The organism is Nocardia otitidiscaviarum NBRC 14405, from assembly GCF_000308635.1.
GTDB classification, from domain to species: domain Bacteria; phylum Actinomycetota; class Actinomycetes; order Mycobacteriales; family Mycobacteriaceae; genus Nocardia; species Nocardia otitidiscaviarum.
Genome location: NZ_BAGD01000054.1, coordinates 57,672 through 114,531 on the forward strand (window position 1 = coordinate 57,672; position 56,860 = coordinate 114,531).

The 56,860-nt window shown below is 70.3% G+C and carries 54 protein-coding genes (1 of these 54 running past the window's edge); 22 read left to right on the forward strand and 32 right to left on the reverse strand.

Translation table 11 applies throughout. The features are described 5' to 3' along the window. The 3 genes in view from ON31_RS10315 to ON31_RS10325 are tightly spaced (each overlapping or abutting the next) and all read right to left on the reverse strand, a layout consistent with a single transcriptional unit that may run on beyond the window. Positions 1-2,371 carry the 5' end (the start) of a DNA repair ATPase gene (locus tag ON31_RS10315; protein ID WP_063821462.1) on the reverse strand. It extends 2,681 nt beyond the left edge of the window, so the window shows 2,371 of its 5,052 coding nt (coding positions 1-2,371); it begins with the start codon at positions 2,369-2,371; the stop codon falls past the left edge of the window. Beyond that, positions 2,368-4,221, reverse strand: a complete 1,854-nt coding sequence (locus ON31_RS10320) for a flotillin family protein (protein WP_039812077.1) — start codon at positions 4,219-4,221, stop codon at positions 2,368-2,370. Before ON31_RS10320 ends, ON31_RS10315 begins: the two co-directional genes overlap by 4 nt. After that, complete coding sequence (locus ON31_RS10325; protein ID WP_039812080.1) at positions 4,221-4,841, reverse strand: hypothetical protein; 621 nt, start codon at positions 4,839-4,841, stop codon at positions 4,221-4,223. Before ON31_RS10325 ends, ON31_RS10320 begins: the two co-directional genes overlap by 1 nt. Positions 4,842-5,244: 403 nt before the next feature. On the opposite strand from ON31_RS10325, the gene nhaA reads away from it, so the two are divergent. Beyond that, positions 5,245-6,531, forward strand: a complete 1,287-nt coding sequence (gene nhaA, locus ON31_RS10330; protein WP_039812083.1) for a Na+/H+ antiporter NhaA — start codon at positions 5,245-5,247, stop codon at positions 6,529-6,531. Positions 6,532-6,648: 117 nt separating this feature from the next. On the opposite strand, the gene ON31_RS10335 is transcribed toward nhaA, so the two are convergent. The 6 genes from ON31_RS10335 to ON31_RS10360 form a co-directional block, all read right to left on the reverse strand. After that, positions 6,649-8,193: an alanine/glycine:cation symporter family protein gene (locus tag ON31_RS10335; protein ID WP_039812087.1), complete on the reverse strand. Its 1,545-nt coding sequence runs from the start codon at positions 8,191-8,193 to the stop codon at positions 6,649-6,651. Between the two features lie 113 nt (positions 8,194-8,306). Then, positions 8,307-9,281 (reverse strand): hypothetical protein, encoded by a 975-nt coding sequence (locus ON31_RS10340; RefSeq protein WP_147287196.1) that lies wholly within the window; start codon positions 9,279-9,281, stop codon positions 8,307-8,309. A 28-nt stretch (positions 9,282-9,309) separates the two neighbouring features. Next, positions 9,310-10,101 (reverse strand): slipin family protein, encoded by a 792-nt coding sequence (locus tag ON31_RS10345; protein ID WP_255056014.1) that lies wholly within the window; start codon positions 10,099-10,101, stop codon positions 9,310-9,312. Positions 10,102-10,106: 5 nt separating this feature from the next. Continuing rightward, positions 10,107-11,438, reverse strand: coding sequence for an NfeD family protein (locus ON31_RS10350; RefSeq protein ID WP_218007308.1), 1,332 nt, complete (start codon positions 11,436-11,438; stop codon positions 10,107-10,109). A gap of 62 nt (positions 11,439-11,500) precedes the next feature. Further along, on the reverse strand, positions 11,501-13,153 hold the full coding sequence (locus tag ON31_RS10355) for an ABC transporter permease (RefSeq protein ID WP_039812095.1): 1,653 nt from the start codon (positions 13,151-13,153) through the stop codon (positions 11,501-11,503). Then, positions 13,150-14,073: an ABC transporter ATP-binding protein gene (locus ON31_RS10360; protein WP_039812328.1), complete on the reverse strand. Its 924-nt coding sequence runs from the start codon at positions 14,071-14,073 to the stop codon at positions 13,150-13,152. The genes ON31_RS10355 and ON31_RS10360 overlap by 4 nt, the downstream gene beginning before the upstream one ends. Before the next feature lie 92 nt (positions 14,074-14,165). On the opposite strand from ON31_RS10360, the gene ON31_RS10365 reads away from it, so the two are divergent. Both ON31_RS10365 and ON31_RS10370 read left to right on the forward strand, forming a co-directional pair. Further along, positions 14,166-14,687, forward strand: a complete 522-nt coding sequence (locus ON31_RS10365; RefSeq protein ID WP_039812097.1) for a GbsR/MarR family transcriptional regulator — start codon at positions 14,166-14,168, stop codon at positions 14,685-14,687. Positions 14,688-14,703: 16 nt separating this feature from the next. After that, complete coding sequence (locus ON31_RS10370) at positions 14,704-15,192, forward strand: GbsR/MarR family transcriptional regulator (RefSeq protein ID WP_039812330.1); 489 nt, start codon at positions 14,704-14,706, stop codon at positions 15,190-15,192. 10 nt (positions 15,193-15,202) lie between these two features. On the opposite strand, the gene ON31_RS10375 is transcribed toward ON31_RS10370, so the two are convergent. Next, entirely contained in the window at positions 15,203-16,939 is a 1,737-nt protein-coding gene (locus ON31_RS10375; RefSeq protein ID WP_039812100.1) for an ABC transporter ATP-binding protein, read from the reverse strand. Next, the gene (locus tag ON31_RS10380; protein ID WP_039812332.1) at positions 16,936-18,723 is read right to left on the reverse strand and encodes an ABC transporter ATP-binding protein; all 1,788 of its coding nucleotides are present in this window, start codon (positions 18,721-18,723) and stop codon (positions 16,936-16,938) included. Before ON31_RS10380 ends, ON31_RS10375 begins: the two co-directional genes overlap by 4 nt. A 102-nt stretch (positions 18,724-18,825) precedes the next feature. Between ON31_RS10380 and ON31_RS10385 the strand changes: the two genes are divergently transcribed. Both ON31_RS10385 and ON31_RS10390 read left to right on the forward strand, forming a co-directional pair. After that, positions 18,826-19,509, forward strand: a complete 684-nt coding sequence (locus tag ON31_RS10385; RefSeq protein WP_039812102.1) for a TetR/AcrR family transcriptional regulator — start codon at positions 18,826-18,828, stop codon at positions 19,507-19,509. A gap of 201 nt (positions 19,510-19,710) precedes the next feature. Beyond that, positions 19,711-20,184, forward strand: coding sequence for a L,D-transpeptidase (locus tag ON31_RS10390; protein WP_029929530.1), 474 nt, complete (start codon positions 19,711-19,713; stop codon positions 20,182-20,184). 24 nt (positions 20,185-20,208) lie between these two features. Here ON31_RS10390 and ON31_RS37265 read toward each other — a convergent pair whose 3' ends face one another. Next, entirely contained in the window at positions 20,209-20,370 is a 162-nt protein-coding gene (locus ON31_RS37265; RefSeq protein ID WP_162836489.1) for a hypothetical protein, read from the reverse strand. A gap of 25 nt (positions 20,371-20,395) precedes the next feature. Here ON31_RS37265 and ON31_RS10400 point away from each other — a divergent pair, with 25 nt between their 5' ends. After that, the gene (locus ON31_RS10400; RefSeq protein ID WP_039812106.1) at positions 20,396-20,896 is read left to right on the forward strand and encodes a CGNR zinc finger domain-containing protein; all 501 of its coding nucleotides are present in this window, start codon (positions 20,396-20,398) and stop codon (positions 20,894-20,896) included. A gap of 1 nt (position 20,897) precedes the next feature. Here the strand turns inward: ON31_RS10400 and ON31_RS10405 are convergent, their stop codons facing one another. Beyond that, complete coding sequence (locus ON31_RS10405; protein ID WP_255222047.1) at positions 20,898-22,301, reverse strand: MFS transporter; 1,404 nt, start codon at positions 22,299-22,301, stop codon at positions 20,898-20,900. Positions 22,302-22,377: 76 nt separating this feature from the next. Between ON31_RS10405 and soxR the strand changes: the two genes are divergently transcribed. Beyond that, on the forward strand, positions 22,378-22,860 hold the full coding sequence (soxR, locus tag ON31_RS10410; protein ID WP_039812110.1) for a redox-sensitive transcriptional activator SoxR: 483 nt from the start codon (positions 22,378-22,380) through the stop codon (positions 22,858-22,860). On the opposite strand, the gene ON31_RS10415 is transcribed toward soxR, so the two are convergent. The 6 genes from ON31_RS10415 to ON31_RS10435 form a co-directional block, all read right to left on the reverse strand. Next, the gene (locus ON31_RS10415) at positions 22,861-23,601 is read right to left on the reverse strand and encodes a helix-turn-helix domain-containing protein (RefSeq protein ID WP_039812113.1); all 741 of its coding nucleotides are present in this window, start codon (positions 23,599-23,601) and stop codon (positions 22,861-22,863) included. 374 nt (positions 23,602-23,975) lie between these two features. Further along, positions 23,976-25,514 (reverse strand): substrate-binding domain-containing protein, encoded by a 1,539-nt coding sequence (locus ON31_RS10420; RefSeq protein WP_039812335.1) that lies wholly within the window; start codon positions 25,512-25,514, stop codon positions 23,976-23,978. Positions 25,515-25,738: 224 nt separating this feature from the next. Next, positions 25,739-25,978, reverse strand: coding sequence for a hypothetical protein (locus tag ON31_RS36585; RefSeq protein WP_143980227.1), 240 nt, complete (start codon positions 25,976-25,978; stop codon positions 25,739-25,741). Between the two features lie 102 nt (positions 25,979-26,080). Next, a complete protein-coding gene (locus ON31_RS10425) occupies positions 26,081-27,460 on the reverse strand; it encodes an FAD-dependent oxidoreductase (RefSeq protein ID WP_039812116.1) in 1,380 nt (459 codons plus the stop codon). Positions 27,461-27,515: 55 nt separating this feature from the next. Continuing rightward, the gene (locus ON31_RS10430) at positions 27,516-28,259 is read right to left on the reverse strand and encodes a class I SAM-dependent DNA methyltransferase (protein ID WP_255222048.1); all 744 of its coding nucleotides are present in this window, start codon (positions 28,257-28,259) and stop codon (positions 27,516-27,518) included. Positions 28,260-28,280: 21 nt separating this feature from the next. Further along, positions 28,281-28,859: a TetR/AcrR family transcriptional regulator gene (locus ON31_RS10435; protein WP_039812119.1), complete on the reverse strand. Its 579-nt coding sequence runs from the start codon at positions 28,857-28,859 to the stop codon at positions 28,281-28,283. Between the two features lie 49 nt (positions 28,860-28,908). Between ON31_RS10435 and ON31_RS10440 the strand changes: the two genes are divergently transcribed. Next, positions 28,909-29,757 carry a phytanoyl-CoA dioxygenase family protein gene (locus tag ON31_RS10440; RefSeq protein WP_039812122.1) on the forward strand — a complete coding sequence of 283 codons (849 nt, stop codon included), beginning with the start codon at positions 28,909-28,911 and terminating at the stop codon, positions 29,755-29,757. Here the strand turns inward: ON31_RS10440 and ON31_RS10445 are convergent, their stop codons facing one another. Genes ON31_RS10445 through ON31_RS10460 form a run of 4 tightly spaced genes read right to left on the reverse strand, consistent with a single transcriptional unit; the run spans position 29,758 to position 34,046 of the window. After that, entirely contained in the window at positions 29,758-30,555 is a 798-nt protein-coding gene (locus ON31_RS10445; protein ID WP_370450490.1) for a 3-oxoacyl-ACP reductase, read from the reverse strand. Continuing rightward, entirely contained in the window at positions 30,555-31,913 is a 1,359-nt protein-coding gene (locus ON31_RS10450; protein WP_039812128.1) for an aldehyde dehydrogenase family protein, read from the reverse strand. The genes ON31_RS10445 and ON31_RS10450 overlap by 1 nt, the downstream gene beginning before the upstream one ends. Continuing rightward, positions 31,910-32,611, reverse strand: coding sequence for a gamma-glutamyl-gamma-aminobutyrate hydrolase family protein (locus tag ON31_RS10455; protein WP_218007311.1), 702 nt, complete (start codon positions 32,609-32,611; stop codon positions 31,910-31,912). Before ON31_RS10455 ends, ON31_RS10450 begins: the two co-directional genes overlap by 4 nt. 58 nt (positions 32,612-32,669) lie before the next feature. Then, on the reverse strand, positions 32,670-34,046 hold the full coding sequence (locus ON31_RS10460) for a glutamine synthetase family protein (protein ID WP_081592349.1): 1,377 nt from the start codon (positions 34,044-34,046) through the stop codon (positions 32,670-32,672). A gap of 152 nt (positions 34,047-34,198) precedes the next feature. Here ON31_RS10460 and ON31_RS10465 point away from each other — a divergent pair, with 152 nt between their 5' ends. From ON31_RS10465 to ON31_RS10480, 4 genes are all read left to right on the forward strand, one after another. Continuing rightward, on the forward strand, positions 34,199-34,573 hold the full coding sequence (locus ON31_RS10465; RefSeq protein WP_039812136.1) for a hypothetical protein: 375 nt from the start codon (positions 34,199-34,201) through the stop codon (positions 34,571-34,573). Positions 34,574-34,699: 126 nt separating this feature from the next. After that, the gene (locus tag ON31_RS10470) at positions 34,700-35,218 is read left to right on the forward strand and encodes an NUDIX domain-containing protein (RefSeq protein WP_051037065.1); all 519 of its coding nucleotides are present in this window, start codon (positions 34,700-34,702) and stop codon (positions 35,216-35,218) included. Beyond that, positions 35,193-35,852 (forward strand): UdgX family uracil-DNA binding protein, encoded by a 660-nt coding sequence (locus ON31_RS10475; protein ID WP_255222053.1) that lies wholly within the window; start codon positions 35,193-35,195, stop codon positions 35,850-35,852. Before ON31_RS10470 ends, ON31_RS10475 begins: the two co-directional genes overlap by 26 nt. A gap of 173 nt (positions 35,853-36,025) precedes the next feature. Continuing rightward, positions 36,026-36,670, forward strand: coding sequence for a response regulator (locus ON31_RS10480; RefSeq protein ID WP_039812142.1), 645 nt, complete (start codon positions 36,026-36,028; stop codon positions 36,668-36,670). 6 nt (positions 36,671-36,676) lie between these two features. On the opposite strand, the gene ON31_RS10485 is transcribed toward ON31_RS10480, so the two are convergent. The 3 genes from ON31_RS10485 to ON31_RS10495 form a co-directional block, all read right to left on the reverse strand. Further along, positions 36,677-37,642 carry an Acg family FMN-binding oxidoreductase gene (locus tag ON31_RS10485; protein ID WP_039812340.1) on the reverse strand — a complete coding sequence of 322 codons (966 nt, stop codon included), beginning with the start codon at positions 37,640-37,642 and terminating at the stop codon, positions 36,677-36,679. Positions 37,643-37,772: 130 nt separating this feature from the next. Continuing rightward, positions 37,773-38,663 carry a ketopantoate reductase family protein gene (locus ON31_RS10490; protein ID WP_039812145.1) on the reverse strand — a complete coding sequence of 297 codons (891 nt, stop codon included), beginning with the start codon at positions 38,661-38,663 and terminating at the stop codon, positions 37,773-37,775. Positions 38,664-38,720: 57 nt separating this feature from the next. Next, on the reverse strand, positions 38,721-39,476 hold the full coding sequence (locus ON31_RS10495; RefSeq protein WP_039812148.1) for a glutamine amidotransferase: 756 nt from the start codon (positions 39,474-39,476) through the stop codon (positions 38,721-38,723). 86 nt (positions 39,477-39,562) lie between these two features. Here ON31_RS10495 and ON31_RS10500 point away from each other — a divergent pair, with 86 nt between their 5' ends. From ON31_RS10500 to ON31_RS36590, 3 genes are all read left to right on the forward strand, one after another. Further along, entirely contained in the window at positions 39,563-40,363 is an 801-nt protein-coding gene (locus ON31_RS10500; RefSeq protein WP_039812151.1) for a DUF1460 domain-containing protein, read from the forward strand. A gap of 67 nt (positions 40,364-40,430) precedes the next feature. Further along, positions 40,431-41,843, forward strand: coding sequence for a S1 family peptidase (locus ON31_RS10505; RefSeq protein ID WP_039812154.1), 1,413 nt, complete (start codon positions 40,431-40,433; stop codon positions 41,841-41,843). Positions 41,844-41,913: 70 nt separating this feature from the next. Further along, complete coding sequence (locus ON31_RS36590) at positions 41,914-42,078, forward strand: hypothetical protein (protein WP_157533635.1); 165 nt, start codon at positions 41,914-41,916, stop codon at positions 42,076-42,078. A gap of 140 nt (positions 42,079-42,218) precedes the next feature. Here the strand turns inward: ON31_RS36590 and ON31_RS10510 are convergent, their stop codons facing one another. Further along, on the reverse strand, positions 42,219-43,532 hold the full coding sequence (locus ON31_RS10510; RefSeq protein WP_157533637.1) for a DUF2254 domain-containing protein: 1,314 nt from the start codon (positions 43,530-43,532) through the stop codon (positions 42,219-42,221). Between the two features lie 150 nt (positions 43,533-43,682). Here ON31_RS10510 and ON31_RS10515 point away from each other — a divergent pair, with 150 nt between their 5' ends. The 3 genes from ON31_RS10515 (at position 43,683) to ON31_RS10525 (ending at position 47,652) form a co-directional block, all read left to right on the forward strand. Next, positions 43,683-44,435 (forward strand): phosphatase PAP2 family protein, encoded by a 753-nt coding sequence (locus ON31_RS10515; RefSeq protein WP_157533639.1) that lies wholly within the window; start codon positions 43,683-43,685, stop codon positions 44,433-44,435. Positions 44,436-44,542: 107 nt separating this feature from the next. Beyond that, positions 44,543-46,666, forward strand: a complete 2,124-nt coding sequence (locus tag ON31_RS10520) for a TRAP transporter permease (RefSeq protein ID WP_051037068.1) — start codon at positions 44,543-44,545, stop codon at positions 46,664-46,666. Continuing rightward, the gene (locus tag ON31_RS10525) at positions 46,663-47,652 is read left to right on the forward strand and encodes a TAXI family TRAP transporter solute-binding subunit (RefSeq protein ID WP_039812157.1); all 990 of its coding nucleotides are present in this window, start codon (positions 46,663-46,665) and stop codon (positions 47,650-47,652) included. Before ON31_RS10520 ends, ON31_RS10525 begins: the two co-directional genes overlap by 4 nt. 7 nt (positions 47,653-47,659) lie before the next feature. On the opposite strand, the gene ON31_RS10530 is transcribed toward ON31_RS10525, so the two are convergent. Continuing rightward, positions 47,660-48,604: an EamA family transporter gene (locus tag ON31_RS10530; RefSeq protein ID WP_039812159.1), complete on the reverse strand. Its 945-nt coding sequence runs from the start codon at positions 48,602-48,604 to the stop codon at positions 47,660-47,662. A gap of 181 nt (positions 48,605-48,785) precedes the next feature. Continuing rightward, entirely contained in the window at positions 48,786-49,400 is a 615-nt protein-coding gene (locus ON31_RS10535; protein WP_039812162.1) for a TIGR03086 family metal-binding protein, read from the reverse strand. Positions 49,401-49,451: 51 nt separating this feature from the next. On the opposite strand from ON31_RS10535, the gene ON31_RS10540 reads away from it, so the two are divergent. Both ON31_RS10540 and ON31_RS10545 read left to right on the forward strand, forming a co-directional pair. Beyond that, positions 49,452-49,889 carry a MarR family winged helix-turn-helix transcriptional regulator gene (locus tag ON31_RS10540; RefSeq protein ID WP_039812165.1) on the forward strand — a complete coding sequence of 146 codons (438 nt, stop codon included), beginning with the start codon at positions 49,452-49,454 and terminating at the stop codon, positions 49,887-49,889. Between the two features lie 380 nt (positions 49,890-50,269). After that, a complete protein-coding gene (locus ON31_RS10545; RefSeq protein WP_039812167.1) occupies positions 50,270-50,545 on the forward strand; it encodes a DUF3558 domain-containing protein in 276 nt (91 codons plus the stop codon). Positions 50,546-50,564: 19 nt separating this feature from the next. Here ON31_RS10545 and ON31_RS10550 read toward each other — a convergent pair whose 3' ends face one another. Together ON31_RS10550 and ON31_RS10555 are read right to left on the reverse strand one after the other, a co-directional pair. Continuing rightward, the gene (locus tag ON31_RS10550) at positions 50,565-51,731 is read right to left on the reverse strand and encodes a polyprenyl synthetase family protein (RefSeq protein ID WP_081592352.1); all 1,167 of its coding nucleotides are present in this window, start codon (positions 51,729-51,731) and stop codon (positions 50,565-50,567) included. Between the two features lie 152 nt (positions 51,732-51,883). Then, positions 51,884-52,864: a terpene synthase family protein gene (locus ON31_RS10555; RefSeq protein WP_051037069.1), complete on the reverse strand. Its 981-nt coding sequence runs from the start codon at positions 52,862-52,864 to the stop codon at positions 51,884-51,886. A gap of 347 nt (positions 52,865-53,211) precedes the next feature. Between ON31_RS10555 and ON31_RS10560 the strand changes: the two genes are divergently transcribed. Then, positions 53,212-54,756, forward strand: a complete 1,545-nt coding sequence (locus tag ON31_RS10560) for an amidohydrolase (protein ID WP_039812170.1) — start codon at positions 53,212-53,214, stop codon at positions 54,754-54,756. Here ON31_RS10560 and ON31_RS10565 read toward each other — a convergent pair. After that, a complete protein-coding gene (locus ON31_RS10565) occupies positions 54,753-55,886 on the reverse strand; it encodes a glycosyltransferase (protein WP_039812173.1) in 1,134 nt (377 codons plus the stop codon). The two genes, ON31_RS10560 and ON31_RS10565, sit on opposite strands and share 4 nt — an antisense overlap. A 140-nt stretch (positions 55,887-56,026) precedes the next feature. Between ON31_RS10565 and ON31_RS10570 the strand changes: the two genes are divergently transcribed. Then, positions 56,027-56,830, forward strand: coding sequence for a transglutaminase-like domain-containing protein (locus ON31_RS10570; protein WP_039812176.1), 804 nt, complete (start codon positions 56,027-56,029; stop codon positions 56,828-56,830). The last annotated feature ends 30 nt before the right edge of the window (positions 56,831-56,860 follow it).

The following is a 56,860-nucleotide window of genomic DNA, read 5'->3' on the forward strand; positions in this document are numbered from 1 at the left end:
GCAGCGCCTGCTTGCGCGCCGCGAACGCCTCGTACACGTCCTCGCGCTTGGCGCCCAGCTGCTCGGCGAAATCGTCGAATTCGCCGAAGCGGGACTCCAGATTCTCAATGGCCAGCAGCAGTTTCGCCAGCTGGTCGTCGCATGCCTCGGGGGAGTCGCAGACCGCGAGCCCCCCGCTCACCGACTGCCCGAGCAGCGCGTATTCGGCGGCGAAGGCGGCCCGGCCCTCCACGGCGGCCAGTTCCGCGCGCCGGGTGTCCAGGGTGGCCCGCACCCGGTTGACCCCGGCCATTACCTCGCCGATGCGCGTGAGAATGGTGGTGCGCACGGTGGCGTCGGTGATGTCGAGCGAGCCGACCACATCGGTGACGATGCGCAGGGCGTCGGTCTGCTCGCTCAACCGCTCCCGCAGCGGTTCGGCCGCAGCGGCGGAGGCGATGGCCTCGGCCTGTGCCAGCAGATCGTCGAGCTCGGTGCGGTAGCCCGCGAAAGCGTCCGCGCCGGACAAGAATTCGACGGCCCGGTGCCCGGTGTCGGTGAGCGTGGCGGCGAGCTCACCGTCCAGTGCATCGATGCGCTCGGTGTCGGCGTAGCGCAGCTCGCGCACCGTCACCAGATGCCCCTGCGCGCGCCGCAGCTCCGCCAGCATCCGCACCCAGTCGTCGGCGGTGCGGTGCGCGGCGGCGCGGGCCCGGCGCATGAGCGCGGCGGCCTCGTCGGCCGCGCCGTCCACGGCGGCGGTCGCCTGCGCGGTGAGCGCGGTGACCTTGTCGAATTCGTCCAGCACCTGTTCGGCGGTGGCGCGCACCTCGGCCAGCGCCGCGGCCGGCTCGTCCAGCTCCGGATCGCCCAGCCAGTGGTACAGGTCGACGGTGCGGGTGCACGCCGCGATCACGGCCTCGAAAACCGCCGCGGCGGGCCGCATCTCGTCCACCATGCGGCGCACCGCGAGACATTCCGAGATACCGCGCACCAGTTCGGCATTGCCGACCCGGTGCAGAGGGCCGGTACCCACCGGCTGCGCGGCCGCGTACACGTCGGAGACGAACGGGGTGCGCCACACCTGGAGCGGATGCACCCGCGTCGGCTCCTCCGACATGGCCCGCAGCACCACCATGGTGCCGTCCTCGAACATCGAATAGCCGTGGCAGACAGTGGGGTTGGCGACCTCGGTGCGCACCAGGTTGTAGGGCAGCAGCAGGGTGCGGCCCGCCGCGCGGGCGTGGAAGACGTACAGCACGTCCTCGCCGTTGCCCGCCCGGACGGTGCGCTCGTACTCCAGCTCCGCGGTATCGGTGTCGAACCGCTTGTGCACGCCGGTGGCGAGATAGTAGCCGCCGGGGAAGATGATGCCCTGATCCTCGGGCAGCCGACGGCACGACTGCCCGATCCCGTCCAGCCGCACCACGTCCTTGGTGCGGGTATTGAAAACCAGGTGCCGCCAGTCGGTTTCGTTGTACGGCCGAATGCGCAGCAGGATCAGCGGCCCCAGCCGCGCGTAGTGCACGTCGGCATCGGCCAGGCTCTGCAGCGGCTCGTCGACGGGCTCGCTGTAGATGCCCGCCCCGGTCTCGGTATTGTCCTCGACCTTGATGGTGAGGGTGCCGCCGAGCGTCTCCACGAACACCTCGCCGAGAATCGACAGGTGCGGATGCCGCCCGTGCACCTGGTCGTCGCGGGTGGTCTCGATCCATTCGAAATCGTGCGACGGCGGGAAGACATGGTCGCGCTCCCCACGATTGTCCAGGTAGCGCAGCGATCCGTCGGTATCCAGCTGCCAGCGCAGCACCCGGATGTCGTCGGTGCGCTGGCCGGTCTGGAACACCGCCAGCAGGCGGCCCTCCACGCGGCGCAGTTGCAGCAGCCGGGTCTGGCTGTAGTAGCGGTACAGCTCGGCGAAATCGCGGAGGAACCGCGGGTCGTCGAAAAGCCCGGTGGCGTCGGCGGATTCGAATCCGAACGGCGCGGCCCCCGGCGCTGCGTTGTTCGGCCCTGCGCCGTCCGGCGTGGCGCCTTCTGCCCGGAAGCGGTGCACCGCGAAGACGTCGGCGACCGTCGTCTCCGGCCGCATGCCGACGAACACGTTGTAGCCGAACACCATGCGCCCGTCCGGCAGCGCCACCACATCGCGCGGCACGCAGTTGTTGCCGGTGCGGATGCGCTCGGTGCCCAGCAGCGTCAGCTCGGAGCCGCCGAAGGCCGCGATCCGGCGCTCATTGAGCAGCTCCGCACGCCGCGCCACCTCGGCGGCGTGCTCGCGCAGCCGCGCGTGCAGGATCTCGTAGGTGCCCGTCTCGATGTCGACCGAACCCCGGTCGCCGGATTCCCCTCCGATCCGGCGACCGGTGTCCAGTGGTGCCGCCCCGCTCACTTGGCCTGCGGGACGTCGTCGGAGCCGTGCCCGTTGACCCCGGCCAGCCGGCCGATGAGCGCGGTCGCGGCGGACTTGCCGACCTCGGAGTTGCCGATCAGCTGATCGAGGCCCTTACCGAGGCCGATGGAGCCCACCAGGCGGTCCAGGAAGATCGAGTCGCCACCGACGATGTCGATATTGGCCTGCTCCAGGCCGGTGGCGAGCACCGTGGCCTGTGCCTGCGCGACCTCGCGATGCGCGGTGACCTTGGCCAGCTCGATGTCCTTCTCCATCTCCAGCCGCAGCCGGTATTCCTCGTGCTCGCGGGTGACATCGTCGAGCGCCGCCATGGCCGCGGCCTTCTCCTGCAGACCCTCGGCCTCGCCCTTGAGCTTTTCGCGCAGCGCCTCGGCCTCCACCAGTGCCTTCTCCCGCAGTGCGACCGCCTCGGCACGGCCCACCTTCTCGATGGCGTCGGCCTCGCGCTCCTTGACCTGCGCCTGGCCCAGCCCGTAGGCGGCCGCCTCGGCCTGCTGCGCCTCGGCGAGGCGGATCTTGGCGCGCGCCTGCAGTTCCGACGCCTGCTGCTCGGCCTCGGCCAGCGTCAGCGACTCCTTGGCCTTGAACTTGGCCGCGGCCTCCGCGGCCTCGGCCGCCTTGATATCCTTGACCAGGTGCTCCTGCGCCTCGGCCTCGGCGCGGATGACGATGGCCTGGCGGTCGCGTTCGGCGGCCTCCACCGCGCGCAGTCGGTTGATCTGCTCCTGCTGCTCGGCCACGGTCTTGTCCACCGCGATGCGCTCGCGCACCACCTCGGCGACGGTGCGCTTCTCCGTCTCCACCTCGCGGTCGGCGGCGATCCGGGCGAGGGATACCTCGCGGTCGCGGGCGGTGACCTCGAGCAGCCGGTCCTTCTCGATGCGCTCGGCCTCCACGGCGATCACGCGTTCGCGGTTCTTCTCCGCGACGGCGATCTCGCGGCCCATGTTCTCCTGCTGGATGCCCAGGGCCTCCTCGGTGCGCAGATGCGCGGTCTGCGAGCGCAGTCGCTCCTCGGCCTGGACGCGGGCGATCTCGGCCTCCTCGCGGGCGCGCATGGTCTCCACCTCGCGCTGCTGGCGGATCTCGGCATCGGCCTGCTGACGCTCCAGTTCCAGCACCGCCTCGCGCGCCTGCACGTTCTGGCGGGTGATCTCCTTCTCCTCGTTGCGCCGGAATTCGTTGGTGCGCACGTGCTCCACCGCGGTGAGTTCGGTGATCTTGCGAATGCCCTGCGCGTCCAGGATGTTCTGGGCGTCGAGCTGGGCGAGCGGGGTCTGCTCCAGGTAGTCGATGGCGGCGTCCTCGAGGCTGTAGCCGTTGAGGTCGGTGCCGATCACCGCGATGATGCGGTCGCGGAACTCGTCGCGCTTGGTGTAGAGGTCGACGAAGTCGAGGTGCTTGCCCACCGTCTTGAGCGCCTCGGAGAACTTGGCGGCGAACAGCTCCTGCAGCGTGGACTGATCGCTGGCGCGGGCGGTGCCGATGGCCTGCGCGACCTTGACCACATCCTCGACGGTCTTGTTGACCCGCACGAAGAAGGTGATGCGGATATCGGCGCGGATATTGTCGCGGCAGATCAACCCGTCGCGGCCGACCCGGTCGATCTCGATGGTCTTCACCGAGATGTCCATGTACTCGGCCTTGTGCAGCACCGGCAGCACCACCGCGCCGGTGAAGGTGACATCCACCCGGCGCATCTTCGAGATGATCAGGGCGCGGCCCTGTTCCACCTTCTTGAACAGGCTGCTCACGATGAACAGCGCGGCTATGCCGATCACGAGTGCGAGAGCCAGCAGAACTCCCAGACCAATGGCGATGGTAGACATCAGATCCCCTCCAATGGGGCCACCCAGAAGGTCTCGGTGGCCGAGTCGTAGTCGTAGACGATTGCGGAAACACCGTGTGCGAGTGGTGTTTCGGCGGCATGTTGGGCACTTTGGCGAACCTGGATGATCGCCGACGAGCCGTCGGGCGAAATCAGTTCCGCCTGACCGAAATCCGGTCCGACGCGGCCGGTGCGGATGACGCACACCCGGCCGACGAGGTCATTCCTGCTGGGCTCCGCCGCGGGCGCGAACAGGCGGCGCAGCGGTACGACGATGGCCCGGGTGCCCAGCACGGACACCGGAACGGCCACCACGAGTACGGCGACTCCGGCGCAGAAGGCGAGGAAGCCGGTGAGATTCAACTCCCGGGTCAGGGTCGCCCCGGCCAGGCACAGGAACCAGGCCAGCGCGATGAGGATGGATACGATGATCGATACCGGCACACCGCTCAGACCCCACCGGTCACCGATGGCGGAACCGCCGGTGTCGGAGTCGGTGTCGAACAGATCCGGATCGGCCCCACCGGCCAGCACGGTGAGCCAGTACGCGACGACGACGATCAGCGCGAAGCTGAAGACAACGGTGGGAAAAGTCAGTGTCGCCGTGAAGAATTCACGCATGCCCGGCGGATGCCGGGCGGAATGGGGCGCGCGTCGACGAAAGATGTTGCATGAGAAGCTCCTTGATCGTTCCACCGTGATCCACGTACGTGCATCACGTGCCGACCAGGCTTCCCGGCTCCCCTTGTGGGTGTAAGAATGCCGTAAAGATCTCCCCGGGGCAAGTCGAATAGCCCCGGGGCGGTCGACCGGTGTTCAGCAACCATATGGCAAACGCGTTCCATGTGCATGTTGAGGGTGGTATCGGGCCGGTGGCAGGCGGGATTTCCCACCACGAAGAAGACATTCCGGACGGTGGCCGTTAGGGTGTTAATAACGCGTCAACGAACGCGGGGTGTGCCGGGAAGTCTGGTCGGCGGTCAGGGGCAACGTGCCCTCACGTCGACGCCCCCGGAGGTTGTTCATGGCTGCCGCCCCGCGCGAGCGCAGGGTGTTTCTCGGGTTACCGTCCTGGTCCGAGCGATCAGCGCTGGCGACGGCATTGCGCACGGAGACCGTCGGCGGCTTGCTGTTGCTGGCGGCCGCCGTGCTCGCGCTGGCCTGGGCGAATTCCCCGTGGGCCGAGTGGTATACGCGGATCAGTGACTTCCACTTCGGAATCGGCGCGCTCGGGCTGGATCTCTCGGTCGCCCACTGGACCGCGGACGGGCTGCTGACGATCTTCTTCCTGGTCGCCGGAATCGAATTGAAACGTGAGCTCGTCATCGGCGAGCTCCGGACTCCGGCAACCGCATCGCTACCGGTGGTCGCGGCCTTGTGCGGCATGGTTCTGCCCGCCGCGGTGTATCTGATCGTCACCGGGAGCAGTGGCGGTGACACTGCGGGCTGGGCGGTACCCATGGCCACCGACATCGCCTTCGCGCTCGCCGTTCTCGCCGTCCTGAACACCCACCTGCCCGCCGCACTGCGCGCTTTCCTGCTGACGCTGGCCGTCGTGGACGATCTCGGCGCCATCGCCGTCATCGCGGTCGGCTTCGCCGACGACCTGAAACTGCTCGCCCTCGGCGGAGCCGTCGTCGGCCTCACGGTATTCGCTGTGCTGCAACATTTCCGGGTACGGGGCTGGTGGTGGTACGTGCCGCTCGGCATCACCATCTGGGCGCTGACCTATGTGGGCGGGGTGCACGCCACGGTAGCCGGGGTGTGCATGGGGCTGCTGTTGCACGCTACCCCGGACAAGGACGAGTCGGAGACGCCCGCCGCCCACGCCGCCCACCTGCTGCGCCCCATCTCGGCCGGTATCGCGGCCCCCCTGTTCGCGCTCTTCGCCGCCGGGGTGACGCTGTCGACCTCCGCACTGGGCGAGGTGTTCACCCGACCCGAGTCGCTCGGCGTGGTGCTCGGCTTGGTCCTCGGCAAGATCGTCGGCATCTTCGGCGGCACCTGGTTGGCGGTGAAATTCACTCGCGCGCAACTGAACCCGGAACTGCAATGGGCCGATGTCTTCGCCCTCTCGGCCCTGGCCGGAATCGGGTTCACCGTCAGCCTGCTCATCGGCGAACTGTCCTTCCCCGCCGATTCCGACCATATCAAGGCGGCGGTCCTGGTCGGCTCCCTCATCGCGGCGGGCGTGGCCGCCGTCCTGGTCAAACGCCGCAACGGCATCTACCGCCGCCTGTACGAGGCCGAGAACATCGACGAGGACGCCGACGGCATTCCCGACATCTACCAGCGCAACCAGCGGGAGTGAAATGGTTCCCGCTGTCGCGGGCGCGTCGGCCGTCGACGGGTACGGCCCGCTCGAGGCTGCCGGAGGTCGCCCTCGTGGCAGCTCGAGCGGGCCGTGGTCGACCGCGCGCGGAGCCGGCTAGGCCGAGGTCTTGGTCAGCTTGTCCCGGGACTTCGGATCGTAGGTCTCCCAGAAGGTGGCACCGGGGATGCCCAGGGCCAGCGGATCGAAGGTCGGGTCCAGTCCGGCCTTCTTCTGGCGTTCGAAATCACGCAGCGCCTTGTAGGCCGGTTGCTGCAGGATCAGGATGCCGATGATGTTGAGCCAGGCCATCAGGCCGACGCCGATATCGCCGAGGGTCCACGCGTCGGTGGCGGTGGCGACCGCGCCGATGGTGACCGAGACCAGGATCAGCGCCTGCAGCAGCAGGGTCACGTTCGAGCCGATGGTGCCGCGGATCAGCGGAACCGGGATCGGTGCGTACTTGCCCAGCAGGAAGCGGAGGTTGGTCTCCGCCATGTAGTAGTAGGCGATGATCGTGGTCAGGCAGAAGAAGGCCAGCGAGATGGCGACGAAGCTGGCACCGACACCGCTCCACAGGGTGTCCACCGCGGTCTGGGCGAAGGCCGGGCCGACCACCGTGTCCGACGGCAGCGCGCCGCCGTCGGCCAGTACCGTGCCGTCGGCGCTCTCACCCTCGAACACCCGGTACGCACCGGTCGACATCAGCAGGAAGCCGGTCGCGGTGCAGATGAACAGGGTGTCGATGTAGACCGCGAACGCCTGGACGAGGCCCTGCTTGGCCGGGTGCGAGACCTCCGCCGCCGCGGCGGCGTGCGGTCCGGTGCCCTGTCCGGCCTCATTGGAGTAGACGCCGCGCTTGACGCCCCACATGACCGCCGCGCCGAGAATCGCTCCGAAGGCCGCGTCCGCGCCGAACGCGCTGGCGAAGATGGTGCTGATGACGTTCGGGATCTCCGCGGCGTTGAACGCCACGATGATCAGTGCGACCAGGATGTAGGCGATGGCCATGAACGGCACCACGACCGCGGCGAAGGCGGCGATGCGCTTGACGCCGCCGATGATCACGAAGGCCAGCAGGATGACCGCGCCCACGGCCACCACCCAGGTCGGCACGTCCCACGCCTGGTTCATGGCCGAGGCCATGGAGTTGGACTGCACGCTCGGCAGCAGCAGACCGCACGCGAGCACGGTCACCGCGGCGAAGGCGAAGCCGTAGATCTTGAAGGCCGGCGCGGCGCGGGTGTGCGCCATCGCCTTGCTGATGTAGTAGGCCGGGCCGCCGCGGTACTCACCGGTCAGTTGGTCGCGGGTCTTGTAGATCTGGCCCAGGGTGCACTCCACGAAGGACGTGGACGCGCCGAGGAAGGCCACCGTCCACATCCAGAACAGTGCACCGGGGCCGCCGAAGGCGATGGCGGTGGCGACGCCCGCGATATTGCCGGTGCCCACGCGACCCGACAGCGACATCGCCAGCGCCTGGAACGAGGAGACGCCCGACGGCGACTTCTCGCCCTTGAGCATCAGCCGGACCATCTCCGGCACCTGGCGAACCTGGACGAACCTGGATCGGATGGAGAAGTACACACCTGCCGCCAGACACAGGTAGACCAGCCCATTGCTCCAGACATATCCGTTGATGGTATTCAGAAAGTCAGCCAAAGCGCGTTCTCCCAGGCGAGGTGTCGATATGAAGCGCAATCCTCGCACAACGGGCATCAACCGGCTGTTAATTGGCCATCACGTCGATGTTAGAGTTGAGCGCAACCATTCGGCTACTCGGCGATCCGGATACCCCAGCCCGGCAGCGGCGGAGCCGCCTCGGGCAGCTGGTCGGCCGGTACTCGGCTGGGCGTCTCGGCCAGATAGGCCGGATTGATGTGCGGATTGTCGAGCGCCCAGGCCGTGCACGCCGCGGCGAGGGCGGCGGCCTCGGCGTCGCGGGGCGCGGTGGCCGTGACGTCGGTGATCGTCCAGCCCTCGAAGACGTCGTAGTTCGGCGCCCGCCGATGCCCGAATTCGGTGGTGCGGGCGTCCACCCCGGTTGCCCCGGCGGTATCGGCCGCGGGGGCCTCGGGATCGGCGGGGGCGGCGGTCGAGCGTACGGTCAGCCACACCGGGAGTCCGCGGGGCGGCTTCCCGGGCTGATCCTGCCGCCAGGTGTAGGTGGCTCCGGCATCGTAGGACTCGGCCACGTCCACGTCGTCCAGGCAGTACATGGCGGTGAAACCGCTGGCATCGGGCTGGATGCGCAGGATCCGTCCGAGAAAGGTGCCCGCCCAGCGCAGCTTCCAGTCCCCCTCGGCCGCACCCGGCGGGTACGCGCCGCCATCCGGAATGCGCAGCCATTTGCCGTTCGGAATGACCTCCGCGTAGCCGGGATACGCGAGTCGCGCCCCCACCGACAGCGCCACCTGTGTGCTCTCCGCGAAGGCGCGCACCACCGCCGCCTCCGGCGCGCCGAGGTCGATATCGCCCGCGGCGCTCCAGCGGAAGGTGTAGTCACCGGCCCAGGCCAGCGGGAATTCGTAATCCGCGGGCGTCACGGCGGTGGGGTGGGCGAGCGCGGCGCCCTGGTGCATCGGGGTCTCGTCGCGGGTCGAGCACGCCGTCAGTCCCAGTAGTGCCGCCAGTGCCGCCGCACAGCGCAGCGGGCGGGACGCCGCCGGGATCCGCGCGCGGGCGCGCGCCGGACCATCGGCGGTCGGCAACTCCGATGTTGCCCGGGGGAGAAAACGACGTATCGACATGCTGGGACGACGATAACGCAGCGGGCGGTCACCGCTGCGGGGGCTCCTCCGTCCGCGCGGCGGCGGCCTCGGCGAGCGGGCGCACCGCATCGGCCAGCTTCACGAACTCCATGGGCAGCGGGAAGATCAGCGTCGAACTGCGGTCCGCCGAGATATCGGCCATGGTGGACAGCACCCGCAGTTGCAGCGCGGCCGGGCGGCGCTCCATGACCTCGGCGGCCTTGCCCAGGGTCTCCGCGGCCTCCTGTTCACCCTTGGCGTGGATCACCTTCGCGCGGCGCTCACGTTCGGATTCGGCCTGCCGGGCCATGGCGCGGCGCATGCTCTCGGGCAACTCCACATCCTTGACCTCCACGTGGTCCACTTTGACGCCCCACGGGTTGGTGACCTCGTCGATGATCTTCTGCAGTTGCGAGTTCACCTGCTCGCGATTGATCAGCAGATCGTCCAGATCGGTCTGGCCGAGAATGCTGCGCAGGGTGGTCTGGGCGAATTGCGAGGTGGCCAGGACGTGGTCCTCCACGGCCACCACCGATCGCACCGGATCCACGACCCGGAAGTAGGTGACGGCATTGACGGTGACGGTCACATTGTCCTTGGTGATGACGTCCTGCGGCGGAATGTCCATGGTGACCGTGCGCAGCGACACCTTCACCATGCGGTCCACGATCGGGATGATGAAGAACAGGCCCGGTCCCTTGGCGCCGATCACCCGGCCGAGCCGGAAGATCACGCCGCGTTCGTATTCGTTCACGATGCGGATGGCGGCGGCCAGCATCATCAGCACGACCACCACGGCGGCTATCAGTCCGAGTATCACTTGACTCACTTCTTCTCCGGTGTGAGGGGTTCGACGACGAGGGTCAGCTCGTGCAGGTCGACCACCCGCACCCGCTGCCCGGCACGCAGCGGCGGTCCGTCGCTGCGCACGTTCCACCACGAGCCCTCCAGTCGGGCGCGTCCCCGCTCGCCCTCGGCCTCCTCGATGGTGGTCTCCTGTCCGATCAGGGTCTGGCTGCCGGAGACGGTGGGGGCGCGCCGGGCGCGCAGGGCCAGCCGTCCGGCCAGTGCCGCGCCCAGCCCGACGACCACGGCCGTCGGCCACAGCACGCGCGGGTCGACGTCGAACGGCTCGTCGAACAGCATCAACCCGGACACCGCGAGGGCGATGGCCCCACCGGCGGCGAAGACCCCGATGCCGGGGGTGAACAGTTCGGCCACGAACAGCGCCACGGCCAGGCCCAGCAGCAGCAGACCCGCGATATTCACCGGCAGCACGGCGAGCGAGACGAAGGCGAGCGCCAACATCACCGCACCCAGCACACCGCCCAGACCCGCTCCGGGACTTGCCAATTCGTACAGGATGGCGAGGCTGCCGAGGGAGAGCAGCAGGAAGGCCAGCGTCGGGTTGGCCAGGGTCTGCCGCAGCTGGGCGAAGGTGCCCATGCGGTAGTCGTCCACGGCGGCGTCGGCGGTGCGCAGGGTGGTTTCGGTGCCGTCGGCGAGTCGCACGGTGCGGCCGTCGATCTCGGTCAGCAGGGTGGCGCGGTCGGCGGCCACCAGGTCCACCGCGCCGATCTCCACCGCCTCGCGGTCGGTGACCGCGCGGCCCTCCCGGACGGTGTCCTCGGCGAATTCGGTATCGCGGCCCCGCTGTTCGGCGATCGACACCGCGTAGGCGGCGGCGTCCTCGACGACCTTGCCGCCGGCCTCCTCGCCACTGGCCGCGTCCACCGGAGTGGCCGCGCCGATGGTGGTGCCCGGCGCCATGGCGGCGATATGGGCGGCGGAGGTGATGATGGATCCGGCCGAGGCCGCCCGCGCCCCCGACGGCGCGACGTACACCACGACCGGGACCTGCGCGTCGAGGAATTCCCGCACGATCGCCCGCATGGCGGTATCCAGTCCGCCGGGGGTGTCCAGTTCGAGCAGGAAGGCGCGGCGCTGCTCCCGTTCGGCGCGCTGCACGCCCTCGCGCAGATGGTCGGCGACGACCGTCGTGATGGGGCCGTCCACCGAGGTCGCCAGCACACCGCTGTCCGCCTGCTGACCGTGCGCGGTGCCGCCGCCCAGCAGTGCGGAGACGAGAGCGACCGCGCCCGCCAGCAGTAGCAGCAGTGCGGGCGCGATCGCGCTCCGGTGCAGACCGGTATTCACTGTTCTTCGAGTGTCACGCGCGGGCGAACGCAAACCTCCGGATCCGCGATCCGCGCCGTTGGCTAGTTCATGTCCAGGTCACGCCGCCGGAAGGCCGTGCCGCCCGCCCCGATCAGCGCGAGGGCGAGGGCGGTGAGGACGACCAGCGGGGACCAGGTCATCGGTTCCAGCGGTAGCGCGGCGGTGTGTTCGAACGGCGACAGGTTCATCACCCATTGCGGCAGGTCCATGATGGATCCGAAGAAGGCGAGGATCATCGCGAAGCCGAACAGCGCCCAGGCCGCGCCGACCGCTCCCGGCACGACGCCGAACAGCAGCGCCGCCACCGCCAGCACCACCAGGACGGCGGGTAGGTAGACCAGATGCGCCGCGATGACCTTGCCCAGGTAGGAGCCGTCGCCGATGGAGATGGCCGCCGATACGCCCAGTGCCGCGCCGACCACCAGCAGCAGGGCGGCCGCCCCGGCCGCCAGCACCCCGATCCAGCCGCCGAACAGCGCCCAGCGGCTGGTGCCGGTGGCCAGCACGGGTTCGGCGTGGCCCTTGGTCTCCTCGCCGCGCAGCGACTGCACACCGAGAATGACGAAGATCGCCACCAGCAGGGCGTCGAAGACGGCCATGGTGCTGACGTAGCCGTCCAGCATGCGGCTCGGGTCACCGCCCATGACGTCGACGACATTGTCGGGCAGATCCTCGAACGCGTCGACCAGGGTGCTGGTGAGCGCGCCGTAGAGCAGCCCGCTCGCCGCCAGCGCCAGCGACCAGCCGATCAGGCTTGCCCGCTGGAGCCGGAAGGCAAGGGCGACAGGGGAATCGAGCCAGCCGGGGGCCTCACGGTTTCCGCGGCGCGGCGCGACCAGACCGGCGTTCAGATCGCGGCGGCTCGACAGTGCGTAGCCGATCGCCGCCGCCGCGACGGCACAGCCGACCGACAGCGCCAGCGGCCACCAGCGCGGATCCACGTAGGCGCGGGTCTGCTGCGACCAGGCCAGGGGGGAGAACCAGGACAGCGCGCTGCCGCCCTCCCGGATCGTATCCCCGGCCGCGCGCACCACATACGCCACGCCGAGTGCGGCACCGGCCACACCCGATGCGGCGCGGGAGTATTCGGTGATCTGCACGGTCACCGCGGTGATCCCGGCGAAGACGAGACCGGCGGCGCCGACGCTCGCGCCGAACAGCGGCGCACCGCTGGTATCGAGACCGGAGATGGCGAAGCTGCCCGCGATCAGCAGGGACAGCGCCACATTCGCGGCTACCGCCAGCAGCAGCGCTGCGGTGAGCGGGGCGTGGCGGCCGACGGCGTTGGCGCGGATCAGCTCGGCCCGGCCGGTCTGCTCCTCCACCCTGGTGTGCCGGGAGATGAGCAGGATGTTCATCAGCGCGGCCAGCAGCAGGAAGTACAGCCCGTAGATGGCGACGATCACGGATTCGACGGTGGGATCGGTCAATCCGTAGCCCGGACCGGCGATGAGCGCGCCCATGGTGCCCTCGGCGAATTGGCTGACCGCGCGCAGATCCTCCTGGGTCTTGTACACCTGCGGCAGCGCGGCCGCGTAGTACAAACCCATGAAGGTGATGCCGATGATCCAGGCGGGCAACTTGATTCGGTCGCGGCGCAGCATGAAGCGCAGCAGGGTGCCGGTTCCGGTGAAGGCGGTGCCGTGCCCGGCGGCGGGCCGGGTGGGCGCGGCGGTACCGGTGAGGGTGCTCATCGCGCGCTCACTCCCTGGCCGTTGCCGCTGGCGGCGAGCTCGTCGCCGTAGTGCCGCAGCATGAGTTCCTCGAGGGTGGGCGGATGGCTGGTCAGTGAGCGGATACCGGCGGCGCTGACCCGGGCGATGGCCGCGTCGAGCGCCGCGCCGTCGACATCGAAGCGCAGCCTGCCGTCCTCGGTGGTGACGTGGTGGACACCGGCCAGTTCCGCCAGTCCCGTGACCGGGCGCTCGGTCACGGCCTCGACCGAGGTGCGGGTGAGATGCCGCATCTCGGTGAGGGTTCCGGACTGCACGACCTGGCCCTGTCGGATGATGCTCACCCGATCGGCGAGCTTCTCCACCTGGGCCAGAATGTGACTCGACAGCAGGACGGTCGCACCGGCGCTCTTCACCTCGTGCACCACGTCCTGGAAGACGACCTCCATCAGCGGGTCGAGGCCCGCGGTGGGTTCGTCGAGCAGGAACAGTTCCACGTCGGCGGCCAGCGCGGCGATGAGCGCGACCTTCTGCCGGTTGCCCTTGGAGTAGGTGCGCCCCTTCTTGGTCGGGTCGAGATCGAAGCGTTCGATGAGTTCGTCGCGCAGCCGCTTGTCCAGTCCGCCGCGTAGGCGGCCGAACAGGTCGATGGCCTCGCCGCCGGTGAGGTTGGGCCACAGCTCCACGTCGCCGGGAACGTAGGCGAGTCGCCGGTGCAGGTCCACCGCGTCGTTCCAGGGGTCGCCGCCGAGCAGATTCACCTCGCCCCGGTCGGCTTGGAGTAGTCCGAGCAGGACCCGGATGGTGGTCGTCTTTCCCGCGCCGTTCGGGCCCAGGAAGCCGTGCACCTCGCCCCGGGCGACCTGCAGATCGAGGCCGTCGAGTGCCTGGGTGGGGCCGAAGGACTTGTGCAGTCCGGTGATGGCGATGGCGTTGTCCATGAAGGCAGCGTACATATCTTTCACAAATTTGTGAATGTTCTAAAAGCTATGATGTAGCTACTCATCGATAACGGCAATGGGAGGTTGAACGGGTGTCGACAGCGCCGGAGGATCAGCAGGAGAAAGCCGTCCTGCGGTTCGTGGAACAGTTCGCGCTGTTGCTCACCGAATCCGGCATGCCGCGCACCTCGGCGCGGGTGTTCGCCTTCGTCCTCGCCGATGACGCCGAGCGCTACACCGCCCAGGAACTGGCCCGGGGCCTACGGGTGAGCCCGGCCGCCGTCTCGGGAGCGGTCCGCCACCTGGTGCGGATCGGACTGCTCGGCCGTGAGCGCGAACCCGGCGCCCGGCACGACACCTACCGCGTCTACGACGACGACGTCTGGTACGCCATCACCATGCAGCGGCAGGAGGCCCTGGATCGCTCGGTGCGCTTCCTCAACGAAGGGGTCGAACTGCTCGACCACGCTCGTCCCGGCGGCCGCCGCGTGCGCGAAACACTCGAGTACTACCGGTTCATGCGCGCCGAACTGCCGCACACGATGCGACGATGGCAGCAGCGCCGCCAGGAGCTGTTCGGGGACGAGTCCGCGTCCGCCGATCCTGTCGGCTGATCCGAGAGGAGTGCTGGTGTCGGCGAATCCGGCCCCATCCGACCGTGGCGACGCCACGGCCCGCTTCGTCGAGAAGTTGGCGCTGGGGCTCACCGATATGGGCTGGCCCCGGATGCCCGCGCGGGTGTTCGCGGCGCTCATGGTGACCGAGGAGGGCCGGATGTCGGCCCGGGAACTCACCGAGGCGCTGTCGATCAGCCCTGCGGCGGTATCCGGCGCGGTGGCCTATCTCGACCAGGTCGGGCTGATCACCAAGGAACGCGTGCCCGGTGAACGCCGCGACTCGTACCGACTGCGCGACGATCTGTGGTACGCGAGCTTCCTCAAACGCGACCGCATGATGAAGATGTGGTCCGAAACCGCCGGTGAGGGCGTCGAACTCCTCGGCGCGGACACCCCGGTGGGACGCCGCCTCGCCGAGATGCGCGACTTCTTCGACTTCTTCGTCGCCGAACTCCCCGTACTCTTCGACCGCTGGCACGCCCGCCGCGCCGGGGAGTCCTGACGCCGACCGCTCACTCGCTCGCGGTGGGAACCAGTGCGAGCTGCCAGAATTCGGCGTAGCGGCCACCCAGCCGCAGCAATTCGTCGTGGGTGCCCTGCTCGACGATCCGACCGTTGTCCAGGAAGGCGATGTGGTCGGCCCGTCGCACGGTGCGCAGCCGGTGGGCGACCTGCACGACGGTGCGACCCGCGGTGAGGCGGTCGAGGGCGGCGTGCACGGCCGCCTCGTTGAGCGGGTCCAGCGCGGCGGTGATCTCGTCCAGCAGGATGACGGGGGAATCCTTCAGCAACGCTCGCGCAATCGAGACGCGTTGGCGCTCACCGCCGGACAGCAGTGTGCCGCCCTCGCCGACCGGAGTGTCCCAGCCCCGGGGCAGTCGGGCGACCACCTCGTCCAGGCGGGCGGCGGTGGCCGCCGCCCGGACCTGCTCGGGCGCGGCGTCGGGGCGGCCGAGGCGGACGTTCTCCTCGATGGTGCCGTCGAAGAGGTACACCTCCTGGAAGACGATGGCGATGCGCTCCATCAGTGTCTCCGTGGCGATGTCGCGCATGTCGACGCCGCCGAGGCGCACCGCGCCCGCGTCCACGTCGTGGAATCGGGCGAGCAGTTGGAGCAGGGTGCTCTTGCCCGCACCCGACGGTCCGACGATGGCGAGGCGGCTGCCCTCCGGCACCGACAGCGTCAGGCCGTCGATCACCGTGCGGCCCTGCTGGCCCGTGCTCGGCGTCGATGATCCCAGCGTGACGGCGTCGAGTTCGAGATCCGCGCGCACCGGCTCGATCGGCCGGCGCGGCTGCGGCAGCGGCGGAGTGCGCAGCACCGCGTCGAGGCGGGCCAGTTCCGCTCGGGTGGCACGCATCTTGCCGCCGATCTCCGCCAGCGACAGCAGCGGGTCGGCGCAGCGGGCGGCGAGGACCAGCACCACCAGCAGTTCGGCCGCGCCGATGGCTCCGCCCAGTGCCAGATACGCGCCCAGCGCCAGCAGGGCGGTGAACACCGCCTGCACCGTGACCGTCAGGCCGATGATGCCGGGCAGCGCCGACAGTGTGGAGCGGCGTGCGGTTCGCTCGAGTGCGGACAGCGCGTCGTCGAGCAGGTCGAAGCGAGCGGCGGTGCGGCCGCCGCTGCGCAGCACCGGCTGCGCCTGCAGGTATTCGATGACGCGCCCGGCGGCCTCGCTGCCGCGTTCGAGCCGTTGGGCGTCGGCGGCGGCGCTCGCGCGCCCCGCCCACCACTGAATCGCCACCACGACCGGCACCGCGAGCAGGGCGGCCAGGCCCAGCCGCCAGTCGACGACGAGGACCACGGCCAGGATCGTCAGCGGGGTCACGGATGCGGAGATGAACGGGGACAGCAGATGCGCCGCCGCGCCCATGGCACCCAGGATGCCCTCGCCGGCCAGCGTCGACACCTGCCCGACACGACCGGAGTCGAACCAGCCCAACGGCAGCCGGGCCAGATGATCGCCGAATCGGTGATAGACGCCGCGCAGCAACGCGATGCCGACGCGGAAGCCGGACAGGTCACTGCGATAGCGCAGCACGGCGTAGCCCGCGACCGCGCCCGCGAAGGCGATCAGCCAGGGACGGGCGTCGCCGGGATGATCCCCGAACAGGGCTCGCAGTACGGGCACCAGCAGCGCGTAGGACAGCCCTTCGGCCAGGGCGGCCGCGGTCATGAGGGCCACGGTGTGCCGCATGGGCGCGGCGTAGTCGGGACCCAGCAGTCGTAGCAGCATGCGAATCATGAGTGGTCGGCTCCCGGTGTGATATCGCCGTCGATGTGGGCGGATCGGTGTGCGTGCCAGAGGGCGGCGAAACGGCCACCGCGCGCCAATAGTTCTGCGGGTCGGCCGGATTCGACGATCTGCCCGTCCGCGAGCACGACGACGGTGTCGGCGTCGGCGATGGTCTCGAGCCGGTGTGCGATCACGAGTACCGTGCGGTCACCCGCCAGCGCGGCCAGGGCGTCTCGCACGGCGCGTTCGGTGCGTGGGTCGGCGAAGGCGGTCGCCTCGTCGAGCACCAGCACCGGGGCATCGGCGAGCAGTGCCCGGGCGATCGAGATCCGTTGCGCCTCACCGCCCGACAGTCGCACGTCCACGCCGACCACCGCGTCGTAGCCGCGCGGCAGTTCGAGAATCCGGTCGTGGATGTTCGCCAGTCGGGCGACGCGCGCTACCGCGTGGCGGTCGGCGTGCGGTACCGCCAGCGCGATGTTCTCCGCGATCGACGCGCGCAGCAGCCGCACATCCTGGAAGACGAACGAGATCGATGCGTGCAGATCACGGCTGTCGATATCGCGCAGATCGACTCCACCGAGCCGGATCCGGCCGTGGGTCGGGTCGAAGAAGCGCGGCAGCAGCTGTGCCAGCGTGGACTTTCCGCTGCCCGAAGGTCCCACGACGGCGGTGACCGTGCCGGGGTCGAGGGTCAGGTCGATACCGCGCAGCACCTCGTGGTCGTCGTCGTAGCCGAAGCGGACGCCGCGCAGTTCGACGCGGTGCCCCCGCGGCCGCTTCGGGTGGGCTGGTGTCGAAAGGGGCGGTACCGCAAGCACGTTCCGGATTCGGCCGAATGCGGCACGGGCCTCGACCAGATCGTCGAAGCCGTGGCCGAGGGCGGCGACGGGTGCGGTCAGTCCCAGTCCGAGCAGCAGGAAGGGCAGCAGATCGGCCGGGGTCAGCGAGCCGCCGGTGATCAGCGCGGCACCGCCGACGAGGGTCACCAGCAGGACGAACGGTGGCGACAGCGCCACCGACACGGCCGCGGCGGGGCCGGACAGGCCGAGCACCCAGCGACGGAAGACGTCGGCGAATTCCGCTGTGGCCGTGCGGAACGCGTGATGCGCCCGCTGGCCGCCGCCGAATGCCTTCACCACCGCGATGCCTTGGACGAACTCCACCGCCGCGGCGGCGATGCGGCCCATGGCCGCATCACGGTCCTGTTGTTCGCGCTGCCGGGTCGGGGTCAGCATGAGCGGAACCACGGCCACCGCCAGCGCCACCGGGATCAGGGTGATGAGTGTGAGCCGCCAGTCGACGGTGACCAGGTAGGCCAGCGCGACCAGTGGCACCACGAAGGCGTTGACGAGTTCGCCCGGGGCGTGCGCGAGCAACGGATGCACGGCGCTCACATCCGGTCCCACCGCGGTGGCCAGTTCGCCGGTGCGTCGCCGGGAGACCCAGCCGATCGGCACCGTTCCCAGGTGCGCGGCCAGCCGCCGTCGCAGCCACAGCTGGATGTGGCCGTCGAGCAGATGACCGATGCCCGCGGACGCGGCCGTGCACAGCAGGCGCACGAACAGGCCGACCGCACCGGCGATGACCGCGAATCGGACGTCCCCATGGTCGAGGGGATTGGGCGACAACAGCATTCGGCCGAGTTCGACGACCGCCAGCAGTGGGGCGAGACCGGCGATCGCGCCGATGATCTGCAGGGTGACGACGGCCGCGAAACCGGGTCCGTAGCGGCGTGCGAGGTGCGGCGCGGACAGGGCGTCGGCGGGCTCGGCGAGGTCGGTGGCAGGCATGGCTCCATCCATTTCTATACGCGTAAAATAAAGGTACCTCGAGCGCGCGCGCCGAGCCACCGCCCCGGCGGACCGCAGCGGGGAGTAGGGGAGGATGGTCGGATGTCCGGAGCTACAGCACCACGGGGCAGGGCGGGCCGACCGGCGCGGCTGTCCCGGGAATCGATCGTCGCCGCCGCCGACCGGGTACTGCGCGACGAGGGGCCGGAGGCGCTGTCCATGCGGCGGCTGGCCAAGGAACTCGACAGCACCGCGATGGCGCTGTATCACCACGTGCGCGACAAGGACGAACTGCTGCTACTGGTCCTGGAGTCGCACGCGCGGGAGATCCCGCGACTGGAGTTGCCCGATGATCCCCGGCAGCGGTTGCTCGCCGCGGCGCTGGTGCTGTACGAGCGTCTGGCCGAACGCCCGTGGATCGTGGAGGTGTTGGCGGCCGACCCGCTCGTCGTCCCCTCGGCCATGCCCATGGTGGAGGTCATGATGGCGGCGGCGGTGGCCTGCGGCCACACTCCCGAGCAGGCCGTCGACGTGTACCGCACCCTCTGGTACTACATCGTCGGCGATCTGGTCATGCGCGCGAACCGGGAACGCCGACAGGCCGCGCCGGAGCGTGCCGCCGCGCTGGACCGCGCGGACGCGCTGGCCGACCTGGACGTGACCGCACTGCCCACGGTCGCCGCGATCGCCGACCGCTGGGCCGAGCTGACCGTCCGGGATACACACCGCCAAGGCCTGGCCGCCATCGTGGACGGCCTGCTGCCGTCCGCGGTGCGTCCGGAATGATCGCGGAAAAGGCTGCCGGACAGTACCATTGATTGTCTTCCGGAATATGGCGATACCCACAGGGCCCTTCCATACAGACGACCGGTGATTCGGCTGCCCGCCGCCCGGTCGAGGCGAGAGGCTGGAAGCGTCATGGATAGGAAGCGTTCCCGGACAGGTCGTTGGTGGACAGGTCGTTGGTGGACAGGTCGGGTCGCGGCCGTGGTCGGCCTGGTGGCGGCCGGACTCGTCGTCGCCGCGCCCGCGCAGGCCGAACCGCTGTGGCCGGGCGGACCCGATATCCCGGGTGTCCCGGCGATCATCCCGCCGCCACCGCCCGCGCCGGTGGTCGCGCCGTGTGACGCCTCGGCGCGCATGTGCATGCGGCTGTCGACCAATGAGGCGTGGCTGATGGAGGACGGCCGGGTCACCTACGGGCCGACACCGATCTCGCACGGACGGCCCGGATACGAGACGCCGCCGGGGACCTTCCGGGTCGCGTTCAAACGGGAAGACCACTGGAGCACCCTGCACCACGTGCCGATGAAGTGGGCGGTCTTCTTCAACGGGGACATCGCCACCCATATCGGACCGATCGAGGAGCAGTCGCACGGGTGTATCCGGATGACGCCGGAGGGTGCGGAGACGACGTTCCATCATCTGTCACCGGGTGACGTGGTGCAGGTGGTCGTCTAGACCGGACTCACTCCTGGACCGGACTCACTCCGAGTCGGCGAAGACGCTCTCCCCGGCGGTGGCGAGTACGGCCCCGCGCTCCTGGATCAGCCACCGCCCGCAGACGCAGCGCAGGTAGCGCACGTCGCCGTGGGTGGACACGGTGGTCGGGGTGGGCCAGGCGCAGGTGGGGCAGGTGGCTGACATGGTTCCACCCTGCTGTAATGGTTCAGTGCATTTCAACCCTTACGGCGGGGTGGCGGCCGAACTGGCCGTGCGCCTGGTGAACGCCCCACCCGAACAAGACCTCGGTCGCCTGCTGGCCGAAGCGGACTACAAGCCGCTCGGCCCCATCGACGCCCGCCAGCAGGCCGAATTGCGGCGCTGGAGCGCGGCACTCGACGCGGTCTTCGACCGGCCGTCGGTCGAACTGCTCAACGCGCTGCTGGCCGCGACCACCAGTCGCCCCTACATCTCCACCCACGACGGCCGCGCCCCGCATCTGCACTACTCCGACGAGACGGCCCCGGTGGACGAGCGGGTGAAGGCGTACACGGCCTTCGGCCTGGCGTCGCTGTTCTGCGAGGACCCGCACCGCATCGGCCGCTGCGCCCGCGACGGCTGCGCCATCGTGTTCGTGGACACCTCGCGCAACGGCCGCCGCCGCTTCTGCTCCACCCGCTGCTCGACGGCCGTGCACGTCGCCGCGCACCGCCGCCGCGCCAGCCGCTGACCTACCGCGTGCGGGTGGCGAGAACCGCCGTCGCTACGCCGAATGCGGTGAGGACGGCGATGCCCAGCGCCATGAGCCGGGCCGAGTCCACCACCGACGCGTCCCCGAGCCGGATCAGTGTGCCCGCGATGGCCGAGGTGACGGCGTAGGTGATGAGCTGGGTGGTGTTGAGCGCCGCCGCGGCCTGCGCGCCCTCCGCCGGATCGTCGGTGCTGCTCATGGCGGCCACGCTCAGGTGCGGAAAGGCCAGGCCGATGCCGGTGCCCGCGACGAAGAGCACCACGGCCCAGGCGATGACGACGACGCCGGGGGCGGCGTCGGCCTGGAGCAGGCCGTAGGCGAGCAGCCCGCCGGTGAGCAGCAGCGGTGCGATGCGGATCGCCCGCCGCGCGGCGGGCGCGGTGAGGCCGACGCTGAACAGCTGCGCCACCACCCAGCCGACCGACAGTGCCGCGCCGAGCAATCCGGCGACGAGCGGTGACAGACCGCCGAGGCGCTGGCCGAACAGCGGCACGAAGTTCTCGGTCATCACCCCCGCGCACAGCGCCGCCACCGTCAGATAGACCCATTTGAGGGAATTCCCGCGCGCGTAGGTGGAGCGGGGGAGCACGCTCACCGCGCCCCTGGCATCGATCGACAGGAACGCGGCGATCAGCAGCACACCCGCGACGAGTGCGATGGTGGTCGAAATACCCTCGGGCACGGTAGAACTCAGGCTGAACGCGCTGGCCGCGAGGGTCAGTGTCACCAGTGCGGCCACCGGAACGCGGCTGCGGTCGGTGGATTCGGCCGCGCGCGGCAGTGTGCGGCGGGTGAGCGCGGCCAGCAGCAGCGCCACCGCCAGCAGCAGCCCGTAGGCCCACCGCCACGCCCCGAGTTCGGCGAACAGTCCGCCCAGCGCGGGCCCGACCAGCGTCCCCACTCCCCACATGGCCGATACCAGCCCGGCTCCGCGCGCCCAGAGGTGTTGCGGCAGCGTACTTCTGATGACCGCGAAGCCGAGCCCGGCAAGCAGCCCGCCGCCGAGGCCCTGCACCACCCGGCCCACGACGAGTAGCTCCATGGTCGGGCTGAGCGCATTGATCGCGGCTCCGAGGGAGAAGACCAGGAAACCGGCGAGGTAGGCGGCCGCCGCACCCCACCGGCCGAGCACGCGGCTGACCAGCATGGCGGCGATCACCGCCGCCATGAGGAAACCGGTCGCCACCCACGCGTAGTACCGCGCGCCGCCGATATCGGCCACGATCGACGGCATCAGCGCGGCGGTGAAGTAGAGGTTCATCGCATACAGCGCGACGCCGCCCGCCAGGACGAGCACACTCGCGAGATAGTGTCCGGAGAACAGTTCGGACCAGCCGCCGGTCACGGCACTCGATGCGCCGTCCTCCGGATTAGTCGTAGTCACTGCGGGTTTCGATGGTGTTGCGGTCACAGGGCGCTACGCTAGAACTTCAAGTTCTATTGAAGTCAAGAGAGCGGGTATGGGACAGGCACCGACCGATCTGCTGACCATCGGCGAACTCGCCCGGCGCGCCGGGGTCGCTACTTCCGCCGTGCGCTTCTACGAAGAGCAGGGCCTGATCTCCTCGGTCCGCACCTCCGGCAATCAGCGCCGCTACCGCCGCCATGTGCTGCGGCGGCTGTCGCTGGTGCTGTTCGCCAAGCGGCTCGGGATTCCGCTGGCCGAGGTGGCCGAGGTGTTCGTGGCGCTGCCCGAGGACCGGATGCCGAGCAAACGCGACTGGGACCGGATCTCCAGGCGCTGGAGCGACCACCTCGAGGCGCGGCGGCGGGAGATCGAGCAGCTACAGCGGGAGCTCACCGGGTGTATCGGCTGCGGCTGCCTGTCGCTGCGGCGCTGCTACCTGCTCAATCCGAGTGACGCCCTGGCCGAGCGCGGGTCGGGGCCCTACCGGCTGCTGCATCCGGAGGCCGACGATCGGCCCGATGTCGACGGCCGGTGATCAGGGGGCGGGGCGGATGCCGCGCAGCGGAACCATGGAGTAGACCCACCAGTCGCGGCGGGGGAGTTCGCAGCGCAGCAGTTGGACGTACATAGGCGTCCAGTCGCCGCCCTCGACGGGGCGGATCCGGACGGGGCGGCGGGGGATGTCGGTGGGCGGGATGTCGGTGTGCCAGAGGCGCTGCCAGTCGGAGGAGCGTGCGCAGAGTTCGGTGATCTCGGCGATGCGCTCGGGGGCGGTGACGCCGTGGGCCATGTGCCGGAACGAATGCACCATGAGGTGCACCTCGCGTTCCCAATCGGCGATGACCTCGCGGGCGACCGGATGCAGCAGCATCCAGGCCATGATGTTGGTGCCCGGTTCCTCCAGGCCCGGGAACGCGCGCCGGTACGCGGCGTTACCGGCGATCAGATCCAGGGCGGGGACGGTCTGGTAGCAGGCCGGGTACGGGATGCTCTCCAGGAAGTCCAGCTCCGCGCGGCTCGGCGCCTGTGTCGTGGCCGAGATCGCGGTGAGTTCCGGTTGCAGCACGTTGGCCGCGTACTCGCGGTAGTTGGTCGGCACGTCGAGCGCGTCGAACAGCGCGCCCAGGGCGGTGGAGGTCGGCGGCCGGGTGCCCTGTTCCAGTTTTTGGATGAGCCCCTCGGAGATACCGGCCCGGCGGGCCAGCTCGGCGCGGGTCAGACCCGCGGCCGCGCGGCGTTCTCGCAGGTAACCGGCGATGGCCTCCCGTGGCTCCACTGCGGGTGCGACCTCCTGAGACGACTGCTGCCAACGGCTGGCGATTACCCGATGAACCTACCGCCAGATGGGGCGATTGCCCGAACCGTCGGAGTGACGCACATCTCACCCGGTCTGGTAACTGGGACAAATTGGGACAGGACCTCGGCTTGACCCCCGGTGGGTCGACTCGGGATGCTCTCAGGGCCGTCCGAGACAGGATGGCTGCCGGATGCCAGGAGGGGACGGTATGGACGCGGTCGGCGAGGGTCGCGGCCCGTACCGCTGGGGTATCCCCCATGGCGAATCGGCCCGCACCGGGACGCCATGGGCGACGATGTCGCCGCGATCGGTGCGCTCTGGGGAGTCGCGCACCGATCGCGGCGCACGCGGGCTCAGCCGGTGGGGCGGCAGCGCACCGGATTGTCGAGTTCGTCGCAGGGGATGTTGCCGTGCGCCCGCAGGATGTCCCGGCCGAGCTGGGTGGTGAGGTAGCGCAAGAAGCTGGCGGTGAGGGATTCGGCGGCGGGGTCGCCGTAGGTGTAGGCGAATTCGGTGTTCCAGAACGGATAGGCGCCGTGCGTGGCAGTGCGCAGTTCGGCCGCGTGCCCGTCGATACGGACCAGGGTGACGTCACGGCGGGGCACGGCCGCACCCAGTTCCGCGTAGCCCAGCGCGCCGGGCAGGGCGGCGACGGTGGTGAGGACCTCCGCGGTGCTCAGCCGTTCGCAGCGGACCGGTCCGCTGGCGGCCGGATTGCCGATGGTGCGGCAGTCGGTGGAATTGGCGTCGGGATGCCACGCGCCGTCGAGTAGCTGGTTCTCGAAGGTCTGACGGGTGCCCGAGCCCCGATTGCGGCCGACGATGCGGACCGGCAGGTCGCGCCCGCCGAGCTCGCTCCAGTTGGTGATCGAACCCTCGTACAGCGCACGGATATTCGCACGCGACAGATCGGCGACCCCCGTGTCGGGATGTACGACCAGGGTGAACAGCGAGAACGCCACCGGGCGGGGGAGCAGGCGGGGGTAGCCGTCACCCTTCTCACCGTCGGAAACGGCCACCATGGCGGGTGAGGCGTTGTCGGCCGCCGCGGATCCGGCGGCGTTCAGGGTTTGCAGCCCGACCTCGCTGCCGCGGAAGTCGGCGGTGAAGTCGGCGTCGGGGCAAACCTTCTCGTAGGCGGTGGCGGCGGCCTGGATGGCCGGGGCGAGCGCGGTCGAACCGGTGAGGGTGAGCCGACCCGACGCGCAGTCCAGCGGTGCGGCCCGGGGCTGGGTCACCGCGATGGTGAGCTGTACCGCGATGACCGACACCAGGAACAGGATCAGGGCGACGCCCCAGGGGCTGGGTCGGGTGCGGCTGCGGTTCTCGTGCACGCGGCCGTTCTTGAGCCGTCCCTCCAGCCGTGGCGCGGGGTAGTCGTCGGTGCCGCCGGTGCGGCGCAGGATGGTGAGCAGCTTGTAGTGGTCGCCCCGGTTGAGCGGGACCCGGGGTAGGTCGAGGACGCCGAAGTCGCGTTCGGTGTCCTCGCGGATGGCGATGCCGGAGGTGCCGGTGAGGCTGCGGCCCAGGTCGCGGTCGCTGAGTTCGGTGACGGCGTAGCCGACCACGCGCCGCCGCTCGAAGATGACCGACAGACCGGCGGCCACGCCGTCGTGCACCCGGTAGTCGTGCTGGTCGATGGTGGTCGCGCCGTCGTTCTCCACTCGCAGCAGCACGATGGACAGGTCGGCCAGCGAGCCGTCGGGACGCGGGCGCAGCTGGGTCAGCAGGCCCGGGAACGCGGATTCGACCTCGCCGGTGACGGGGGTGTCCATCTGCACGCGATAGCCGAGGCGTTTGCGCCCGACCACCACGAATTCCCAGAGGAACGCCAGCGCCGGTACGAGGATGCCGAGAATCGCCGACACCTCGGCCAAAGGAAAGCCTTCCACCCCGCCCACTCCCGAGAATCGTTGGAAGAAATCGATTCTGATTCATACACCAGGGCGGGGACACCCGCAGGTCCGGATGTTCGGCCGGTGTTCTCCCGATCGCAACCGGGGCGGGGTGGTACGGCGGGTGGAACGGTGTTGTTTCAACTGAATTCGGCTCGGGTTGCCGCGGAGGTCGGAGTCTGCCGTGACAACCCGAGGGCGAGTGGTTGATTCGATGCGGTCTACAGCGTCGGGCAGAAGCCGCCTACCCCCGGTGGGCTCGCGGGCACGATGCGCTCGGGAGCCGGAACGGGGCGTTCGGGTATGGCCCCGGCCGGTGAGCCGGGTGAATGGTTGCCCGGCCCGGGGGCCGGAGCCGGTCCGACATCGCCGGAAGCCCAGGCGGCGGCGGGATTCAATGCGATCAAGGCGGCACAAACAGACGCACCGACGAACAGGCCGATGTGCTTTTTCTCCGTCATGGATTTCGACGGTACAACCAGCTCAAGGGAATTCGGCGGAGCCCGGCCGGTCGGTCGCGTTTCGATTGACGGTATTGTTACAAAGTCGAGTCAACAGACCGATCAGTTTCTGTCTTGCTTCCGCAGTGCCGACGCCGCCTTGCGTGCGGCCACCAGCACCGGATCCCAGACCGGAGAGAACGGCGGGGCGTAGCCGAGATCGAGGGCGATCATCTGCTCCACGGTCATGCGGGCGGTGAGCGCGACCGCCGCGATATCGATGCGCTTGCCCGCACCCTCTCGTCCGACGATCTGCACGCCGAGCAGGCGGCCGGAGCGGCGTTCGGCCAGCATCTTCACCGTCATGGGAGCCGCACCCGGGAAATAGCCCGAGCGACTGGTGGATTCGATGACGACGGTGACGAATTGCAGTCCGACCGCGCGGGCGTCCTTCTCGCGCAAGCCTGTTCGCGCCACCTCCAGATCGCACACCTTGCTGACCGCCGTGCCGACCACGCCGGGGAAAGTGGCGTAATCGCCGCCGACGCCGGAACCGATGATCTGTCCGTGTTTATTGGCGTGGGTGCCGAGCGGGATATGGCGTTCGGAACCGGAGACGAGATCGAGCACTTCCACGCAATCGCCTCCGGCCCAGATGTTCTCGTGACCGCGCACCCGCATGGCCAGATCGGTGAGCAGGCCGCCGGATTGCCCCTGCGGCAGCCCCGCCGCCCGGGCGAGTTCGGTGGCCGGGCGCACGCCGATGCCGAGCACCACCACATCGGCGGGGTATTCGGCGTCGGCGGTGGTGACCGCGCGCGCCCGACCCGCGTCGTCGGTGCGGATGCCGGTCACCTCCGCATTACCGACAACGCGAATGCCCATGCCTTCCATGGCTTTCCGGATGAGAACGCCCATATCCGGGTCGAGAGTGGACATGGGTTCGGTGCCCCGGTTCACCAGGGTGACGTCGAATCCGCGACTGATCAGCGCCTCCGCCATCTCGACGCCGATATAGCCCGCGCCCACCACCACCGCGCGCCTGCCTTCGACGGTTTCCAGGGTGTCGATGAGCGCCTGCCCGTCGTCGAGGGTCTGCACGCCGTGCACCCCGGCCGCGTCGATGCCGGGTAGCGGCGGCCGAATCGGCGTCGCGCCGGTGGCGAGGACGAGTTTGTCGTAGTCCCACCAGCTCTCGGCCCCGGTCTCCAGTTCGCGCGCCCGCACCCGGCGGCCGGGCACGTCGAGTTCGACCACCTCGGTGCGCAGCCGCAGATCGATATCCCGCGCCCGATGCTCCGCGGGCGTCCGCGCGATGAGTTCATCGCGGTCGGTCACGTCGCCGCCCACCCAGTAGGGGATGCCGCACGCCGAGTACGAGGTGAAATGCCCCCGTTCGAACACCACGATCTCGAGTTCCTCGACCCGCCGCAATCGGCGCGCCTGCGATGCCGCCGACATTCCCGCCGCATCCCCGCCGATGATCACCACGCGCTCGCTCATACGGCCCACGGTACGAGAAGTCGCCCCGCTCCGACGGCCTGCCACGGGGTGGTTGTCACTCCGGTTCGCCCGCGACCCAGACCGACGCCATGGTGAACGGGTGACCGCGCAGTTCGGCCCACTTCGGCTTGGCGTCGATCCAGGTGTCGTCGATGGTGGACTCGGCCAGTTCGACGAGCCGCCATCCGGACGCCGTGCCCGCGCTCACGTGGTCGCTGACCCGGTGCAGGTGGGTGCTGATGGCGAGAGGTTCCCCGGCGTCCGAGGTGTAGTGGGTGGGCATACCGGCCACCATCATGAACTGCGGGTGGTAGCTGACCAGGACGAACAGTCCGCCCGGGGTGGCCAGGCGGCGGGCCTCGCGGTAGAGCGGCGGCAACGCGGGGAGGTGTTCGTCGATGAGCGAGGCGATGACGAGGTCGTAAGCGCCGCCGTCCCAGCCGGTCTCACGGACGTCGCCGTGGGTGAGCGAGGCGTGGACGCCGCGCTCCCGCGCCCATGCCAGCATGCCCGCGCTCAGGTCGATGCCGTCGACGCGTGCCGTGCCCTGCCGACGCAACCAGTCCCCGGTGCGGCCGGTGCCGCAGCCCAGATCCGCGGCCCGGCGCACCCGGGCCCAGTCCGGCCGCCGCAGGCGCGCCAGCAACGCCAGGTCCATCGCGTCCAGGACGGTGTTCTCGTAGGTGTCGGCCCAGCCGTCGTATCCGGTGGCGACATCGACGGTGCGGTAGTGGCGACGATCGAAGTCCGCGAAGCTCGGCATGGCCACATCTTGCGCGGCGCGGCGGGCTGTCGCCACGGGATTTCCGTGCCGCCCGGCTCAGCGGATGGTGACCGCGCCCGCGATGACACCCCAGAGTCGGTCGGCGGCGTCGTCGACGGTGGGGCGGGGGTCGCGGCGCAGCAGGTCGGCGATGCCGTAGCGCAGGGCGCCGATGATGCAGGCTCCGGCCAGTTCGGGGTCGATGCGGGGGTCGATGTCGCCGTCCCGCTGGCCCTCGCGGATATTGCGGCCCGCGGCGGCGGTGAGGCGGGTGAGCGCGCCCGCCTCCAGTTCGGCCACCTCCGGTTCCATCGCGATCCGGGTGAGCAGCAGTTCCGCGAGGGGGTCGCCGAAGTGGTAGGCGACGAAGTTGCGGGTGCGGGCGTGTTCCCGGTCGGTCCAGTGCACGCCGGCGGGGAGGGTGTCGTCGGCGATGGCCGCGACCAGCCCGGCGTGGAATCGCTCGTAGACGGCGACCAGCAGACCGGCCTTGGAGCCGAAGTGGTGGTAGAGCGCGCCGGTGCTGAGGCCGGAGCGGCGTTTGAGGGCGTGCAGGTCGACCGTGCCGTTGCCGTCGAGGAGTTCGGCGCGGGCGGCGTCGAGGAGCTGTTGACGTCCCAGGGGTGCGCGTGCCACAGTCGGAGAATAACAGAATTCGGTTATGTTATAGGGATCGGAGGGCGTCGTGAGCGCCGAAGTGACATCGGTCGTGGACCTGGCCGGGGATCTGGCCGGAAAATACCGCCGCACCGAAAGCGGCGGCAGCACTGTCGATCCGGAGATCGTGGCGGCCGATCTGGCCGCCGTGGAACGCGACGGCTACGTCATCCTGGAGAACCTGCTGACCCCGGACGAACTCGACGAGATCCGGCGCGAGATGCGGCCGCTGCTGGACCGGACCGGCCGCAACAACTTCGAAGGGCATGCGACCCAACGGGTCTACAGCCTGCTGAACAAGACGCGCAGCTGCGACCGCGTGGTCGCCCATCCGCGCGTGCTGGCCCTGCTGGACCGCCTGCTCATGCCGAACTATCTGCTGTCCATGCTCCAGGCGATCAATATCCTGCCCGGTGAGGCGGCCCAGATGCTGCACACCGACGACGGGTTCTACCCGCTGCCGCGCCCGCGCCAGGCCCTGAGTGCGGCCACCATCTGGGCCGTGGACGAATTCACGCCCGTCAACGGCGCGACCGATATCATCGCGGGCAGCCACCGCTGGGGCGACCGGCTGCCGGACGAGACCGATACCCGGGTGCCGGTGGTCATGCCCGCGGGATCGTGCGTGTTCTTCCTCGGCACGCTGTGGCACGGCGGTGGCGCGAACACCGCGGCGGATCCGCGGCTCGCGCTCACCGCCCAATACTGCGAACCCTGGCTGCGTCCGCAGGAGGCGTTCACGCTGTCGACGCCGCACGACATCGTGCGCACCGTGAGCGAGGACATCCGGCGCATGCTGGGGTACAGCATCCACCCGCCCTTCATCGGCCAGGTGAACGGCATGCACCCCAAACGCCTACTGGAGCAGGAGGATTAGCTACAGCGGGGTCACGTAGGCCCCGGAGATGCCGCCGTCCACCAGGAACTGCGAGGCCGTGACGAACGAGGCGTCGTCGCTGGCCAGGAAGGCCACGGCGGCGGCGATCTCCTCCGGTTCGGCGAAACGGCCCAGCGGAATGTGCACCAGGCGGCGCGCGGCGCGCTCCGGATCCTTGGCGAACAGCTCCTGGAGCAGCGGCGTGTTCACCGGCCCGGGGCACAGGGCGTTGACTCGAATGCCCTGGCGGGCGAACTGCACCCCGAGTTCGCGGCTCATGGCCAGCACACCGCCCTTGGAGGCGGTGTAGGAGATCTGGGAGGTGGCCGCACCCATGACCGCGACGAAGGAGGCGGTATTGATCACCGACCCCCTGCCGCGCGCGAGCATGTGTTCGATGGCGTACTTGCTGCACAGGTAGACCGAGGTCAGATTGACCTCCTGCACCCGCCGCCACGCGTCCATGCCCGTGGCGAGGATCGAATCGTCCTCCGGCGGTGAGATTCCCGCGTTGTTGAAGGCGATATCCAGTCCGCCGTAGGTGTCCACCGCGGTCTGGAACAGGGCGCGGACCTGGGTCTCGTCGGTGACGTCGACCTTCACGTACAGTCCGTCCACCGCGGCGGCCGCGGCCGCGCCGGTGGTGGGGTCGATATCGGCGACGACGACCTTCGCGCCCTCGCGCGCGAAGCGGCGGACCGTGGCGAGGCCGATGCCGCTGCCGCCGCCGGTGACGACCGCTACTCGATCCTGTAAGCGCTGCAACGCATCTCCTCTGGGATGGGGGTGACGGGATATCACTCGGTGGCGATGAAGACGTTCTTGGTCTCGGTGAAGGCGCGGGCGGCGTCCGGCCCGAGTTCGCGGCCCAGCCCGGACTGCTTGAAACCGCCGAACGGTGTCGAATACCGCACGGAGGAGTGCGAATTCACCGACAGGTTCCCGGCCTCCACCGCCCGGCTGACCCGCAGTGCGCGTCCGACGTCGGAAGTCCACAGCGACCCGGACAGGCCGTATTCGGTGTCGTTCGCGATGCGGATGGCGTCGGCCTCGTCCTCGAAGGGCAGGACGGCCACCACCGGACCGAACACCTCCTCGGTGACCACCCGGTCCGTCGGGCTCCCGGGCAGCACCACGGTGGGTGCGAACCAGAAGCCGGGGCCGTCCGGGCAGGTTCCGGTGAACGCCACCGTGGTGGCGGGCTCCAGGAATCCGGCCACCCGCTCTCGGTGCGCGGCCGAGATGAGCGGACCCATTTCGGTGGACTCGTCGGCGGGATCGCCCACCCGCACCGCCTGCACGGCCGGTTCCAGCAGCTCCAGGAATCGGTCGAACACACTGCGCTGCACCAGGATTCGCGAGCGCGCGCAGCAGTCCTGACCGGCGTTGTCGAAGACCGCGTAGGGTGCGGTGGCGGCGGCGCGCTCCAGATCGGCGTCGGCGAAGACGATATTGGCGCTCTTGCCGCCGAGTTCCAGGGTCACCCGCTTCACCTGCTCGGCGCAGCCCGCCATGATCTGCTTGCCGACCTCGGTGGAGCCGGTGAACACCACCTTGCGCACCGCCGGATGGGTCACGAACCGCTGACCCACCACCGACCCCTTACCCGTGACGATCTGGAAGACGCCCTCGGGCAGCCCGGCCTCGCGGGCGAGTTCGCCCAGGCGGATGGCGGTGAGCGGAGTCAGCTCGGCCGGTTTGAGCACCACGGTGTTCCCGGCCGCGAGCGCGGGTGCGAAACCCCAGGCGGCGATGGGCATGGGGAAGTTCCACGGCACGATGATGCCGACCACCCCGAGCGGTTCGCAGAAGGTGATGTCCACGCCGCCGGCCACCGGAATCTGGCTGCCCAGCAGGCGTTCCGGCAGTCCCGCGCTGTAGTGCAGCACATCGCGCACATTGCCCGCCTCCCAGCGCGCATTGCCGATGGTGTGCCCGGCATTGCGCACCTCGAGCCGGGCCAGCCGCTCCAGATCGGCGTCCACCGCCTCGGCGAACCGGCGCAGCAGGCGTGCCCGGTCACCGGGGGCGACCGCCCGCCAGTCCGCCGCCGCGCGCCGGGCGCGGTCGATGGCGGCGTCGGTGGCGGCCAGGTCGGCCGCCTCGACCGTCGCCACCACCGCCGCGGTCGCGGGGTTGATCACCTGCGTCGTCACCGGTGCTCCCTTCGATTCGTCACGGCCGCGTCCACCAGGGCCCGCATGAGCCGGTGTTCGGTGGCGTCGGCCTCCGGATGCCATTGCACACCGACCAGGAAGGGGCCGGTGTCGGACTCCGCCGCCTCGATGATGCCGTCCTCGGCGCGGGCGGAGACGGTGAGACCGGGGGCGAGCCGGTCGATCGCCTGATGATGGTGGCAGTGCGCCAGCACCTGCGGGCCGACGATCGCGGCCAGTCGGCTGCCCGGTGCGGTGCGCACCCGCGTCGGCGTGAAGACCCCGGGCACCCGGCAGTGCTCCTCGTGGCCGAGCACATCGGGCAGATGTTGCAGCAGCGTGCCGCCCAGCGCCACATTCACCAGCTGCATGCCGCGACAGATCGCCAGCACCGGCAGCTCGGCCGCCCGCGCCCGCTCGAACAGCGCGAACTCGAATTCGTCTCGCCCCGGCCGGATCTGGCGCACGGACGGGTGCGGCGCAGCGCCGTAGCGGCCCGGATCGAGATCGGCCCCGCCGGTCAGCACCACTCCGTCGAGCCGCGCCACCAGTTCCGCCGCCGCACTACCGACCGGCGGCAGCAACACCGGAATCCCCCCGGCCCGCTCCACCAGATCGACGTAGTCCCGCGGCAGCAGCACCGCCTCGTGATCCCAGACGCCGTAGCGGGCGCGCTCGGAGTAGGTGGACAACCCGATCACCGGCCGCCCGCCGGTAGCTGTGTCGCCGTGTGGTGCTGTGCTGTCGCGTGGTCGCTCAGAGGCGCTCGAAGCCACGGATTCGCTCCCAGTCGGTGACGGCGGCGTCGAAGGCGTCGAGTTCGACCTGGGCCGCATTGCGGTAGTGGCGGACCACGTCCGCGCCGAAGGCGGCGGTGGCGACCTTGCTGTCGCCGAAGAGCTGGGCGGCCTCGCGCAGGGTGCGCGGCACCCGGGGGCGCTGCGAGCGGTAGGCGTTGCCGTGGAACTCCGGTTCCAGGGGCAGGCGGTGTTCGATGCCGTGCAGACCGGCGGCGATGATGGCCGCCACCGCGAGGTAGGGGTTCACGTCGGCGCCGGGGACGCGGTTCTCCACGCGCAGCGACGATCCGTGTCCGACCACGCGCAGCGCGCAGGTGCGGTTGTCCCGGCCCCAGGCCACCGCGGTGGGCGCGAAGCTGCCGGTCTGGAAGCGCTTGTAGGAGTTGACATTCGGTGCGAGCAGGTAGGTGAGTTCGCGCAGGCAGTCCAGCTGTCCGGCCAGGAAGTGCCGCATGAGCGCGGATTCGCCGCCCTTGCCGTCACCGGCGAACACCGGCTCGCCCGACTCGGTGCGCAGGCTGATGTGGATGTGGCACGAACTGCCTTCGCGCTCATTGTATTTCGCCATGAAGGTGATGCTGCGCCCCTCCTGGGCGGCGATCTCCTTGGCCCCGGTCTTGTAGATGCTGTGGTTGTCGCAGGTCACCAGCGCCTCGTCGTAGCGGAAGGCGATCTCGTGCTGGCCCGGATTGCATTCGCCCTTGGCCGATTCCGGATACATGCCCGCCCCGGCCATCTCGTTGCGGATGCGCCGCAGCAGCGGTTCGACGCGCGCGGTGCCGAGCATGGAGTAGTCGACGTTGTACTGGTTGGCGGGCGTGAGTTCGCGGTAGCCGCCGCGCTGCGCCGCCTCGTAGCTGTCGTCGAATACCAGGAATTCCAGTTCGGTGCCGACGTAGGCGCGTAAACCGTGCTGTGCCAACCGATCCAGCTGTGCCCGCAGCACCTGCCGAGGTGAGGCCGTCACCGGCTCGCCCGCGGGCTCACCCCGGTCGCCGAGCCGTTCCACATCGCACAGCACCAGGGCGGTGCCCGGCCACCAGGGCACCAGGCGCAGGGTGTCGAGATCGGGCCGCAGCACGAAATCCCCGTAGCCGGTGTCCCAGGACGAGAGTGCGTAGCCGTCCACGGTCGTCATCTCCACGTCCACGGCCAGCAGGTAGTCGCACGCCTCGGTGGCGTGCTGGAGCACCTCCTCCACGAAGTAGCGTGCCGAACATCGCTTGCCCTGCAATCTGCCCTGCATATCGGTCATGGCGACCAACACCGTGTCCACCATGCCCGCCTCGACCCGCTGCACCAGATCCGCGACGGTGAGCATCCCGGTTCGCATCAAGACCCCTTTCGGCACCGACCTGCTCACGCTAGGCGACCGGTGGGCCGTCCGTGCGTCGATTCACGCCGCGGGTCGGAGTAGTTCTACGCAACGCGCCGAGGTAGTTCCGCCGAGCCGGGCGCGGTGCGGTGCGGCCTACGCTGCGACGCATGCCCACCGCACCGACCCCAGGAACCGCGCCCGTCGGGAAGGAGGCGCTCGTCGGGGCCCTCGCCGCCGTGGCGGCCGCACCCGTGGCCGCGGCGATCGTGGCGGTCCTGTACCGCTTCCCGATTCCGCTGACCGGCTATGCCGATGGGTTCGGCGGTGCGATTTCCGCGGCGCTGGGCAGCCTGTTCTACCTGGTGCTGGGCGGCGCGCCGGTGCTGGGCCTGCTGGGCGCGGTGGGCGGTGTCGCCGCCGCCCGGCTCGCCGGACCCGATATCCGGCGGGCGCGCCGCCTCACCCTGCTCCTCGCGGGTACGATCGCGCTGTTCGGTGCCATCGCGCTGGCGAGCCTCGAACTCTTCATCGGCGCTTGGTGATACACAGGCCCTCGGTGAATGCAACAGTGCGAAAGTTTTTCGGTGGTCCGCCGGATCGGCGGAGATGCGCCGGATTCGACGCGGACCCCACCCGGGGGAGCCGTCGTACCGGTAGCGTTGAAGGTGATGTCGGTCGAGGATGTCCGGCGAGACGAGATGTGGTGTGCTGTGTGGAGTTTCGAGGTGTCGCCCAAGTTGTCCATCGGTGAGTCGGTAATGAGCGAACTGCTGGACCGGGCCGTTTCCGACGGTGTGGCGCTGCGGCTCGGCGTCGTCATCGAGCACAACGGAGCGGTGCTGCTACTGGAGCACGACGAGCATGTCGCGGGCCGCAGCCCGCTGAACCTACCCGGGACCACCGTGCGACCGGGGGAGCCGCTCGCGCTCGCCGTGGCCCGCGCGGTATTCGAGGAGACCGGTCTGACGGTTGTCGATGTGGTCCGCCACCTGGGCAGCTTCGACTACCTGTCCAATGCCGGGACACCGGTGCGCCGGGAGCACTTCGCGGTCGAGGTGGCGAATATCGGGCCCGTCCGGTTGACCAACTACGTCGACCACCACTGGGTCCGGCTGGACGGCGACCTGCCGGTCACCCCGTCGATTCGCCGCATCCTCGCGAATTACCGATCCCACTCGGAAGCGTGAGACGGCCCGCCGCGGCTATACCTCGACCATGACCGCGGCGGAATTCGTACCCGAACATGCCGACCTCGCGACCCTGCGGCGCGCCGCCCGCGACTGCCGGGGCTGCGAGCTGTACCACGACGCCACCCAGACGGTGTTCGGCGAGGGCCCGCCGGACGCGCGGGTGGTCATGATCGGCGAGCAGCCGGGCGACCGCGAGGATCTGGACGGGCATCCGTTCGTCGGCCCGTCCGGGCGGCTGCTGGACCGGGCGCTCGAGGAAGCCGGTCTGGATCGTGAGACGGTGTACCTCACCAATGCCGTCAAACACTTCAAGTTCACCGAACGCGGCAAGCGGCGCATCCATCAGCGCCCCGGCCGCACCGAGATCGTGGCCTGCGCACCCTGGCTCACCGCCGAACTCGACGATATTCGGCCCGAGCTGGTGGTCTGTCTCGGGGCGGTGGCGGCCCAGGCGGTGCTGGGCTCGGACTTCCGGGTCACCCGGATGCGCGGGCAAGTGGTGGCGGCGGACGACTACCGGGCCGTCGCCACGGTGCACCCCTCCGCGGTGCTGCGCGATCCTGATCGGGAGCGGGCGTACCGGGGATTCCTCGCGGACCTGCGGGTGGTCGCCCGGGAATTGCGGCCCTGAGAACCGCGGCCCTGAGAACTGCCGCCCTGAGAACCGTGGCCCTGGCCCGGAGGGTCGGCCGACGGTCGCGGCGCCGCGCGTGCGGTGTCGCAGGTGCGCGGCGTTTCCCGCGGCGGCTCACGGGTATCCGCAGGTGCGTGGGGTGGGATGCGGTAGGGGAGTGAGGTGCGGCGATGGTGACGGTGTTCCTGGTCGACGATCACGAGGTGGTACGCCTCGGAATTCGCGAACTCATCGAGGACACCGACGATCTCACCGTGGTCGGTGAGGCCGCGACCTGTGCCGAGGCCCGGCGCCGGGTGCCGTCGCTGCGGCCCGATGTGGCCGTGCTGGATGTGCGCCTGCCCGACGGCAGCGGGGTGCAGCTGTGTCGCGATCTGCTGGCCGCCGCGCCGCACCTCCGCTGCCTCATGCTGACCTCGTTCGTGGACGAGGAATCCATGGTGGGGGCCGTGCTCGCCGGGGCCAGTGGGTTCCTGGTCAAGGACATTCGCGGGCCGGAGCTGGTCGCGGCCGTGCGCGCGGTCGCCGCGGGGCGGTCGCTGCTGGACGACCGCGCCACCGCGGTGCTCATGGGGAAGCTGCGCGAACAGGCCGCTCCCGGACCGCTGTCGAATCTGACCGACCGGGAGCGCACGGTCCTGGCCTACCTGGGCCAGGGACTGACCAACCGGCAGATCGCGCGGCGGATGTTCCTGTCGGAGAAGACCGTCAAGAACTATGTGTCGCAGCTGCTGAGCAAGCTCGAGGTGGCGGGTCGCACGCAGGCCGCGGTGCTGGCCGCGCGGCTCGGGCTGGCAGATCTGCCCGAGCGCTGAGGCGGGCTACACCACGATGTCGTCGAGTGGGCGGCGGGGTGTATGCGGCAGCGGGGCGGCGCTGGTCGGCACCCACCCGATTCGCACCATGGCCTGGGCGTGAGCGCAATCGTGCAGCACCTGGGACCTGATCTCCTCTCGCAGTGCGGGCACGCCGAGCGGCTCGGTTTGCAGGCAGCTGGACAGGCCCAGGTCCGTCGCCGTCAGCAGCAGTGCGCTCAGGGCCTCACCGGCCCGCAACCGCGCCCGGGTGTCATCGCCCGGGGTGCACACCACCAGCCATTCCGCGGCATCCGGGTGCAGGGTGCGGTCGGCCAGCGCGGGGTCGAGGAAGGTGCGCACCGGAATCTCGTCGCCGCATTGCGGGCGGGGCGTATTCGCCGCGGGCACCCCGTCACAGCCGCCGCGCCGCCCACTCCATGCGGCGAGTTCGCGCTGATAGTCGGCGTCCCGAGCGTGTCGTTCGAGCGCCGCCCACGCGGGCCGCGCCAATCGCTCCCGCAACCCCTCCGGTACATGGCGGGCCGCCGCGCCGAATCCCACCGCGGCGCCGGTGATCCGCCGCAGATAGCCGGTGGGCACCGGCCAGGTGCTGTACCGCCGCCGGTCCGAGCGCCGATGCAGGATCGCGGCGGCCAGGTCGAAATCCGAGCGCGCCGGTGTCGAGGGCGCGAACTCGACGGCGGCGAGCAGATCGGGTTCCCGGGCCTCCGGCAGGTATCGCACCTCGGCGGTCCAGCCCAGCACGGCCGCCGCCACCCGCAGGTGGTGCAGCGCCGCCCCGCAACTCAGCACCAGACCGCGGCCCTGCGGATCGGTGGCGGGCAGCTGTCTGCTCCGGTCGGCGAACAGCTCGACCGTCCCGTCGCCGAGCCGCCACCGCCACGGCTGCGAATTGTGTACCGACGGTGCGCGCACCGCCAGATCCAGTGCGGCTGCCACCGTGTCCGGATTCGGCCGTTCAGCCAGCATCTGTCGGTTTCCGCCCTTCCGTCCGCGTCGTATGGTGTCGAACCCGAGTGTGTTCGTCGGGGCGCGGTTCGACACCGAGCCGAAGGTCCCGAGCATCCGGGACCTGCGGCTCGGGCCGGGCGGCGGATGCTCAGCTCAGGGCTCGGACCAGGCGGGTCGCGATGGGCACCGGAATGTCGTGGCGGGCGGCTGCGCGCAGCAGCGCACCGCCGATGGCGTCGAGTTCGAGCGCCCGCCCGGCCTCGGCGTCCCGCTGCATGGAGGATTTCGCCTGTGCGGGGAAGGTTTCGTAGCGGGCCAGTGCCGCGGCGGGGTCGGACGGCCCGCCGCAGGCCGCGCTGACCGCCGCTGTCTCCGCCACCAGTGCGGCCAGTTCGTCGCGATGCCGAGTGCGGATCTCGCCGATCGGCTCCGCGTAGTGGGTGGTCATGAGCGCCAGCGGTGCCAGGAACAGCAGTTTCGCCCACAGCGCCGCCGCCTCGTCGGCCAGTACCCGGGTGCTCACCCCGGCGGCGGTGAGTGCCCGGGCCAGAGCGTCGAGCCGATCGCGCGGTGCCGACGCACCGGTCAGGTCGATCTCGGTGAACGGGCTGCCGTGCTGGACGACTCCCGGTGCGGTGCGGGTGGATTCGACGCGGATGACGGCGGGGGCGACCCGGTCGGCGCCGTAGCGGGCACGCAGCAGCGCCGGATGGTCCACGCCGTTGAGCAGCGGGATCAGCAGGCCGTCGCCGAGGGCCGCCGGCGCGATGCGGTCCAGGGCGGTGTCGAGGGCGGTGTGCTTGACGGTCACCAGGCAGGCGTCCACTGGTTCCCGAAGCTCGGTATCCGCCTCGACCGCGGCCGTGAAATCACCGAATTGCCCACTGCGAACCCGGATTCCGTCGGTGCGCAGGGTCTTCGCGGTGTCCTCGGAGGCCAGGCAGACCACCCGGTGTCCGGCTCGCGCGAGCAGTGCGGCCAGCAGTCCACCCACCCCGCCGGGGCCCAGGACGGCCACGGTCGATACGTGATCGGTCATGATGCGATGCGATCCTTTCGTCGGTCGGCCCCGCTTCCGGTGGCCGCCTCGCACCGATCATCGCATTGCCGTGCGGTCGTCGCCGCAGTAGCGGGTGATGAAGCGGTGCAGGATCTCCATCGGTTCGGTCACCGTCTCCCGATGCCCGAGCTCGGTCAGGTAGTCGGCCTCCGTCGGATCGAAATACCCTGCGTGACGGTAGGTTTCGATGCGCACCGCGAGTCCGTTGCCGTCGAGTTCGGGATGGAACTGGGTGGCGTACACATTGCTGCCCACCCGGACCATCTGCACCGGGCAGCCCGCCGAACCGGCCAGCAGCACCGCGCCCGGGGGTACCTCCTGACAGGCTTCCTTGTGACCCACGAAGGCCCGGAATTCCGGCGCGATGGTGCTCAGCAGCGGATCCTCGCGGGCGGCGGCGGTGAGTACGATGGTCTGCGCCCCGGGCGGTTCGCCGTACCGTTCCTCGCTCACCTTGCCGCCGAGCACATCGGCCAGCATGCTCAGCCCGTAGCAGGCGCCCAGGTACGGGAAGTCGCGGCGGGCGATCTCGGCGACGAGCAGCCGCAGCGGGGGTTCGAAGAGTCGCTGATAGTCGTACTTCAGATCCCAGGGCTTGCTCACATTGCTGGGGCCGCCGCCCACGATGACCGCGGAGAAGTCGTCGAGATCGAGTTCGGGGAAGTGCTGGTCCATCTGGATGCGCACCATCCGGTCCGCGTCCAGCCGGGCGGCGCGCAGGATGGCCTGGTATTCGTCGTCGGCGGCCGATCGCTCGGGCCGTAGCTGCAACAGCAGGCAGGGCTTGGGCATGACTTCAGATTGTGACGGCAGTACCGGGTCCGCCGGGCCAGGACTACGGTGGATGTCGCTTGTGTACCGAATCCGCTGGAGGCGTCTTGCGCAACTTCGCTCGTGTCCTGCTCCTGCTGCTGGCCCTGGTGTGCGGTGCCGCATTCGTCCCGACGGTCGCGACGGCCGCTCCGGCCCTCGACGACACCACCTCCGGCAAGCTCGACGACCTGCTGCGGGTGCGGGCGGGCGCGGGCGAGCGGAGCACGGGCGACATGCTGGAACTGCTCTCCCGTGAGTTCCTGGGCACCCCGTACCGGGCGAATATGCTCATCGGCTCCGCCGACCGGCCCGAAGAGCTGGTGATCGACTTCCGGGCGCTGGACTGCTTCACCTATCTCGACTACGTGACGGCGCTGAGCCGCTCCGCCGACCGGGACCAGTTCGTGGACAATCTGATCCGGACCCGCTACACCGACGGGCGGGTCGATTTCGCGCACCGCAAGCACTTCTTCAGCGACTGGGCGCACACCGAGCGCATCGCCGCCACGGACATCACCGCCTCGGTGAGCGCGGCGGCGGTCACGGTGGACAAGCACCTGAACGCCAAAGCCGATGGCGGAACCTATCTTCCGGGCCTGCCGGTGGTCGACCGCGCCATCACCTACATTCCCCGCGACGCGGTGGACGACACCGTGATCGCCCAGCTGCGCACCGGCGACTACATCGGCGCGTACGCCGACGCGGCGGGACTCGACGTCACCCACGTCGGCTTCTTCGTCATGACACCGTCCGGCCCGGTCTTCCGCAACGCGTCCTCGCTGGCGGAGCACAACGAAGTGGTCGACTCACCGTTCCGCGAGTACGTGCGCAGCACCCCGGGCATCGTGGTGATGCGTCCGGTGTGACGCGGGGCCGTGACACGCGGGCTCGCGGTTGTGTCCCGCGTCACAAACAGACTCTACTGTTTGTCTCATGGGTCTATCGCGCTCGCCGGGCACCCGATCGGCCGTCGTCTCGATTCCGCTGCGCCGCATGGCGATTGCCGCAGCCGCCGGACTGGCGCTGACCGTCCCCGGAAATATGGCGAGGGCGGAACCGGCACTGCCCGTGGGGCTGACCGACGCCGTCGAGCGGGATCTGGGCCTGACGGCGGGGGAGTACCTGCGGCGCGCGGACCTCGGACAGCGGGTGGCGGGCTTCGCCGCCGACGCGCGGCAGCGCTATCCGCTGGCCTTCGCCGGAGCCTGGCTGGACGGTGCCACCCCGGTCGCGGCGCTGACCCCCGGTGAGGGTGCGGACGCGGCCCGGCGGGCGGCACGGGCTGCCGGTTTCGAGGTGCGGACCGCCGACCGCAGCGAGGTGGAGTTGGGGCGGGAGAAGTCGGCCTTCGAAGGATGGCTGGCCGAACAGCCCGGTACGGTCGCCGAGGCGGTGCACGGGGTGGGGATCGACGTGGTCGGCAATCGGATCGTGGTGCGCGTGGAGCGGGCCGGGGTGGCCATGCCGCCGTTCGTCGCGCCGGACAGCGTGGTGGTGCAGGCGCGGCCGGTGGCCGCCCCACTGGCGCCGACCGGCAGTGCGGGACTCGGCTCCACCGGTCCGCTGCCCGAGACCGGGCCCGCGCCCGAGGCCACGCCGGGTGCCGAGGACTACTGGCGCAATACCCCGCGCACCCCGAGCGGCAGCGTCGCCGCGGCCGATCCCTATGTGGCCGTGGCGGGTTCGACGGGTGCGCACTGCTCGTTCGGTTTCCACGGCGCCGACAGCGGCGGCGGCCCGGTGAACATCACCGCCGGACATTGCGATCCGGCTCCCGCCGCGGCCGGAACCGCTACGGCGGCAGGCGTATACGAGTGGATTCCCGGCCGCCCCTACGGTGAGCGATTGGGCGGATTCCGTCGATCGGTCTTCGGCGGCCGGGACTACGCCGTCGTCGCGGTCGCCGACGGTGCGCGAGATCGACTCGCCAACAACGAGGTTCGCGTGCCCGGTGAGGGTTCGCTGCGGGTCGACGGGGTCGCCGCGCCCGTGGTGGGCGCGCCGATCTGCAAGTCCGGGGCCACCACCGGCTTCACCTGCGGTGTGGTGCGCGAGGTCGATGTCACCAGCCGGGTCAGCGACCAGCACCGGCGCACCCCGGCGGTGGAGTTGACCGGGCTGTTCCGCACCAACGCCTGCGCCCTGCCCGGCGACAGCGGGGGCCCGGTGCTCACCGGCACCAAGGCCCTCGGCATCTCCAGCAATGTGCCGTCGGTGAACCTGGCGCTGTGCCCGGTGCGCGAGCCGATCAGCGCCGGTTCCGCCGACTTCGGCCCCGGCCTGATCGCCCAGCCCGTCGCCGCTGTGCTGGACGAGAACCCGGGCCTGACCCTGCGCACGGAGTGAGCGGCCGCGGCCGTGACTTGGGCGGGCCGTGCGCTGGGCTGTCATGGTCTGGGCGGGCTATGGTCGAGGTATGGGCGTCATGGGCGAACTGTTCCCCGGCAAGAAGCTGACCAATGAGAACAGCGAGGACAGCGGCGGGCAGACTCATCGGCCGCGCGTGGACCTCGACCTGGAGGCCGGGGTGATTCGAGTATCGCCCGGCACCCGGCCCGCCGAGGAAGACCATTCCGGCTGAGGGCTGGCCGCCTCGGCTGTCGACTACGCGCGGGTGGGCGGAGCGGGCCGTGCGGGTAGGGCTGGTGCGACCGGAGAAGGTGTCCGCCTGCTCCCCGACTGTCGCGGTGCTCGCACCGCCCCGACTCGTATCGCGCTGCCTCACACCGTCGGGCTGGATGCCGAGTCCCCGCGGGCCGGTGCGGTGGTGAAGGGCGGGGGACCGCCGAGGCCCTGCCAGTCGGCCTGGGCGGCGACCGCGCGGTCCAGGGCGGTGGCGAAGGCCGCGGCGTCGGCGTCGATGGCGGCCAGGCGTTCCAGCACCGGCGGGGTGCGCTCGAGTGGGCAGGCGCGCAGCAGATCCGTGTACAGGGCGCGCAGGCGACGCACCACCTGGAGGGAATCGCGGCCGTAGCAGCGGATCTCGTCGACGGCGAGGGACAGGTAGTCCGGCCATTCGGAGGTGCGGTGGGTCAGCCGCACCCGGCCGTCACGGTCGCGGATGCGGGTGACGCCGAGTTGGCGCCCGGACAGGTCGAGCAGCAGCGCGCCGATGTGGTCGAGCGCCTGCACCGCCGTGGTCGGATCGTTGACGGCCGGGGACAGCGCCTTGATCGCGATGTCGACCATGACCCGCAGCGCGAAGGCCGGGTCGGCGTCCACCACCCGTTCGATGCCGACCACCACGTGCCGCCGCAGCTTGCGCTCGGAAATCCGGGTCGCACCGTGGATGTCGAACAGCGGCGCACCGGGCAGCACGAAATCCCCGACCGCGGGCACCACCACGATCCGGCAGTCGGCCCGCCGCGCGAGTTCGGCGATATCGTCGTCGTCGAAGCCGAGCAGCACGCCCGCGCGGCCGGTGTGCCGGAGCACCCGATCCGGCGGCCCGTCCGCGGCGTCGTCGGAATCCGGCTCGCTCCCATACGGATACGGGTGCACGGCGGCGGCGGTCCGGGCTCCGGCGCGGGACACCCGGTCCAGGGCCTTGACCAGGCGCAGGAAGTTGACCACCCGGGTGAGCAGCGCGAAGAACAGCGCCACACTGGCCAGGGCGAGCCCGATCGCCACCACCGAGGAGAGCACCGGCTCGTAGTCCTCCAGGCGTGCGGCCAGCCGCACCGAGACCAGCAGTGTGTACACGAAGGTCGCCATGAAGGTGCCCAGGGACGCGCCGAGTACCCAGTCCTGGGTGAGGCGGGGTGCGAAGCGCGCCGACATGGTCCCGGTGCCGAACTGGATGACCAGCAGCAGGACCGAGAACACGAAGCCGGTGAAGGCGATGGTGCCCGACGCCACCGCCGCGAGTACGGTCGCCATGATGGCCGGGTCGAACTTCCACGCGAAATCCCCCGGGGGCAGTTCGGCCAGGGCGTCGGCCAGTAGCCGGTCCAGATAGGGCACCAGCCAGGACAGCAGCACCGCCGCCCCGACGATGAGGGTCGGCAGTAACCACACCCGTCGCTGTCGATACACCCAGCGAACCTCGCTGAACCAGGAAAGCACCCGCATCACCGCCGTTCTCTCCACAACCGTGCTGCTCGGATGCGGTCGACCCTACCGGCGATCGGACCGGATCCCGGACCTCTCAGCCGCTCTCAGCTAATTCGTGGCATTGTCGATGGTGTGCCGTCCCCATCGCCGTCGCAGCAGGTGTCCGCCCCGTCGACCGCTCGGCCCGGGCCCGTCGGCCAGCGCCGCGTCTATCTCGGTATCGCCGTCATGCTGCTGTTGGGCGCGGTGTTCAGTGGGCTCACCGCCGTGGTGATGCGGGCGGCCGGGCCGACGGATGTCGATACCGCCCTGCACGACTGGGCGGTCGACTTCCGATCCGATGGGATGACACTGGCTGCCCGGGTGATCACGACCTGCGGCGACACCCTCACCATGGCACTGCTGGCGACGGCCGTGTGCGTGGGATTCGCCTGGCGGCGGTGGTGGGAGTCCGCGGTACTGGTCGGCGTCGCCGCCCTGGGCGCCGCGGTGCTGGTGGCGGTCGGCAAACGGCTCGTCGGCCGGGAGCGCCCGCCGCTGAACGGGCGGCTGGCCACCGAGAGCAGCCTGTCGTATCCCTCGGGCCACAGCCTGGGCTCGTTCGTCGTGATCGGCGTGGTGGTCGTGGCCCTGCTGCCGCACGTGCGCGGGTGGGCACGCCTGGCACTGCCCGCGCTGGCGGTGGCGCTGGTGCCGGCCATCGGCCTGTCCCGGGTCTACCTCGGCGTGCACTGGCCCACCGACGTGGTCGCGGGCTGGATCCTCGGCGCGTTCTGGCTCACCTGCTGCTGCACCGGCTGCGCCGGTCGCCGTCTGGTCGGTCGCGGCTCGGTCGGCGGCGACTCGGCGCGACCGGGGCAGTACGCCGGCGGCGACCCGCCGTGAGGCAGCGGCCCGGTAGTGCCCGGTTCCGGGGTCGTCGGACGGATCGTGTGCCGTCCGCCCTGTCCGAAACCGGCCGCGCGGCATGGTCGCGCTGATATCTTCTCGCCATGTCGGCCACGAAAGATCTTGCGACGCCGGCCGAATTGGGTGTCGACGATGAGGAGCGGCCCGCGCGGACCCTGTCCGGGTGGCCGGAGCGCCTCGTGGCGCTCAGCGGGTTCGCCATCGCGATTCTGGTGCTGTGGCAGGTGTTTCGGCCGCTGCCGCAGGGCAGCCAGTTCTACCTGGTGGTCTTTCTCGCGGTCACCCTGCCGCTGGTCTTCCTGAGCTATCGCTCCGGGTGGCGGTACCTGGACGGGGGTACCGGATGGGTCGATCGGGCGGACGGGCCCGCGCCCTGGGATTGGCTGCTGGCCGTGCTGGCGCTGCTGGTGTGCCTGTATCCGGTGCTGCCGCTGACCATCGGATCCGGCGGCGGGGGCTACGACGCCTTCCTCGACCGGCAGGGGCTGCTCGATCCCGTCGATATCGCCATGGGTGCGTTGGTGCTGTTGCTCGTGGCGGAGGCGTGCCGCCGCACCACGGGCTGGGTGCTGCCGCTGGTGTGCGCGCTGTTCCTGGCCTACGGCTACTACGGCGGGTTGCTGCCGCAACATTGGTCGGTGGCGCACGCCGGACTCGACTTCGACCAGATCGTGGACGCGCTCTACAACTCCGGCAGCGGGTTCTACGGCACCCCGCTGGATGTGGCGGCCAGCTATATCGCGCTGTTCACCATCTACGGTGCGGTGCTCGAATTCTCCGGTGCGGCACGCTTTTTCGTGGAGCTGTCGGTGGCGGCGTTCCGGCGGTCCCGGACGGCGGCGGGCCGTACCGCGGTGACCTCCGGATTCCTGCTGGGCACGGTCTCGGGATCGGGGACCGCGACCGCGGTGACCAATGGTGCGGTCACCTGGCCGATTCTCCGCAAGGCGGGCTACCGGCCCGAACAGGCGGGCGGCATGCTGGCCGCGGCCGGTGTGGGCGCGATTCTCTCCCCGCCCACGCTGGGGGTCGCGGCCTTCATCGTGGCCGAATATCTGGAGGTCTCGTACCTCACCGTGCTGCTGTGGGCGACGATCCCGACCCTGCTCTACTATCTGGGCATTCTGCTGGCGGTCGAAATCGACGCGCGCCGGTTCCACCGCCGGGGTTCCGACGACGGCGCACCGACCGTCGACGCCGGGCCGTCGGCGTGGAAACTGCTGGCGCGCTTCGGCTATCACTTCCTGTCGCTCCTCGCCATCGTGGTGCTGATGCTGCTGGGGTTCACGGCGACCAAGGCGGTGGTGTACGCCACCGCGCTCGCCTTCCTGCTCGCCGTCGTCGACCGCGCGGTGCGGCAGTGGCCTACGGCGGCCACGCGGCGAGACATGCTGCGCGAATTCGCCGTCGGATGCTTCACCGCCCTGTCCGGCGGTATCCGCGCCGCCCTGCCCGTGGTGGCGGTGTGCGCCGCCGCCGGCATCATCACCGCCATGACCACCAAGACCGGTCTCGGCGCACAGCTGGCCGGCGTCCTGGTACGGACGGCGGAGGCGATCTCCGACAACGCGACCGTGGTGCTGGCCTGCACCGTCGTGCTGGCCGCCGTGGCGCTGGCGCTACTGGGGTTGGCCATTCCGGTGACGGCCTCCTTCGTCATCGGCTGGGTGATCATCGCGCCCGCCCTGCTGTCCCTGGGCGTCTCCGGCCCCGCCACCGCCATGTTCGTCTTCTACTACTCGGTGCTGTCGGAGGTGACGCCGCCGACCGCCCTGGCCGCGGTCGGCGCGGCGGCGGTGACCGGGGCCAAACCGATCCCGACCATGTGGCAGACACTGCGCTACGCCCTGCCCGCGTTCCTGGTGCCGATGGTCTTCGTGCTCACCGGTACGGGGGAGCGGCTGCTCGGGCGCGGACCGCTCCTGGAGATCGCGGCCACCGGTCTGATGGTGGCGCTGGGGGTGGCCGCCCTCGCCATGGCCACCGGCGGCTGGGTGCTCGGCGTCGGCGAGGCCGGGTGGACGGCACGGGTCCTGGCCGGGCTGGCCGGATTGATTCTGCTGTACCCGCGCCCGATCACCCTGGCCATCGGCGCGGCCCTGCTCGCCGCGGCGGCGCTGCTCACCCGGGTGCTGCGCCGGGATCCACCGTCCGCCAACGACATTCCCCCGGCGCGCGTCGCCGATCCGACAGGAGGCACACCATGAGAACAGTCGTGACGATCGCCGCGGTGGCCGCGGTGTCGGCCGCCCTGCTGACCGGATGCGGTGGGCGACAGGACAGTCCGCAGGCCGATACCGGCGGCGAGATCACCTGCGAGGTGAACCGGGACACCCGCATCGGCATCGCCACCGGCAATGCCACCGGCGTCTACTTCGCCCTCGGCAACGCCTACGCGGAACAGATCGCCGACGCCACCGACGGCACGGTCAAGGCCACCGCCGCCGAGACCGGCGCCTCGGTGCAGAACATCCAGCAGCTGGTGACGGGCACCTACCAGGTCGCTTTCTCGCTCGCCGACACCGCCGCCGACGCCGTGCGCGGGACAGGCAGCTTCGAGGGGGAGCAGCCGGTGCGGGCGCTGTCGCGGATCTACCCCAACTACACGCAGGTGATCGTGCGGGCCGACGCGAATATCGGTTCGGTGGCCGATCTGCGGGGCAAGCGGGTTTCCACGGGGTCGCCGAAATCGGGGACCGAGGTGATCGCGCGGCGGCTGCTCACCGCGGCCGGACTCGACCCGGACGCCGACGTCGCCGCGCAGCGGCTCGATCTGACCAAGACCGTGGACGGGATGAAGGACGGCTCCATCGACGCCATGTTCTGGTCCGGCGGACTGCCCACCCCGGGGATCACCGACCTGTTCACCACCGCCCGCGACGAGGTGCGCTTCCTCGACATCACCGAACTGCTCGACGAGATGCGCGCGCTGAACCCGGTGTACGAGCAGGGCGTCATTCCCGCCGCCGCCTACGGGCTGCCCGCCGATGTCGAGACCATCGTGGTGCCCAACCTGCTGCTGGTGCGCGACGATATCGACGCCGATCTGGCCTGCGTGCTGACCACGGTGCTTTTCGACCGCAAATCCCGACTGGAGCAGGTGAATCCGGCCGCCGAGGGGATCGACCGCGCGGTCGCGGCCGAGACCGCCCCGGTGCCGCTGCACCGGGGCGCGGAACAGGCGCTGCGGTAGGCGTTCACTACCTTCGCCGCGTCACCGCCCGATTCGACCCGCGGGTGGGCGCGGCCAGGATGACGAGTGCGAGGACGAGGACGGCCATCCCGCATCGGGACAGCACGCTCAGCCGTTCGTGCAGCACCACGACGCCCAGCAGGGCGGCCACCGCCGGCTCGACCAGGGTCAGCGTGGTGGCGGCCTGAGATGTGGTGTGGCGCAACCCGTACGCGAACAGCCGGTAGGCCAGGACGGTGGTGCACAGCGCCAGATATATCGCGACCGCCGTACCGCGCGGCGCGAGCAGCCAGGACGGGCCGGTGGCCAGCACCACCGGCAGTACCAGCAGCGCCCCGCCGCCGAACATCGCCCCCATGACCGCACCGGCGGGGCGCCCGGCGGCGATGAGCCGCCCGCCGATCAGGGCGTAGCAGGCGTAGGCGAGTCCGCCGCCCGCCGCCAGCAGCACGCCGAGCGGATCGACCACACCGCCCCCGGTAGTCGAACCCAGAACGAGCACAGTGCATCCCGTCACCGCCGCCGGTGTCGCCAGCATCCAGCGTGTATCGGGGCGGGTCCGGGTGGTGGCCCAGCCCAGCACCCCCGCGAAGACGGGAGCACAGCCCAGGGCGATCACCGTGGCCACGGCGACGCCGGTGCGCTGCACGGCCGGATAGAAGGTCAGCGGATATCCGGCCACCGCCACCGCCCCCAGGGCGAGCTGCCACCGCTCGCGGCGGGTGCGCGCCGGAACTCCGCGCGCGGTGACGTAGAGCAGCAGGCCGCCCAGCAGCAGTCCGGCCGATCCGGTCGCGGCTGCCGGAGTGCCCGAAGGCGCCTGGGTGGCAACGGTTCCCGTGGTCCCCCACAGCGTCGCCGCGGTCAGGATGGCCAGCGATCCGCCGACCCGGGATGAACGTGGTTGAACAGCCGTACGGCGCGCGGCCGTAACGGCGGAATGATTCGGCACAGTCGTGAACTTCCGTCGAATTCCGATAGGAGCTGGATTCCGAACGGGCGCACGACAATACCGCCGCACACAGCGGTACTACGGAGAGGAGGCCGTCAGGTGCGCCCGGTCACGCGACCGGGGGCGGGGTGACGGTGCGCCAGTATGTGCCCATGACGCCGATCATAGCGGCCGGGTGGGGCTACGCGGGCCAGCGGGGGGAGCGGCCGAGGAGGGCGACGATGCGGTCGAGGGGGGCCTCGCCCGTCCAGGGGCGCCGGGGTGCGAAGGCGGCGCCGGGGGCGGTGCGGGAGGCGTCGTCGGGGACGAATTCGGCGATCGGCAGTGCGGCGGCGAGCAGGTCGTCGTCGAAAGTCGTTGTCCGGCCCAGGGTTCGGTCGACGTCCCAGGTGTGCACCACGTAGTCGATGAAATGGAAGGTGAGGGCCTGGGTGCCCGGGAAGCGGAATTCGGTGGTGAATTCGGGCAGCGGGAAGGCGCGCTCCAGGATGTCGTCGGCCGCGAAGGCGTCCAGGACGTCATCGGCGGCGGCCCGGTAGTCGGCGACCGGGTCGGGGCCGAGCGGGTGCGGGCGCCAGCGGTTCGGATTGTCGTCGCCGCGGGCGGCGGCGGCGAAACCGCGGTGCTGGGCGATCATATGGACGAGCAGGTCGCGCAGGGTCCAGTCCGCGCAGGGGGTCGGTTTGCTCAGATCCGCCGGGGCGCAGTGCGATACGGCCGCGCTGCTGGCCCGGACGGCGCGGGCATTCAAGGCGACGAGATCGGTGGGGGTGGTCAGTGCATCGAAAGTAGGCATGCACCTATCGTATGCTCATGCTTACTATCTGTCGAGCGGTATTTTCTTCTCATGCCGGAAGTGAAGCGCCCCGATCTCGCCGCCATGCTGGCGCCCCTCGGTCGCGCCCTCGTACAGGCGGAGTTGCCCATCCTCGAGCGCAACGGCCTGAGCATGTGGGGCTACTCCGTCCTGCTCGGCCTCGGTGAGGACCCCGTGTACACCCAGGCCGCCCTGGCCAAACGGATCAACGCCGACAAGACCCGCATCATCGCCGTGCTCGACGACCTCCAGCGGCGCGGCCTCATCACCCGCACCCCCGACCCGGCCGACCGCCGCGCCCGGCTGCTGTCCCTGACCCCGGAGGGACGCGCCATCCGCGATCGCGCCCAGCGGGAGATCCAGGAGCGGGAAGAGCGCTTGCTGTCCCAACTGACACCGGCCGACCGCACGGCGTTCCTGCGCGCGCTCCAGCGCCTCAGCGACGCGGTGCGCGACCAGCCGGACTGAGGGCGGGCGATCGGTCCGGGGGATGCGCGAGGCGGGTGCGGTCTGCTGTCATGGAAGCCGGGAAGGGTGACCATGCCTGGGAACATGCGCGGCGGAGTGCGGGCGGCCATGGCGGCGGCGACACTCGCGGGTGTGCTGGCGACCGGGTGTACGGTCGAGGGACACCCCGAGCCCGCGAACCCCACGCCCAGCATTCCGGGACCGGAGAAGAAACCACGGCCGTCGCCCCCGTGGACGGCGGCCGAACTCGTCCACCACCAGTGCGTCGTGCTCGGGCGGGAGGATCTGGCCCGCTTCGGATTCGGCAGTCCGGAGCAGCCGGGGAATTCGACGCGTTCTGCCGCTGGCGCACCCTCGGCACCGCGCCGGCGCCGGTCGACATGTATTTCGTTCCCGAACCCTGGTACAGCTACCCCAAACTCGAACAGGCGCACCGCGGCCACGAGGCATTCCGCACCCTGCGTGTCGAGGGCAGGTCGGCCTTCCTGGTGGACGAGCGCAACTACGGCGGCTACCGCAACTGCCGGATCTGGGTCGCGGTGCCGTCCGGCGGGACCATCCACCTCGAGTACGCGCCCCGGGAGGCGGCGGTGGCCTGGGATGTGTGCGGTGCCGCCCTCGAGATCGCCACGCTCATCGCGCGGCGGGTGCGGTGAGCGGCACCGCGGCTGCCGGTCAGCGATTGCGGTGGGCGACGAGTTGGGCCAGGGCGGTGAGGTCCCCGGTGGCCAGCCCCGGGGGCAGCGCCGCGAGTGCGGAGCGCATGGCCGTGGCCGCGCGGTGCAGGGTGCGTTGCCGTCCGCCCGCCGCCTCGACGAGTTCGGCCGCACGCGCGGCCTTCTCGGCGGTCATCGGATGCGGGCTGCGGTACAGGCGCGCGAGCTCGCGGCCGGGGGAGGTGTCGGAGCTGAGGGCGCAGACCACGGGGTAGGACTGTTTTCGGTGCAGCAGGTCGCTGTGCGCGGGCTTGCCGGTGATGGCGGGGTCGCCCCAGATGTCCATGGCGTCGTCGACCAGTTGGAAGACCAGGCCCAGTTCCCGTCCGAAGGTGTGCATGGCGGAGACCGTGCGATGGTCGGCGCCGGCGCAGAGCGCGCCCAGGGCGCAGGAACAGCCCAGCAGCGCACCGGTTTTGCCCGCCGCCATGGCGAGGTACTCGGTGACGCTCACGCTGGAGCGGGATTCGAAGGCGCAATCCTCGTACTGGCCCTGACAGAGGGCGACGGTGGTGCGCGCCAGGCGGATGACGGCCTCGGCGGTCACCGCCTCGGGCACCCCGTCGGAGAGGACCCCGAGGGCCAGGGCCTGCAGGGCGTCGCCGAGCAGGGTGGCATTGGTCTCGCCCCAGACGCGCCAGACGGTCGGGCGACCGTGGCGGGTGTCGTCGGCGTCCATCACATCGTCGTGGACCAGCGAGAAGTTGTGCAGCAGTTCGACGGCCGCGGCGGCGTGGACGGCGTCCTCGACGCGGCCGCCGCAGGCCGCGGCGGCCGCGAAGGTCAGGGCGGGGCGAAATGCCTTGCCCTGGACGCCCGGGGCGGGCGCGCCGGTGGTGTCGCACCAGCCGAAGTGATAGCCCGCCATGCGATCCAGCGGATCGGTCAGCGATGCCACGGCGGCACGCAGCACCGGTTCGATGGCGTGGCGGGCGTCGGCCAGCTGTCTGCGGGCCGCTCGCTCACCGCTTGCCGGTTCGCGCACACTCGGCCCGTGTGGCGAGATCTCCACCGGGCGTGGGTGATCGGTATCGGGCGCGGTGACCGCCGCGCGGGCGGGGGCCGCTCCGCGGGTGCCCTGCAGACGCTGTCCCACCAGATGTTTGATCGAATTCGAGGCTCGCATAATCGGTCCCACTCGCTCGGACACGGCCTCCTCGGGCGCATTCGGCTGCACTCGGCGGCCATGCGTAGAAGAAGCCCATCGTCCCATCGGAGCCCGGTGGCGCGGTACGTCACCAGGTTTCAGTTCGGCAACTCCCACCCGGATACCGCGGCTCAGCCGAGCGGCGATCCGTGTTCGAGAGCCTCCGCCGGAGCGCTGGTGTAGCGCGCCGCCTGGTAGTGATAGTCGAGATTGGCTCGCACGTACACCGTGTAGTTCTGCGCGGTGGCCAGCGTGTCGGCGCGATCTCGCCCGGTGATGCCGGCCGCGTCGAGTTCGGTCGGTAGCCGTTCGATGGCGGTGGTCATGCGGTCGATGAGCTGGGTGAGCATGCTGTTCACCAGCGTGAGCGCCTGAGATCGCGTATGCCCGTAGTGATGTTCGGCCAACAGCACCGAGTTGTAGAGATAGCTCGACGCCTCGTCGGAGTCGACCGACAGCACATCGTTGAGCAGTCCCATGTGTTCGACCGCTGCTTCGCGCAGCAGCCGCATGGCGGGCAGTTGGCGGGCGGCCGCGCACAGGTCGACCCGCTCGGCGATCTCGCTGATATCCAGGAACACGAACAGCGCCACCGAATCTCGCCGATGCGCCCGATAAGTGTCCATCTCGGGCAGGTGGCCGGTGCGGCGGCCGATGCTCTCGGTGTAGTAGGTCCACAGCCAGGCGCGGATCTCCGCGCGCACCGCCTCCCGCCACGCGGTGGAGCGTCCCGCGCACAGCCGCCGCCACAGCTCCGCGAACGCGACGGCCAGCACGCCCGAGGGCGGGTCGTCACCGTCGTAGACCGCGTTCAGGGCGGTGATGGTGTGCAAAGTTCGCCCGGGGTCCGGGATTTCGATATCGAACTGGTCGTCCACGATGAAAGCCCAGGCGGTGTACTGGCTGAGTAGTGCCAGGTCTTCCGGTCCGGCCTTCGGGCACCAGAGTGCGTACATTCGGGCGGGGCGGGTGCGTTCCATCCGCCGCCGCGTCGGCTCGGTCGGCACCAGGTCGTAGTGCTCGAGCCACTGCCACATCGCCTTCTCCGCCTCGGCCTCGGCGGGGTTGTGTCCCGCCGAGGCGAAAGGCATGAAGAATTCGGGTTCATTCATCGAAACTGCCTATCCCCGAACCGTTTTTACCGTGAATTCGACAATACAGACGATTCGGGCACGGCGCGGCCACTGTCGGGTGACGGTCGGGCGGCGAGACGGCCCTTCTCGTGTGGAAATCGTATCGAAATCGTTGCGAGCGTGACGAACCACCCAGAAGGGACGATGGCGCCGAGGAGCCGTCTCACCGCCGAGCGACATACCGGCGAACCGGACGAAAGACTGCGGCCTCCACCGGTTTATCGGCGATTCCACCGCGAATGTCACCGTGTCGGCGCATCCTTGGATGGCCAGCTACCGCGCAGCAATGAGGCGGCGCGGATCGAGTGCGCACGAGGAGCGTCCCGATGGACACGGCCGATCTCATCTTCACCGGTGCTTCGATCATCACCGTCGATCCGGAGACCGAGGGTGCGACCGCCGTCGCGGTCTGCGACGGGCGCATACTCGCCGTCGGCGGTCGGGAGGTGCTGTCCCTGCGCGGTCCCGGCACCGATGTGATCGAACTCGAGGACCGCTGTCTGCTGCCGGGATTCGTTGAGCCGCACACCCATCCGACGCGGGACCAGATCCTGTTCAGCGAATCCGTCATCGATATCCGGCCGACGGCCTGCACCACCGCCGCGCAGGTGCGCACCGTCGTGGACGAGGCGGTGCGCGCGGCGCGGCCCGGACGCGCGCTGCTGTTCCACGGACTCGATCCCGAACTCCAGCCGGGCTTTCCGGAGCCCACCCGGGAATGGCTCGACGAACTCGCACCCGACCGGCCGATCGTCATCAGGCAGAACGCTGGCCGGATCGCCTGGGCCAACAGCGCGGCGCTGCGGTTGGCGGGGCTGAGCGAGGATACGGCCGATCCGTTCGGCGGACATTTCGAACGTGACCGGTACGGCATGCTCACCGGTAAGGCGTACGAGGAGCCCGCCATCGCGGCGGTGACCGATCGCATCGTCGCCGACCATCCGGATCCGGCGATCGGACTGCTGGCGCGCGAGCACGAGCATTTCGCCGCCCGCGGCGTGACGCTGTGCGGCGATATGGGTTTCACCGACGAGATCCGCGTCCGCACCGCGCGGCTGTATCAGCGCGGACTCGCCAAGGTGCGCACGCGCGCCTACGAAACCGCCTCACCCGCCATGGGCACCATCTGCCCGCGCGACAACGGCGACGACATGTTCCGCCAGATCGGCATCAAACTGCTGCGGGCACCCGACACCGCGCGGCACACCGCCGACCGACTAGGCGAGCTGGTGCGCGCCTACCACCCGGACGGCTGGCAGCTGGCCTGCCGTGCCCAGGACGGTGACGAGGCGACCCTGGTGCTCGACGCGTACGAGCAGGCGCTGCGGGCGTATCCGCGATCGGACCACCGGCTGCGGCTGGAACACTGCGGGGCCATGACGCCCGAGCAGTTCCGGCGCGCCAACCAGCTCGGCGTCACCTGCTCGCTGTTCATGGACCACCTCTACTACTGGGGCGACACCGCGACCGACGGCAACGCGGACGGTGCCGCGTGGGAGCCCGAATCGCATTGGGTGCGCGCCAGATCCGCCATCGAGGCGGATGTGCGGATCTCCTTCCACAACGACTGCCCGGTCACTCCCGAAGCGCCGCTGCACAATATGGCGTGCGCCATCACCCGCGTCTCCCGCCGGGGCCGCGTGCTCGGCCCGGACGAGGGCGTCAATCTGGAGCAGGCCATTCGCGCCCAAACCCTGGATGCCGCGTATCAGCTGTTCGCCGACGACATCACCGGCTCGATCACCCCCGGCAAGTACGCCGACCTCGTCGTGCTGGACGTGGATCCGTACACGGTGCCGCCGGACGAACTGCCCGATATCGGGGTGCGGACGACCTATCTGGCGGGTGTGGCCACCCATCGGCGGTACTAGCGCACCCCGCGCAGCAGCTCCAGCATGTCGGAAACCGCCGCGGGCCAGGTGAACTGCTCGGCCCGGGTGCGCGCGGCATCGCGGCGCAGGGCCGGTGGTCGGGCCAGCACATCGGTCACGGCGCGCGCGAAGGCGTCCGGATGGTCGGCGGCGACCGCGCCGCAGTCGGCGGTCACGATATCGGCCAGCGCCGAGGACCGGCTCGCCACCACCGGCGTACCGGCGGCGAGCGCCTCCAGGGCAGCCAGTCCGAAGGTTTCGTGCGGACCGGGGGCCAGCGAGACGTCGGCGGTGGCCAGCAGCGTCGCCAAAGCCTCACGGTCGTCGATGAATCCGGCGAAGTGCACCGCGGGACGGCCGTCCGCCAGCGCGGGAATGCCGCGGGCGCGCCGTTGCAGGGCGTCGCGGCGCGGGCCGTCCCCGGCCACGATCAGCCGGGCGTCCACACCCTCGCGGCGCAGCGCGCCGACCGCCTCGATACTGCGGTCCACCCGTTTCTCCACCGACAACCTGCCGCAGTGCACGAGCAGCGGCAGATGGTCGGCAGCCAGATCGGTGCGCAGCCGCCGGTCGTGTCGGCGGGGGCTGAACAGGTCGAGATCCACTCCGAGCGGCACCATCTCGACATTGGGCGCGTCGATGCGCTCGAACTCGGCGCGGGCGAACGCGGTCGTGCAGACCACCATGTCGTAATTCCGGGCGGTGTGCCGATTGGCGATATCGGCGGCGCGCCGGGCCGCCGGACCGGGCAGCACCTGTCCCAGCAGCCGGTCCAGGCGCTCGTGCGAGATCATGACCGAGGCCACGTCGCGGGAGCGAGCCCAGCGCCCGAAACCGCGCAGGGTCAGCCGATCGGACACCTCCAGCGCGTCGGGACGCACACCCGCCAGCACATCGGCGACGCGGCGCGGATCGGCGGCCCGATAGCCGCCGGTGAACGGAATCCGCGCGGCGGGCACGGTGATCCGCAGCGTCCCCGACGGCAGCACCTCCTCGGCGCGGCGCGGCCCCGGCACGATGAGAACGACCTCGTGTCCCGCCGCCGCGTAGCCGTCTCCCAGATGGTGCAGCGCGGTCCGCAGGCCACCGGAGCGCGGACCGTAGAAGTTCGCCAGCTGCACAATGCGCACGCCGCCGATCGTGCAGGGCGCGGTGTTCCCGATGGCACCCCCGCGCCCAACGGGACGTGAACAGCAGCGGAATACCGTTCGACCCCGAGGGGCGGCCGAACCGGCGGCGACGGCGCCGGGCGGCATGCGACGATAGCGGGGTGAGGCGCGTGGTTTCCGCCCATATCGACGTCCGCGTGCACGCGGACACCGCCCTGGAATTCCAGATCGCCGTCGCCCGGCGGCCCGGTATCGAACTCGCCGAGACGTTGCGGTTCGAACTGGACGGACGCGGCGTGCTGGCCCGCGAGATCTCCGGATCGCACGGCACCCGCATCCACGTGCTGGGCGCCCGCGCCGGCGAGCTGCGGGTGCGCTATCGCGCCGTGGTGAGCGGGACGGCGACACCGGAGCCGATCACCGACTACGACCTCGCGCTGTACCTGCGGCCCAGCCGGTTCGCCGAATCCGATAGGCTGCTCGGCTTCGCGGCGGCCGAATTCGGGTTGGGCATAGGCGATTCCGGAACCGCGGACCGGGTGGCGGAGTGGGTCGGCACCCGCATTCGCTATGTCACCGGCAGCAGCGGCCCCAGCGACGGCGCGGTGGAGACGCTGTTGGGCGGGGCCGGGGTGTGCCGCGACTTCTCCCATCTGGTGGTGGCGCTGCTGCGGGCGGTGGGTGTACCCGCCCGGGTCGCGGCGGTGTACGCGCCGGGCTGTGTGCCGATGGACTTCCACTCCATCGCCGAGGCGTACGTGGACGGTCGGTGGCTGGCCCTGGATCCGACCGGGCTGGCCCCGCGCTCGACCATGGTCCGCATCGCCACCGGGCGCGATGCCTCCGATATCGCCTTTCTGGACAATCACGGCGGTGATATCACCGTCGACGGGCTGCGGGTGGACGCGAGCGTGGACGGTGCGCTGCCGTGGGACGACCGTGGTCGGACTGTCGTCCTCGGCTGATAGCTTGGGGACACCGGGGGGCTGGTTCTG

What these genes read in the sequence shown, in the direction of transcription:
- ON31_RS10380 (WP_039812332.1), bottom strand. Translation starts at nt 18,723, where the DNA reads ATGCCTGCCACCGACCTCGCCGAGCCCGCCGACGCCCTGTCCGCGCCG.
- ON31_RS10550 (WP_081592352.1), bottom strand. Translation starts at nt 51,731, where the DNA reads ATGCGAGCCTCGAATTCGATCAAACATCTGGTGGGACAGCGTCTGCAG.
- ON31_RS10465 (WP_039812136.1), top strand. Translation starts at nt 34,199, where the DNA reads ATGCCCACCGCACCGACCCCAGGAACCGCGCCCGTCGGGAAGGAGGCG.
- ON31_RS10495 (WP_039812148.1), bottom strand. Translation starts at nt 39,476, where the DNA reads ATGCCCAAGCCCTGCCTGCTGTTGCAGCTACGGCCCGAGCGATCGGCC.
- ON31_RS10560 (WP_039812170.1), top strand. Translation starts at nt 53,212, where the DNA reads ATGGACACGGCCGATCTCATCTTCACCGGTGCTTCGATCATCACCGTC.
- ON31_RS10535 (WP_039812162.1), bottom strand. Translation starts at nt 49,400, where the DNA reads ATGCCTACTTTCGATGCACTGACCACCCCCACCGATCTCGTCGCCTTG.
- ON31_RS10525 (WP_039812157.1), top strand. Translation starts at nt 46,663, where the DNA reads ATGAGAACAGTCGTGACGATCGCCGCGGTGGCCGCGGTGTCGGCCGCC.
- ON31_RS10520 (WP_051037068.1), top strand. Translation starts at nt 44,543, where the DNA reads ATGTCGGCCACGAAAGATCTTGCGACGCCGGCCGAATTGGGTGTCGAC.
- ON31_RS10480 (WP_039812142.1), top strand. Translation starts at nt 36,026, where the DNA reads ATGGTGACGGTGTTCCTGGTCGACGATCACGAGGTGGTACGCCTCGGA.
- ON31_RS10545 (WP_039812167.1), top strand. Translation starts at nt 50,270, where the DNA reads ATGTATTTCGTTCCCGAACCCTGGTACAGCTACCCCAAACTCGAACAG.
- soxR (WP_039812110.1), top strand. Translation starts at nt 22,378, where the DNA reads ATGGGACAGGCACCGACCGATCTGCTGACCATCGGCGAACTCGCCCGG.
- ON31_RS10325 (WP_039812080.1), bottom strand. Translation starts at nt 4,841, where the DNA reads ATGCGTGAATTCTTCACGGCGACACTGACTTTTCCCACCGTTGTCTTC.
- ON31_RS10425 (WP_039812116.1), bottom strand. Translation starts at nt 27,460, where the DNA reads ATGAGCGAGCGCGTGGTGATCATCGGCGGGGATGCGGCGGGAATGTCG.
- ON31_RS10505 (WP_039812154.1), top strand. Translation starts at nt 40,431, where the DNA reads ATGGGTCTATCGCGCTCGCCGGGCACCCGATCGGCCGTCGTCTCGATT.
- ON31_RS10485 (WP_039812340.1), bottom strand. Translation starts at nt 37,642, where the DNA reads ATGCTGGCTGAACGGCCGAATCCGGACACGGTGGCAGCCGCACTGGAT.
- ON31_RS10360 (WP_039812328.1), bottom strand. Translation starts at nt 14,073, where the DNA reads ATGGACAACGCCATCGCCATCACCGGACTGCACAAGTCCTTCGGCCCC.
- ON31_RS10320 (WP_039812077.1), bottom strand. Translation starts at nt 4,221, where the DNA reads ATGTCTACCATCGCCATTGGTCTGGGAGTTCTGCTGGCTCTCGCACTC.
- ON31_RS10385 (WP_039812102.1), top strand. Translation starts at nt 18,826, where the DNA reads ATGTCCGGAGCTACAGCACCACGGGGCAGGGCGGGCCGACCGGCGCGG.
- nhaA (WP_039812083.1), top strand. Translation starts at nt 5,245, where the DNA reads ATGGCTGCCGCCCCGCGCGAGCGCAGGGTGTTTCTCGGGTTACCGTCC.
- ON31_RS10340 (WP_147287196.1), bottom strand. Translation starts at nt 9,281, where the DNA reads ATGTCGATACGTCGTTTTCTCCCCCGGGCAACATCGGAGTTGCCGACC.
- ON31_RS36585 (WP_143980227.1), bottom strand. Translation starts at nt 25,978, where the DNA reads ATGACGGAGAAAAAGCACATCGGCCTGTTCGTCGGTGCGTCTGTTTGT.
- ON31_RS10555 (WP_051037069.1), bottom strand. Translation starts at nt 52,864, where the DNA reads ATGAATGAACCCGAATTCTTCATGCCTTTCGCCTCGGCGGGACACAAC.
- ON31_RS36590 (WP_157533635.1), top strand. Translation starts at nt 41,914, where the DNA reads ATGGGCGTCATGGGCGAACTGTTCCCCGGCAAGAAGCTGACCAATGAG.
- ON31_RS10470 (WP_051037065.1), top strand. Translation starts at nt 34,700, where the DNA reads ATGTCGGTCGAGGATGTCCGGCGAGACGAGATGTGGTGTGCTGTGTGG.
- ON31_RS10540 (WP_039812165.1), top strand. Translation starts at nt 49,452, where the DNA reads ATGCCGGAAGTGAAGCGCCCCGATCTCGCCGCCATGCTGGCGCCCCTC.
- ON31_RS10490 (WP_039812145.1), bottom strand. Translation starts at nt 38,663, where the DNA reads ATGACCGATCACGTATCGACCGTGGCCGTCCTGGGCCCCGGCGGGGTG.
- ON31_RS37265 (WP_162836489.1), bottom strand. Translation starts at nt 20,370, where the DNA reads ATGTCAGCCACCTGCCCCACCTGCGCCTGGCCCACCCCGACCACCGTG.
- ON31_RS10355 (WP_039812095.1), bottom strand. Translation starts at nt 13,153, where the DNA reads ATGAGCACCCTCACCGGTACCGCCGCGCCCACCCGGCCCGCCGCCGGG.
- ON31_RS10375 (WP_039812100.1), bottom strand. Translation starts at nt 16,939, where the DNA reads ATGATTCGCATGCTGCTACGACTGCTGGGTCCCGACTACGCCGCGCCC.
- ON31_RS10460 (WP_081592349.1), bottom strand. Translation starts at nt 34,046, where the DNA reads ATGCGAACCGGGATGCTCACCGTCGCGGATCTGGTGCAGCGGGTCGAG.